42 protein-coding genes, 1 tRNA gene and 1 pseudogene are annotated in these 44,679 nt (G+C 47.3%); 20 read left to right on the plus strand and 24 right to left on the minus strand.

The window, feature by feature from the left end; all coding sequences use genetic code 11:
• Positions 1-126: pseudogene (locus PJF56_RS22140) on the plus strand (RNA-guided endonuclease TnpB family protein); the annotation flags it as partial.
• 35 nt (positions 127-161) lie between these two features.
• Here PJF56_RS22140 and PJF56_RS09425 read toward each other — a convergent pair.
• The 5 genes from PJF56_RS09425 to PJF56_RS09445 form a co-directional block, all read right to left on the minus strand.
• A tRNA-Leu gene (locus PJF56_RS09425) sits at positions 162-245 on the minus strand.
• Between the two features lie 86 nt (positions 246-331).
• Positions 332-1,486, minus strand: a complete 1,155-nt coding sequence (locus PJF56_RS09430; protein ID WP_283762413.1) for an ABC transporter permease — start codon at positions 1,484-1,486, stop codon at positions 332-334.
• A 135-nt stretch (positions 1,487-1,621) separates the two neighbouring features.
• Positions 1,622-1,819: a hypothetical protein gene (locus PJF56_RS09435; RefSeq protein WP_283762414.1), complete on the minus strand. Its 198-nt coding sequence runs from the start codon at positions 1,817-1,819 to the stop codon at positions 1,622-1,624.
• Between the two features lie 83 nt (positions 1,820-1,902).
• Positions 1,903-2,085 (minus strand): hypothetical protein, encoded by a 183-nt coding sequence (locus PJF56_RS09440; protein WP_283762415.1) that lies wholly within the window; start codon positions 2,083-2,085, stop codon positions 1,903-1,905.
• A 2-nt stretch (positions 2,086-2,087) separates the two neighbouring features.
• Positions 2,088-3,302, minus strand: coding sequence for a hypothetical protein (locus PJF56_RS09445; RefSeq protein WP_283762416.1), 1,215 nt, complete (start codon positions 3,300-3,302; stop codon positions 2,088-2,090).
• A gap of 59 nt (positions 3,303-3,361) precedes the next feature.
• Here PJF56_RS09445 and PJF56_RS09450 point away from each other — a divergent pair, with 59 nt between their 5' ends.
• Positions 3,362-4,534 carry an RNA-guided endonuclease InsQ/TnpB family protein gene (locus PJF56_RS09450; RefSeq protein WP_283762417.1) on the plus strand — a complete coding sequence of 391 codons (1,173 nt, stop codon included), beginning with the start codon at positions 3,362-3,364 and terminating at the stop codon, positions 4,532-4,534.
• Positions 4,535-4,675: 141 nt separating this feature from the next.
• Positions 4,676-5,575 (plus strand): beta-carotene hydroxylase, encoded by a 900-nt coding sequence (crtR, locus tag PJF56_RS09455; protein ID WP_347179509.1) that lies wholly within the window; start codon positions 4,676-4,678, stop codon positions 5,573-5,575.
• Here crtR and PJF56_RS09460 read toward each other — a convergent pair whose 3' ends face one another.
• Positions 5,576-8,599 carry an ATP-binding protein gene (locus PJF56_RS09460; RefSeq protein WP_283762419.1) on the minus strand — a complete coding sequence of 1,008 codons (3,024 nt, stop codon included), beginning with the start codon at positions 8,597-8,599 and terminating at the stop codon, positions 5,576-5,578.
• 193 nt (positions 8,600-8,792) lie between these two features.
• Between PJF56_RS09460 and PJF56_RS09465 the strand changes: the two genes are divergently transcribed.
• From PJF56_RS09465 to PJF56_RS09480, 4 genes are all read left to right on the plus strand, one after another.
• Complete coding sequence (locus tag PJF56_RS09465) at positions 8,793-10,136, plus strand: GTP-binding protein (RefSeq protein WP_283762420.1); 1,344 nt, start codon at positions 8,793-8,795, stop codon at positions 10,134-10,136.
• 113 nt (positions 10,137-10,249) lie between these two features.
• Positions 10,250-11,707: an Asp-tRNA(Asn)/Glu-tRNA(Gln) amidotransferase subunit GatA gene (gene gatA, locus PJF56_RS09470; RefSeq protein ID WP_283762421.1), complete on the plus strand. Its 1,458-nt coding sequence runs from the start codon at positions 10,250-10,252 to the stop codon at positions 11,705-11,707.
• 96 nt (positions 11,708-11,803) lie between these two features.
• Positions 11,804-12,691 carry an alpha/beta hydrolase gene (locus tag PJF56_RS09475; protein WP_283762422.1) on the plus strand — a complete coding sequence of 296 codons (888 nt, stop codon included), beginning with the start codon at positions 11,804-11,806 and terminating at the stop codon, positions 12,689-12,691.
• 385 nt (positions 12,692-13,076) lie between these two features.
• Complete coding sequence (locus PJF56_RS09480; RefSeq protein WP_283762423.1) at positions 13,077-16,865, plus strand: DNA polymerase III subunit alpha; 3,789 nt, start codon at positions 13,077-13,079, stop codon at positions 16,863-16,865.
• Between the two features lie 104 nt (positions 16,866-16,969).
• Here the strand turns inward: PJF56_RS09480 and PJF56_RS09485 are convergent, their stop codons facing one another.
• Both PJF56_RS09485 and PJF56_RS09490 read right to left on the minus strand, forming a co-directional pair.
• Positions 16,970-17,269 carry a DUF3593 domain-containing protein gene (locus PJF56_RS09485; protein ID WP_283762424.1) on the minus strand — a complete coding sequence of 100 codons (300 nt, stop codon included), beginning with the start codon at positions 17,267-17,269 and terminating at the stop codon, positions 16,970-16,972.
• A 44-nt stretch (positions 17,270-17,313) separates the two neighbouring features.
• Positions 17,314-17,616, minus strand: a complete 303-nt coding sequence (locus PJF56_RS09490) for a DUF2499 domain-containing protein (protein WP_283762425.1) — start codon at positions 17,614-17,616, stop codon at positions 17,314-17,316.
• Between the two features lie 253 nt (positions 17,617-17,869).
• On the opposite strand from PJF56_RS09490, the gene PJF56_RS09495 reads away from it, so the two are divergent.
• On the plus strand, positions 17,870-19,582 hold the full coding sequence (locus PJF56_RS09495; RefSeq protein WP_283762426.1) for a WG repeat-containing protein: 1,713 nt from the start codon (positions 17,870-17,872) through the stop codon (positions 19,580-19,582).
• 66 nt (positions 19,583-19,648) lie between these two features.
• Here PJF56_RS09495 and PJF56_RS09500 read toward each other — a convergent pair whose 3' ends face one another.
• The 8 genes from PJF56_RS09500 to PJF56_RS09535 all read right to left on the minus strand — a co-directional run bounded on the left by PJF56_RS09500 (position 19,649) and on the right by PJF56_RS09535 (position 25,232).
• Complete coding sequence (locus tag PJF56_RS09500) at positions 19,649-20,311, minus strand: Na(+)/H(+) antiporter subunit B (protein ID WP_283762427.1); 663 nt, start codon at positions 20,309-20,311, stop codon at positions 19,649-19,651.
• Between the two features lie 39 nt (positions 20,312-20,350).
• On the minus strand, positions 20,351-20,902 hold the full coding sequence (locus tag PJF56_RS09505) for a DUF4040 domain-containing protein (protein ID WP_430540880.1): 552 nt from the start codon (positions 20,900-20,902) through the stop codon (positions 20,351-20,353).
• A complete protein-coding gene (locus tag PJF56_RS09510; RefSeq protein WP_283762429.1) occupies positions 20,889-21,167 on the minus strand; it encodes a monovalent cation/H(+) antiporter subunit G in 279 nt (92 codons plus the stop codon). The genes PJF56_RS09505 and PJF56_RS09510 overlap by 14 nt, the downstream gene beginning before the upstream one ends.
• Positions 21,164-21,415, minus strand: a complete 252-nt coding sequence (locus PJF56_RS09515) for a hypothetical protein (protein WP_283762430.1) — start codon at positions 21,413-21,415, stop codon at positions 21,164-21,166. Before PJF56_RS09515 ends, PJF56_RS09510 begins: the two co-directional genes overlap by 4 nt.
• The gene (locus tag PJF56_RS09520; protein WP_283762431.1) at positions 21,412-21,801 is read right to left on the minus strand and encodes a hypothetical protein; all 390 of its coding nucleotides are present in this window, start codon (positions 21,799-21,801) and stop codon (positions 21,412-21,414) included. Before PJF56_RS09520 ends, PJF56_RS09515 begins: the two co-directional genes overlap by 4 nt.
• Complete coding sequence (locus PJF56_RS09525; RefSeq protein WP_283762432.1) at positions 21,798-23,237, minus strand: cation:proton antiporter; 1,440 nt, start codon at positions 23,235-23,237, stop codon at positions 21,798-21,800. The genes PJF56_RS09520 and PJF56_RS09525 overlap by 4 nt, the downstream gene beginning before the upstream one ends.
• Positions 23,238-23,460: 223 nt before the next feature.
• A complete protein-coding gene (locus tag PJF56_RS09530) occupies positions 23,461-24,900 on the minus strand; it encodes a cation:proton antiporter (protein ID WP_283762433.1) in 1,440 nt (479 codons plus the stop codon).
• Positions 24,897-25,232 carry a cation:proton antiporter subunit C gene (locus tag PJF56_RS09535; RefSeq protein ID WP_347179510.1) on the minus strand — a complete coding sequence of 112 codons (336 nt, stop codon included), beginning with the start codon at positions 25,230-25,232 and terminating at the stop codon, positions 24,897-24,899. Before PJF56_RS09535 ends, PJF56_RS09530 begins: the two co-directional genes overlap by 4 nt.
• Positions 25,233-25,394: 162 nt before the next feature.
• On the opposite strand from PJF56_RS09535, the gene PJF56_RS09540 reads away from it, so the two are divergent.
• The 3 genes from PJF56_RS09540 (at position 25,395) to mdh (ending at position 27,647) form a co-directional block, all read left to right on the plus strand.
• A complete protein-coding gene (locus PJF56_RS09540) occupies positions 25,395-26,174 on the plus strand; it encodes a hypothetical protein (RefSeq protein ID WP_283762435.1) in 780 nt (259 codons plus the stop codon).
• A gap of 269 nt (positions 26,175-26,443) precedes the next feature.
• Positions 26,444-26,665 carry an NAD(P)H-quinone oxidoreductase subunit O gene (gene ndhO, locus PJF56_RS09545; RefSeq protein ID WP_283762436.1) on the plus strand — a complete coding sequence of 74 codons (222 nt, stop codon included), beginning with the start codon at positions 26,444-26,446 and terminating at the stop codon, positions 26,663-26,665.
• 19 nt (positions 26,666-26,684) lie between these two features.
• On the plus strand, positions 26,685-27,647 hold the full coding sequence (mdh, locus tag PJF56_RS09550) for a malate dehydrogenase (RefSeq protein ID WP_283762437.1): 963 nt from the start codon (positions 26,685-26,687) through the stop codon (positions 27,645-27,647).
• A 57-nt stretch (positions 27,648-27,704) separates the two neighbouring features.
• Here the strand turns inward: mdh and glyQ are convergent, their stop codons facing one another.
• Complete coding sequence (gene glyQ, locus PJF56_RS09555; protein ID WP_283762438.1) at positions 27,705-28,580, minus strand: glycine--tRNA ligase subunit alpha; 876 nt, start codon at positions 28,578-28,580, stop codon at positions 27,705-27,707.
• Here glyQ and ureE point away from each other — a divergent pair.
• Entirely contained in the window at positions 28,579-29,154 is a 576-nt protein-coding gene (gene ureE, locus PJF56_RS09560; protein WP_283762439.1) for an urease accessory protein UreE, read from the plus strand. The two genes, glyQ and ureE, sit on opposite strands and share 2 nt — an antisense overlap.
• Before the next feature lie 62 nt (positions 29,155-29,216).
• On the opposite strand, the gene PJF56_RS09565 is transcribed toward ureE, so the two are convergent.
• Positions 29,217-29,852 carry a Crp/Fnr family transcriptional regulator gene (locus PJF56_RS09565; protein WP_283762440.1) on the minus strand — a complete coding sequence of 212 codons (636 nt, stop codon included), beginning with the start codon at positions 29,850-29,852 and terminating at the stop codon, positions 29,217-29,219.
• A 238-nt stretch (positions 29,853-30,090) separates the two neighbouring features.
• Between PJF56_RS09565 and PJF56_RS09570 the strand changes: the two genes are divergently transcribed.
• A complete protein-coding gene (locus tag PJF56_RS09570) occupies positions 30,091-31,806 on the plus strand; it encodes a serine/threonine protein kinase (protein WP_283762441.1) in 1,716 nt (571 codons plus the stop codon).
• Between the two features lie 74 nt (positions 31,807-31,880).
• Here the strand turns inward: PJF56_RS09570 and PJF56_RS09575 are convergent, their stop codons facing one another.
• Positions 31,881-32,561, minus strand: coding sequence for a PleD family two-component system response regulator (locus tag PJF56_RS09575; RefSeq protein WP_283762442.1), 681 nt, complete (start codon positions 32,559-32,561; stop codon positions 31,881-31,883).
• 311 nt (positions 32,562-32,872) lie between these two features.
• On the opposite strand from PJF56_RS09575, the gene PJF56_RS09580 reads away from it, so the two are divergent.
• The 3 genes from PJF56_RS09580 to PJF56_RS09590 all read left to right on the plus strand — a co-directional run bounded on the left by PJF56_RS09580 (position 32,873) and on the right by PJF56_RS09590 (position 36,023).
• Complete coding sequence (locus PJF56_RS09580) at positions 32,873-34,366, plus strand: ammonium transporter (protein WP_283762443.1); 1,494 nt, start codon at positions 32,873-32,875, stop codon at positions 34,364-34,366.
• 80 nt (positions 34,367-34,446) lie between these two features.
• The gene (locus PJF56_RS09585; RefSeq protein WP_283762444.1) at positions 34,447-35,493 is read left to right on the plus strand and encodes a M42 family metallopeptidase; all 1,047 of its coding nucleotides are present in this window, start codon (positions 34,447-34,449) and stop codon (positions 35,491-35,493) included.
• Between the two features lie 230 nt (positions 35,494-35,723).
• Positions 35,724-36,023: a hypothetical protein gene (locus tag PJF56_RS09590; RefSeq protein ID WP_283762445.1), complete on the plus strand. Its 300-nt coding sequence runs from the start codon at positions 35,724-35,726 to the stop codon at positions 36,021-36,023.
• Positions 36,024-36,063: 40 nt separating this feature from the next.
• On the opposite strand, the gene PJF56_RS09595 is transcribed toward PJF56_RS09590, so the two are convergent.
• From PJF56_RS09595 to PJF56_RS09610, 4 genes are all read right to left on the minus strand, one after another.
• Entirely contained in the window at positions 36,064-37,962 is a 1,899-nt protein-coding gene (locus PJF56_RS09595; RefSeq protein ID WP_283762446.1) for an ArsA family ATPase, read from the minus strand.
• Between the two features lie 42 nt (positions 37,963-38,004).
• Positions 38,005-38,565 carry a bifunctional pyr operon transcriptional regulator/uracil phosphoribosyltransferase PyrR gene (gene pyrR, locus PJF56_RS09600; RefSeq protein ID WP_283762447.1) on the minus strand — a complete coding sequence of 187 codons (561 nt, stop codon included), beginning with the start codon at positions 38,563-38,565 and terminating at the stop codon, positions 38,005-38,007.
• A gap of 127 nt (positions 38,566-38,692) precedes the next feature.
• Entirely contained in the window at positions 38,693-39,661 is a 969-nt protein-coding gene (gene cbiB / locus PJF56_RS09605) for an adenosylcobinamide-phosphate synthase CbiB (protein ID WP_283762448.1), read from the minus strand.
• An 11-nt stretch (positions 39,662-39,672) separates the two neighbouring features.
• Entirely contained in the window at positions 39,673-40,116 is a 444-nt protein-coding gene (locus PJF56_RS09610) for an Rrf2 family transcriptional regulator (RefSeq protein ID WP_283762449.1), read from the minus strand.
• 227 nt (positions 40,117-40,343) lie between these two features.
• On the opposite strand from PJF56_RS09610, the gene PJF56_RS09615 reads away from it, so the two are divergent.
• The gene (locus PJF56_RS09615; RefSeq protein WP_347179508.1) at positions 40,344-40,736 is read left to right on the plus strand and encodes an AbrB family transcriptional regulator; all 393 of its coding nucleotides are present in this window, start codon (positions 40,344-40,346) and stop codon (positions 40,734-40,736) included.
• 207 nt (positions 40,737-40,943) lie between these two features.
• On the plus strand, positions 40,944-41,342 hold the full coding sequence (locus tag PJF56_RS09620) for a hypothetical protein (RefSeq protein ID WP_283762451.1): 399 nt from the start codon (positions 40,944-40,946) through the stop codon (positions 41,340-41,342).
• On the opposite strand, the gene PJF56_RS09625 is transcribed toward PJF56_RS09620, so the two are convergent.
• Positions 41,331-43,004 carry an ArnT family glycosyltransferase gene (locus PJF56_RS09625; RefSeq protein WP_283762452.1) on the minus strand — a complete coding sequence of 558 codons (1,674 nt, stop codon included), beginning with the start codon at positions 43,002-43,004 and terminating at the stop codon, positions 41,331-41,333. The genes PJF56_RS09620 and PJF56_RS09625 overlap by 12 nt on opposite strands.
• 144 nt (positions 43,005-43,148) lie before the next feature.
• On the opposite strand from PJF56_RS09625, the gene PJF56_RS09630 reads away from it, so the two are divergent.
• A complete protein-coding gene (locus PJF56_RS09630; protein WP_283762453.1) occupies positions 43,149-43,550 on the plus strand; it encodes a hypothetical protein in 402 nt (133 codons plus the stop codon).
• 94 nt (positions 43,551-43,644) lie between these two features.
• Positions 43,645-44,388 (plus strand): DUF561 domain-containing protein, encoded by a 744-nt coding sequence (locus PJF56_RS09635; RefSeq protein ID WP_283762454.1) that lies wholly within the window; start codon positions 43,645-43,647, stop codon positions 44,386-44,388.
• The last annotated feature ends 291 nt before the right edge of the window (positions 44,389-44,679 follow it).

Raw genomic sequence — 44,679 nt, forward strand, 5'->3', positions numbered from 1 at the left:
GTAGGGCATACGGGAACTTTTGGGATAGACCCAATAAACGCTTGGGGAGAGAATACCTCTACTTTTTCAGAAGTGATTTTGTCTAAGCAAGTAATCTCAATGAACCAAGAATCCCCGTCTCTTTAGAGCGGGGAGTGTCAAGGTGTATAGCCTTCTGTTGATGCGGAACCGGGGACTTGAACCCCGAAGTCCTTGCGGACACTAGAACCTGAATCTAGCGCGTCTACCAATTCCGCCAGTTCCGCTTCTGGGAGGCTCTCAGTAACCTAAATAAGCACTCCGATCTTCTATTATTATCAATTTTTAGTTTAAAGTCAAGTCCATGATGAATTTAGGCTCGTAAAGCTTTGACGGGATCGAGTTGACTGGCTTGCCAAGCTGGAAACAAGCCAGCTCCCATGCCAACAACTAGGGCCGATCCGAGGGAAAATCCAGCGACTTGGGGATCGAAACGGTAGGGTAAGTTAAAGCGATCGCTGACAATCAGGGTTAAACCGTGAACTGTGGCGATCGCCATTACCCCCCCAACCAAACTCAGTAGGGTGGCTTCGAGAATAAATTGAAATAAAATATCGCGCTCCGTTGCCCCAATAGCCAAACGTAGTCCAATTTCAGCAGTTCTTTCCATCACGGAAGCAATGCTAATGTTGGCAATGCCCACACCCCCAACAAACAGAGCGATTAATCCCACCAATGCTAATCCTTGGGAGGCTAACTTCAGGGTCGTTTGTTGTTCTAAGATTTCATCGATATTCGTTCCTACCCAAAACCCCTGTTGCGGAAATCTTTGCTTCATTAAAGCCTCGACCTGCTTTTCTAGATCGTTAAGCTGTTCTAGACTTTGGGGGCGAATTAACATATTATGAAATGTCCGAGAACCGGTCAGGGCATAATGAAGAGTTGAAGGGATAAAAACCAGTCCTTGTCGCTCCCCTTCGGCTGGAAGGGTTACAACGACACCAATAATCGTATAGGGTCTGCCCTGCACATATAGACGTTGATTGATGGGATTTCGGTCTTCAAAGAGCTGATCGACCAGATATTCATCGACGATCGCCACTGAACGAAACTCGATAAAATCTGTTGGCGTAAACCCTCTTCCCTGAATCACCTGTCGGCCCGCAGTCGAGAGCAAGGCTTCAGATACAGCGCTTGTCGTAGCACTAGCGTGCTGGTCTTCAAAGAAGACTGAACCCCCCCAACTGATATATTGTTTGGTTGAGATCGCCTCTACCCCAGTTAACCGTTGCTTGAGAAACTCCTTGTCCTCTGGAGTCATGTACCCTTTCCAGATTTCAACCTGTGGTGCTTCCCGTTCCGCTAAGTCTTTTTCCATGACGGCCCTGGAAATCGTACCTACCTTTAAGGTGGCATCTACGGCAAAAACACCCATAAATACACCCACCAAGGTTAAACTTGAACGCAAGGGATTACGCCATAGGGAATTCCACGTCAGGAGGATAAGATGAGGTAAAGATAAACTCATGGCTCGTCTTAGGTATCGGGTTACCTCATTATATGAGTTAACCCTATGTTACGTGGGAGCATCAGCACAAAACTCCCCTCTCTACATTCGAGCCACACATTCCCTTCAAACGAGAACGAGGAGGGAGGAACCAATTTAGAGAGATGGTTTATTTCCACTCATCACTTGGATCTGCTGTAACAAGCATTCCACTTCAGCTTCTAAGTGCAAATATTTCACTTGTTGATCGGCCTGATACAAGTTCTGCATCTTTTTCCAGGATTCTTTGGCTTGAACTGAGGTTGATGTGGCTTTGCTTTGAGTAGCCAAGGTAACAGTAGAAGAGTTTTTCATTTTGTTTAAAAGAATATGCTTATTCACACCACGGGAGAATTATAGCCTAACTTTTTCTAATCATCAAGTTTTGTAACGAGAGGCTAGAAACGGGTTACGCTCAACTGGAGGATACCAGCAGCGATCGCTGTCCACAGCAGCAAAATGATGATCCCTCCAGGGATAAAGGTCAACAAACCAATTCCTCGAAGTATCCAGAGGATCGCAGCCCCTGCGAGGCTAAATACAAATAACCAGTAGACGGGACTACCCGATCTCATATTCATATTTACCTTGCCTGTTCCATCCTAGATTGAGATTTTGGCCAAGGAATGTTAGCACGTTTGGCCAATTCACGTGCAACGGCGATCGCCCCCCATTGATTAATATGACTGGGATCGGCAAAATAGTCGGGATTTTGTAAATTATTTAGCTCAGGGTGAACCAGATTCACCACCTTTAAGCCTTGATGATTGACCCACCCATTAAGTTCCTGGTGAAACTCTTGTTCATAGGCCAAACGCACCGGATCGAGATAATCAGCCGTTAGGGGAAGATTGACGAATACTAAGGGGATCTGCCGTCTTTGGGTATAGGTCACCAGTTGAGAAAGGGCGATCGCCTGTTCTCCCTGAAGATAGAATTGACTATAATCCCCATCAAACTGTCCAGCAATGCGAGGATACTGAGTATAGTAAGTTTGCGGGTTAAACACTTGCTCCACCGGTAAAAAGCCCAAAGGGGTTAAATCGCTCAAAGTGCGGTTCGCCTGAATCGTCGCCAGAGCCTTCTCCCAGATCGAAGCTTGATGGCGTTCGGAAACCGGAGGCAATAGACAAGGAGAACTTAAGGTATGAGAGAGTAACGAAACTGATGGTTCTGAACTGGCAAAAGGTACAGGGAAGTCATAACACTGCTCCCCATCGGGCAACAGTAGAGGAACCCTGGGACGCACGCCCCGCAAAAGCAGTTGATAGCCTTCAGATTCAATAATAGATTGATAAGTACGATCGCGCCGACCGCTATTAAACGCCCGCACTCCATCAGCCCAGAGAATCAGACGAGGGAGTTGATCGGGGGTAAGAATTTCCCGAATCAACAGATCGACTACTTGGACTGTGGCCCCATTAATGCCAAAATTGTAGATCCTCAAGGGCCCGGAATCTCTCTCCCCTAGGGCTTTTCTTAAGGCCAAAGGATCGACCCCTTGCAGGGCGCGGGAACTGCCCACAATCAGAATATCGGGCGGCCCATACAAGGCTACTTGATATAAATACCAACCCAAATGCTCATTGAGTCGTTGAGAGCCAAAATTGGCGGGCGTAAAGCGGGTGAAACCCGGTTGGGGAAATCCTCCCTCCATGGCTAACCATCCGGAAACCCCAGATTCCTGAGTCTCCAGGACAGAAACCTGAGTGGGTTGGTGGGCATAGGTTTGCCAGAGGCGATCGCTACTTTCCCAAGGTAGGAGGACACTCGGCAAGAGGAACAACAGGAGTTTCATCACTATATATCCATTTTGATGCTCTATTTGTAAGATAAAGGCGATCGAGGGATAGTTCTATGGAGAAAGCCTTTAATTACCGATTTTACCCCACACCTGAGCAAGAGGGACTCTTGCGGCGTACTTTGGGCTGTGTAAGATTAGTTTACAATAGAGCGCTCCAGGAAAGGACTCAGGCTTGGTATGAACGACAAGAAAGAGTGAGCTATGGCCAAACCTCTTTCCTGCTAACCGGGTGGAAAAAACAAGAAGAATTAGATTTCTTGAATGAAGTCAGCAGCGTTCCCTTACAGCAAGGGTTAAGACACTTACAAAGTGCATTTACCCACTTCTTTGCTGGTCGCGCGAAGTATCCCAATTTCAAGAAAAAACACCAAGGAGGTACTGCCGAATTTACAAAATCCGCCTTTAAATTTAAGGATAATCAGCTCTATTTAGCCAAGTGTGTCCAACCCTTACCCATCCGATGGTCTCGTCAAATTCCCCCAGGAGTTCAACCGAGTTCTGTAACCGTAAAGTTACATCCATCTGGACGTTGGCACATCTCCATTAGATTTAATGACCCCACCCTCAAACCCTTACCCCCTAATGACAAAGCAGTAGGAATTGACTTAGGTCTGAGTAGCTTAGTGATTACCTCGGATGAGGAAAAGATCCGCAACCCGAAGCACCTCAAGAAACACTACCGTAAACTGAGAAGACTTCAGAAAAGCCTGTCCCGAAAACAGAAAGGCTCTAACAATCGGTATAAGGCGAGAGTTAAACTAGCTAAAGCTCACCTGAAGATAACCGATACCCGCAAAGACCATCTGCATAAGCTAACGACTCAACTCATTCGTGAAAACCAAACGATTGTAGTTGAGGACTTGGCTGTTAAGAATATGGTTAAAAACCGAAAATTAGCCCAGTCTATATCCGATGCAAGCTGGGGAGAGTTAATCCGTCAACTGGAATACAAATGTCAGTGGTATGGTCGGAACTTAATCAAAATAGATAGATGGTTCCCTAGCTCTAAACGGTGTAGTAACTGCGGGTATACGCTGGAAACCATGCCGTTAAACATTCGAGAGTGGGATTGTCCGAAGTGTGGCAGACACCACGATCGTGATATAAATGCGAGTAAGAACATTTTGGCCGCAGGACTTGCGGTGTCAGTCTGTGGAGCGAGTGTAAGACCGGAGTCGAGTAAATCGGTGAAGGCAACTGCTATGAAGCAGAAACCTAAATTGTGAGGTTTAGGAATCCCCGTGTCTTTAGACCGGGGAGGATGTCAATAAATGAGTTGATGTTACAAAACTTTATTATGTCCCCCTCATCCTCTATACTACCCAAAGGCTTATTTGTACGAGTTACATGAAGGAGTACCGAATCGCATGATGGTGTCGGAGGCACAAAGACCCCTGACCGTTCCCAAAGAGTTGCTTCATCCACCTGAGACGTTTTTGAATCTCAATGTGATTATGTTCTTGGCAGCTCTAATCTTAATTGGACTGTCAGTCTGGGGATATTGGTGGGGGGGGTTACCCCATTGGCTCTCATTTGTCGAGAGTATCTTGGCTTTGCATTTAGCAGGAACCATTATTCATGATGCCTCCCATAATGCCGCACACCGCGATCGCCGACTCAACGCCATTCTCGGTCACGGGAGCGCCCTCATGCTCGGCTTTGCCTTCCCGGTCTTTACCCGCGTCCACATCGAGCATCACCTCAACGTCAACGATCCCGAAAACGACCCCGATCATTTTGTCTCCACCGGGGGGCCGCTCTGGTTAATCAATGCTCGCTTCTTCTACCACGAGATCTACTTTTTCCGGCGCAAACTCTGGAAAAACAATGAGCTGCTCGAATGGTTTCTCAGTCGTTTAGTGGTGGTGGCGATCGTTGCAGCCGCCTGTCATTGGGGTTTCTTAAGTTATATCCTCAACTTCTGGTTCGTTCCCAGTGGGATCGTCGGTTTAGCCCTAGGCTTATTCTTTGACTATCTTCCCCATCGCCCCTTCCATGAAACCGCCCGATGGAAAAACGCCAGAGTTTACCCCAGTCCCATTCTCAATCTATTAATCTTTGGCCAAAACTACCATCTCGTTCATCATCTTTGGCCCTCCATTCCCTGGTACTACTACCAAAAAACCTATGGAGTAATGAAACCCCTGTTAGATCGTAAAGGCTGCACCCAAACCCTAGGGCTTCTAGAAAAACAAAGTTTCTGGAGTTTCCTTTACGATGTATTTATCGGGATTCGTTTCGGGGGGCATGGCAAGGATAAAAATTAGCTAGATTCGATCGGCTTGATCGATTTGCTGAACCAGTTGAGATAATTGGTCAAACTGAAAAGAACCGGTCAAAGCCTCTAAGGTTTTAGCTAGACTTCGATCGCGATCTTCTAGTTCAATGATGAGCTGCAACATATAGTCGATATCTCCCTCCAGAATAGCTTGGCAAAAGTTTTTTTTCCAGGTTTGGGGCAAATTTTGAAGTTGTTCCAGAGTTAATGAGGGAGTAACAGCAGTTGAATCTTGGGAACTGGATGGGGAGATAAATTTTGCATTGAGATACTGTTCTAGAGTGCTGATAATCTGTTCTTTCTTAAAGGGCTTGCCAATAAAAGCATTACAGCCTAAACCGAGAAATTTGCTTCGGTTTTCAGAAAACGCACTAGCAGTTACAGCGATAATCACCACTCGGCTATCTGGCATTTGTTGACGGATTATTTCCGTTGCTCGATCGCCATTAAGTTTGGGCATTCTGATATCCATAAAAATGAGATCCGGTTGCCAGGTTTGACATTGCACGATCGCTTGTTCGCCATCGGTGGCTTCGGCGACTTCAAAGCCCCAATTTTTTAACAGGGTTACCAGCAGTTGACGGTTCATTGGATTGTCATCAACGACTAAAATTCGATACTGAGGTTGATCGGGCGCTAGACTAACTGGTTTATCGCTATGGGTGGATTGCAAATCACAAACGCTTGATTCTTGGGCAATCGGAATATCAAACTTAAAAGTTGTACCTTTTCCTAGTTCACTCTCGACGGTTAATTCACCTCCGAGTAATCGCGCAAATTTTTGACTGATTGTTAACCCTAATCCTGTCCCTTCTTGAGTGTTTTTCCCACTTTGAGTTTGCACAAAGGCTTCAAATAGATTTTTGATTTCTTCTGGGGCAATTCCCACGCCTGTATCGCTAACTTTAAATTCTAGATGGTTGCTATCCCGGCTTGAGAGTTGGATCGTTAGAGTTACGGAGCCTCGATCGGTAAATTTAATGGCATTATTGAGTAAATTAACTAAGATTTGTTGGAGTTTAATTTCATCGGTATTCAGGATATCAGGAACATCCGGTTGGCGGTTTATGTTCAAGTCTAATTCTTTTTTGTGCGCTTTCTGCACGAACATCACTTCAAGATTTTCGAGTAGACTTGCGAGTTGGAAGTTGCTAGGCTCAAATGTGATATGACCGGCTTCAATTTTGGAAATATCGAGAACTTGATTGATTAAGCTGAGTAAATATTCGCCACTGTCTTCAATGATTTTTACAAATTCGCGATCGCGCTTTGACAGACTGGGACTATTGATTAAAAGCTGGGGATAGCCGAGGATAGAATTGAGGGGGGTGCGGAGTTCGTGGCTCATATTGGCCAAAAAGGTGCTTTTGGCTTGGTTGGCCGATTCTGCGGCTTCTTTGGCTTGTTGCAGTTCGAGTTCGAGTTGTTTGCGATCGCTAATATCTAAGGAAATGAGGGTTACATGCCAACACTGTTGCTGCTCATCCCAGGTCGAACTGTGGGTTTGGGAGATCCATCGAGTTTGACCGCTTTTATCATAAATCCGATACTCATAGACTCCCATTTGCTCGGCAAAAATATCTGTAAAAAGTGGCTCTTCAATCCGACTCCAGTCCCCCGGATAAGTCCGGGAAATCCAAAAATAAGGATCGGAGATTAACTCGGAGGGATGATAGCCAGAGATAATTTCACTGCCTTCAGAGACTTGATTGATTGTCCAGGTGCGATCGGGATATACTTGTAAGTAAGTAATGGCACCACTGACGCTATTAAAAATTCTTTTGAGTTTTTGTTCTGAGGCTTGAATCTCTAGTTCGAGTCGTTTGCGCTGTGTAATATCTTTAGTCACTACCAGTATATAGGTTTCGTCTTGGATTTGGCATAATTCAGCCGAAACCAGTACCGTTTTAATTGCACCTGATTTAACTTGTATGGGCACTTCTAGATTGGAAACACTTCCTTCTGATTTGAGGATATTCAAAAATTGCTCTCGATCGCTCAAATTGCCCCAAAGTTGCAAGTCTAAGGTGGTATAACCAATTACTTCGTCACGAGAGTATCCTAGGAATTCCATCTGCCTCTGATTGGCTTCTATCATTTTTCCGTCCGGAAGATTAACAATAGCAATGGGATCGGGACTGGTACGGAAAATGGTGGCAAATTTTTCTTCAGATGCTTCGAGGGCATTTTGAAGTTGTTCGGCAGTGCGATCGAATGAGTCCGATAAAAGGGAGATTTCGGCGATCGCACTTTTTGTTCCCATGAAGGGTTCCCAGCGTCGTTCAGCCAGGGCGATACTCTCTTCGCTGAGTCGTTGAATCGGAGTGGCGATCGTCCGTGAGGTTAAGATTCCGGTTGCCATGGCAATGATTAGGGCGATCGCCGATAATTTTAAGGTGCGGTTAGTATTGGCGTAAATTTCAGCCATAAAATCCGATTCTGGAATCGAGACGACAATCAACCAATCGAGTCCAGATTTATCTGAGTAAGGGGTAATCCGCACAAACTCGTTTCGATCCTCGATTGTGAGGTCTAAGGTTTGCGCGTCTTGAAGTTTGCTCAATGGACTAAAATGCTCTTGCAGCGCTAAAGCGATCGCCTGAGTGCGTCGATTTTCACTTTCTGTTACTTTTAAGGATTGCGGTTCTCCTGGCTCTAGCTCAATAAAAAAAGTTTCTTCGGTAGAAGTCGCTACCACCTCTCCAGAGGATTCTAAAATCAAACTTTGACCTGCTTCAGAGAAATTTAATTCCCTCAAAAATGTATTCAATTTCCCTTGATACCCTTTCAAGGATTCTTGGGAAATGTCCATATAATCATCAATCTCTCGACGGATTTCCCTAGAGGTATTCACTAATAAACGATCGGCCAAGTGGTCAACAGACGCTCGACTGGTTTGATAAGCAAAATATTCTACCAGACCTACAACAGCGACCAATTGAACCACAAAAGGTACTATTAAAACCACTTGTAGAGGAATTTTGAGCGATCGCAGTTTGGAAATATATTTCATAATTGATAATCTTTTCTAGGCTTACCCGATCTTAAGTCCTTGAGAATGCTACCCTTATATCATATCTCGCTTTTGCAGATGTCAGGGGTAATTGAATTAAGGAGAGTTAGAGATGGGGACGACGATCTCATAAATAGGGTAAAATAACTATATCAAAACAACAGAGCGTTATCAGATATAAACCGTAGATTCCTTGAGTAGACAATCCACCCGTCAAGAAACCCACCTAAACCTGGCTCGTGCGAGTATTCGGAGATCGCTGGCCCAGTATAATCCCCTGCTGCGCCAAGACCCTGCTCTAGCCATTCAACCGGAACTCCAAATTCTCCATGGGAACCTGGAAAAACTCGATCAAAACGTGATTCGCATTGCTGCGTTTGGCTTGGTGAGTCGGGGAAAATCGGCGGTTTTGAATGGATTAGTGGGTCAAAAAATTCTGCCCACTGGCCCCATCCATGGGGTGACTCAATGGCCGCGATCGGTGCGTTGGATACCCCAAGGACAAAGTAAGGTGCAAATTGAGTTAATCGATACCCCTGGACTCGACGAAATTGGCGGAGAAGTGCGGGCTGATATGGCTAGGGAAGTGGCCCAAGAAGCAGATTTAATTTTATTTGTCGTGGCGGGAGATATTACCCAAACGGAATATGATGCCCTGCTGTTTTTAGCCCATACCCACAAACCGTTAATTTTGGTCTTTAATAAGGTCGATTTATATCCCGATCCAGATTTAGCTGCCATTAGTCGCAACCTGCAACAATTGGGACAACGGGAAGAGTTAACCCAACTGCTAACAACCCAGGAGATGGTGCGGGTGGCAGCCGAACCCATGCCCAGACAAGTGCGGGTGGAGTTGCCAGACGGTGAAGTGCGGTATGAATGGGAATATGCTGCGCCCCAAATTGAGGAATTGCGGGGGAAAATTTTGCAGGTGCTGAACCGGGAAGGGCGATCGCTGCTTGCCCTAAATGCCTTGGTGCAAACCCAAGCTGCCGAAGCGAGAATTGCCCAAAAAACCTTGGATGTTCACCATCAACAGGCAGAGGCTCTGATTTGGCAGTATACCCGCTCTAAAGCCTTAGCCATTGCTGTCAATCCGATCGCCCTGTTGGACATTCCAGGGGGAGCGATCGCCGATTTAGCCCTGATCCGCGCCCTCAGTCGCTTGTATGGCTTACCCCTCACCGATCGCGAAGCGCGAAAACTCTGGAAAACCCTGTTATTCAGTTCAGGAAGCTTGATTTTAGGAGAACTCGCAACCGTCCTCCTGGGAATGGGCAAAACTGCCGCCACCGTTGTCGGAGCCACCGGAGAAACGGCAGGATTAAGCGCTTGGATACCTGGAGCCATTTTGCAAGGGGCGATCGCCGGTTATGGAGCCTATCAAGTCGGACAAATTACCCGCGTTTACCTGCAACAAGGCTGTACCTGGGGCAATTTGGGGCCAAGTACCGTTATCCACCAAATTCTACAACAACTCGACTCCCAAGCCATCCTCTACCGCCTGCGCCAGGAAATCGAGTCCTCGCTCTATTAGGGATGGGGAGATTACCCTTCTGCCGATTACCGATTACCCATTACCCATCCCCATTCCCCTCTGAATCTTGATAGGATTTAAAACGCTAAATCGCAAACACAGAAGGTATAAGCATGGCATCCATCCGCGAGTTGCACCAACAGCTTGTGACGAAAGAGCGATCGGCTGTAGAATTGGCCCAAGAGGCGATCGATCGCATTGAAACCCTAGAACCAAAGCTCCATAGTTTTTTGGCGGTGATGGGAGAACAGGCGTTAGCCCAAGCCAAGGCTGTTGATGAGAAAATCGCAGCCGGAGAAGAGATCGGGCCGTTGACGGGGATTCCGATCGCCATTAAAGATAATATGTGTACCCCTGGAGTGCCCACCACCTGCGCCTCCAAAATTCTCCAGAACTTTATCCCCCCCTACGAGTCTACAGTTTCCCAAAAGCTCAAAGACGCAGGAGCGGTGATCGTCGGTAAAACCAACCTGGATGAGTTTGCCATGGGTAGCTCCACCGAAAGCTCTGCCTATCAACTCACCGCCAACCCTTGGGATTTAAGCCGCGTTCCGGGGGGTTCATCCGGGGGTTCGGCGGCGGCTGTAGCTGGGTCAGAATGCCCTGTATCCCTCGGATCGGACACTGGGGGGTCGATTCGGCTTCCGGCTTCGTTTTGTGGCATTGTCGGCTTAAAACCGACCTATGGGTTAGTGTCCCGGTATGGCTTGGTCGCTTATGCCTCATCCCTGGATCAAATCGGGCCGTTTGGGCGTACCGTAGAAGATGCCGCTATTGTCTTAGAGGCGATCGCCGGTTACGATCCCAAAGACTCCACCAGTCTGAATGTGAAAATCCCCCACTATGCCGATTTACTCAAACCCAACCTCAAATCCAAAGGGCGGTTAAGAATTGGCATCATCACCGAAACCTTTGGTACAGGACTCGATCCAGAAGTCGATGAAGCTGTCAAAAAAGCCATTAGCCATCTACAAGATTTAGGCGCAGAAATTCAAACTATTTCCTGTCCCAATTTCCGCTACGGCTTACCCGCCTATTACATTATTGCCCCCTCCGAAGCCTCCGCCAACTTAGCCCGCTATGATGGCGTAAAATACGGCTTCCGCGCAGAACAAGGGGATAACCTGCTCTCCATGTACGAAAAAACCCGCGCCCAAGGATTTGGCCCAGAAGTCAAACGGCGGATTATGATCGGAACCTATGCCCTATCTGCGGGTTATTATGATGCCTATTATCTCAAAGCCCAAAAGGTACGCACCCTGATTAAACAGGACTTTGAAAAAGCCTTTGCTTCGGTGGATATCTTAGTTTCTCCCACAGCTCCTACCACAGCATTCAAAGCGGGCGAAAAAACCAAAGATCCCATTAGCATGTATCTATCGGATTTAATGACCATTCCCGTTAATTTAGCCGGACTGCCAGGATTAAGTATTCCCTGCGGATTCGATCGCCAAGGGCTACCCATTGGACTGCAACTGATAGGGGATGTATTGCGCGAAGATGTATTATTGCAAGTTGCCCACGCCTACGAGCAAACCACCAACTGGCACTTAAAACAACCCTCTCTGTAGTCAAAACAACTCCGGGGTTGGGTTCTTTTTCTTTACAATTAAGAGAACGGATAGCCACGGGGTTGCTCTTCGTTTGTTGTTATTCCCCTTCAAATCATGTTGATGGCCTTATTACATCAAGGATTATGGATTTTTTTGGCCGGTTTGGCGATCGCCTATGGCAGTCTGTGTTGGTATTATTGGGCGATCCAAACCCGGTTAATTTTTTTCCCCGTGGAAGAAATTACCCGCACCCCAGCCGATTTTAATTTAGACTATGAGGACGTTTGGGTAGAGTCCGTAGAACCGGGAGTCAAGTTACATGGGTGGTGGATTCCCAATTCTGCGAGTAATCGCGTCCTCCTCTATCTTCATGGTAACGCCGATAACATTGGTACAAACGCCTATCACGCCGGGCGATTTTACCATCTCGGCTTTTCCGTCTTCCTCTTCGATTATCGCGGATACGGTCAATCTCAGGGTGAATTTCCCACAGAGAAACAGGTTTATGACGATACTGACACCATCTGGGACTACTTGGTGAACGAGCGGGGGATAGCACCAGAACAGATTGTGGTGTATGGTCATTCCCTAGGAGGGGCGATCGGCATAGAATTAGCCACCAAACACCCCCAAATTTCCCATTTCATTATTGAAGGATCGTTTACCTCCCTGCGACGCATGGGAGATTATCGCTATCCTTTACTCAACATCTTGCCCATCGATCTCTTATTGCAAAACCAATTTAATTCCCTAGCCAAAGTTCCCCAATTAAAAATGCCCACCCTCTTCATTCATGGACAACAAGATACCGCCGTTCCTTCCTTTATGAGCGAAGAACTGTTTGCTGCTGCCCCGGAACCCAAAAAACTCTGGCTCTTTCCCCCTGGCGATCATAGTACCGTTGCCCCTTTAGCAGGAGAAGAATACTTCAAAACCATCCGCGAATTTGTCGAAATGCCACCCTTTCCCATTCCAGGATATTATCTGAGTCCCAGCAAATAATATCAAATCCGGTTTCCGCAAGCGGACATGAAAATGGGATTCAGGAAGCGAAAATGGGATTCAGGAAGCGAAAATGGGATTCAGGAAGCGGGCAAGATGCCCGCACTCCTCCAATCCCTTGATATTACTGGAGTGGGAGCATCTTGCTCCCTAGATTTTTAATTAGGGTGTTTCCGCTTCGCGGACATGAATAACCGGACTTGATATTACAGCAGTTTGTACTTCATCTGCTTCTAGTTGTCCAGCTTTTCCCATTCGATAAATAGCATTCGTTATTTCATATGTAATCTGTCATGGTTTCATCTTCTGTTTGAGTGAACAGGCTTCAAAAAGTTCTTGACTTTGTTATAATAACTCTCATTGTTGCTTCATGGCAAACTAGATTATGTCTTTCGTAGGATTACATATTCACACCGACTATAGCTTACTCGATGGCGCGTCTCAAATCGCCCAACTGGTGGGCAAAGCTCAGGAATTGGAAATGCCCGCGATCGCCATCACCGATCATGGGGTAATGTATGGAGCGATCGAATTAATTAAAGCCTGTCGTAATAGTCCAGTCAACCCCATTATTGGTAATGAAATGTATATCATTAATGGGGATATTGAAACCAAATATAAAAAAATCAAGAAATATCACCAATTGGTACTCGCTAAAAACACCCAAGGTTATAAAAACCTAGTCAAATTAACAACCATATCCAACTTAAAAGGCATTCAAGGAAAAGGAATTTTTTCCCGTCCTTGCATTAACAAGGAACTGCTAGAACAGTATCACGAAGGGCTGATTTTAACCAGTGGCTGTTTAGGCAGCGAAATCCCCCAACTCATCCTCACAGGAGATATGGAAAAAGCGCGAGAAGTAGCGAAATGGTATCAGAATTTATTCCAAGATGACTATTATCTAGAAATTCAAGACCATGGCTCCCAAGAAGACCGGATTGTAAATGTAGAATTGATGAAAATCGGGCAAGAATTGGGGATTAAACTGGTTGCTACCAACGATTCCCACTTTATTTCCTGTTACGATACCGAAGCTCATGACGCTTTGTTGTGCATCAATACCGCCAGTTTGATTACCGATGAGAAGCGGATGCGCTATAGCGGGACAGAATACCTGAAAACGGCTGAGGAAATGGCATTATTATTCCGGGATCATCTTCCGGATGAGGTGATTCAGGAGGCGATCGCCAATACCCTAGAAGTCGCGTCAAAAATCGAACCTTACAAGGGCATTCTCGGAGAACCCCGCATCCCCGATTATCCCATTCCCAAAGATCACACCCCCGACACCTATGTAGAAAAACAAGCCTGGGATGGACTGCTAGAACGCTTAGAACTCAAAAGTCGAGACGAACTCAAACCCGTCTATAAAGAGCGCCTCGAATATGAACTCAAAATGCTCCAGCGCATGGGATTTTCCACCTATTTCTTAGTAGTTTGGGATTATATTAAATATGCTAGAGATCATAACATTCCCGTTGGCCCCGGTCGCGGTTCTGCCGCCGGTTCATTAGTTGCCTATGCCTTAAGAATTACCAACATTGACCCCGTTCACCATGGACTTTTATTCGAGCGATTTTTGAACCCCGAACGGAAATCAATGCCGGATATTGATACCGATTTTTGCATTGAACGTCGGGATGATGTGATTGAGTATGTAACCGAAAAATATGGTAAAGAACGGGTTGCTCAGATTATTACCTTTAACCGCATGACCTCGAAAGCAGTGCTTAAAGACGTGGCGCGAGTTCTGAATATTCCCTACTCAGAAGCAGACCAAATGGCGAAAATGATTCCCGTTTCTAGGGGGAAACCCACGAAGCTAAAAATCATGGTTTCCGAGCAAACACCGACACCGGAATTTAAACAAAAATACGAATCAGATGAGCGTGTTCGTCAGTGGATAGACATGGCCATGAGAATTGAAGGAACCAACAAAACCTTTGGGGTTCATGCTGCGGGTGTGGTCATTTCTAAAGAACCGTTAGATGAAATTGTCCCCCTACAAAGGAATAATGATGGATCTGTAATCACTCAATATTCCATGGAGAATATTGAGGCATTAGGATTGCTGAAAATGGACTTTTTGGGCTTAAAGAATTTGACCACAATTCAAACAGCCTTAGAGTATATTGAACAGGATGAAAACCGAAAAATAGACCCCTATGATATCCCTGCTGATGAACGCAGAGCGCAAGAAACGTATCAGAGGATCAAGAAGTTTCCTGATGATGTCAAGAAAACCTATAAGCTTTTAGAAAAAGGAGATTTAGAAGGCATTTTTCAATTAGAATCTTCCGGGATGCGCCAAGTGGTTCGGGAGCTGAAACCCTCCTGTATTGAAGATATTTCTTCCATTCTCGCCCTCTATCGACCGGGGCCGCTGGATGCGGGTCTAATTCCTAAGTTTATTAACCGCAAACATGGCATCGAAAAGATTGTTTATGACCATGAACTGTTAGAGCCAATCTTGAATGAAACCTATGCAGTTTTGGTCTATCAAGAACAGATCATGAAAGTGGCTCAGGATTTAGCGGGTTATTCCCTAGGAGAAGCGGACTTACTGCGCCGAGCCATGGGGAAAAAGAAAATGGCCGAAATGCAGAAACACCGCAATATTTTTATGGATGGTGCAGCTAAAAATGGCATCGATAAAACCATTGCCGAAAGTTTGTTTGACCAGATGGTTTTGTTTGCTGAGTATTGCTTTAATAAATCCCACTCTACAGCCTATGCTTATGTTACCTATCAAACGGCTTATCTGAAAGCCAATTATCCGGTCGAATATATGGCCGCTTTGCTGACTTCCAATAGTGGCGATCAGGATAAAGTCGGTAAATATATCGCCAATTGTCGAGAAATGGGTATAAAGATTGAACCACCGGATATTAATCGCTCTGGTGTGGAATTTACGCCGACTAAAAACCACACTATTTTGTTTGGTTTATCGGCGGTGAAAAATTTAGGGCAAGGGGCGATTGATGGTATTTTAAGAGCTAGAGAGGAAGGGGAGTTTAAGGCATTGGCTGATTTGTGCGATCGCGTGGATTTGCGGACGGTTAATAACCGTGCCTTAGAATCTCTAATTAAGTGTGGTGCATTTGATGCATTTGATGATAATCGTGCCCAACTGTTAGCGGATTTGGAAAAGGTTGTACCCTGGGCCCAGAGTCGGGCGAAAGACCGGGAAAGTGGCCCCAATTTATTTGATATGTTGGGCAATACTCCCTTTAGCAGTCAAAATACCAATGGTCGTGCCCATGAAGTGGCTCCTAAAGCTGCTCCTGTGCCGGAAATTACGTTGGCGGACAAGCTGCAAATGGAGAAGGAGTTACTCGGTTTTTATGTGTCTGAACATCCGCTAAATTCTGTGGCGAAACTGGCTCAAACCTTAGATCCAAAACCGATCAATCTCGTTGATTTAGAAGATGCAAGTAGTCGCAAGCCGGTTAAAGTGGTGGTGATGATTACAGAGATCAAAGAAATTACCACGAAGTCGGGTAAGTTAATGGTGATTCTGAACCTGGAAGATTTAACCACGAAAGGAGAAGCGAAGGTTTGGGGGGATGATTATGAACGGGTGAAAGGTAATTTAGCGACTGATGTGCCGGTGATTTTAACGGGAAAAGTGAGTCGCTGGAACGAGCAAACGCAACTGACGGTTAGTGAGGCGGAAAAGGTAAATTTAGAAGAGATTCAACAGGGGATGGAAGATGAACCGCCATGCTCTGTTGAATCCCCTATTGAATCACCTTTTCATTCCATAGATTCTGCTCCGGTTTCGACTCCTGTAGAGCAAGCAATTCTCCAAAATCCTGCGCCCAACCTTGAGAGTCAACCTTCTGGGGTTGTTTCTTCACCTGCTGTACCCGATGTTCCCCAATCTTGGATTGTGATTACTCTGTCTTTAGAAGAGGCATCTGAAGAAGCAATGCGAAAGAATCTGAAATCTTTGCTAAAACCTTTAGTAGGAGAGTATTCAGGACAAACTAATACCGAAACTTATCCTGTTTTGATTGTGATTAAGGGCGATCGCTTTGGATTTTTGCAAGGGGTGAAATTGCCCCAAAAATGGCACGTTCAAGATCCAGGAGCTTTCGTGGAAAGACTACGAGAAAAACAAGTTGCTGCTGAGTTGAAGCCTTTGGAATTAGATGACTTACGGGTGTAGGCGCTGGTGATTGGTAATGGTTGTATATTGACTCTATTCGGGCGGGTTTAGTGAGGTTATTTGTGGGGTTCCTAGATATGGGTTAACCCGCCCCTACAATTGGCTTAACTGTCAGATACTTTTGCTTGTTGAGATCTAACGGCTTGATAAAATCCCAGGACGATTAGGATATTGGAAATACTGAGGAAAATTTCTGCGCCGCCATGGAGCCAGTCTACATTAGCGAGGGCTTCATGGTAAACGACTTGGGCGTAAATCCCGGCGGGAATGGTTACGCCGACAAAGACTAAGGTCATATAAAAGCCAATCAGGGCTAACCGGGGCATTTGTCCAGAGCGGGTAATAAACCATAGGAATCCTAAATAGGGAAACAAGGATATTGCAAATAGGGCATCTTTAGACATTGTTATAGCGCTTCGTGCTGGTAATGGGTAAGAAGGGTTGAGGTTTAAGCTTGAGATTGGGTTTGTCGCCAAAGGAGCCAACCGGCGGCGCAAAGGGTACAATTGCCGACAACGGTCATGGCGGCTTGTAGGGTGACAATCCATTCTAGGTTGGGATCGTTGTCGAAGAAATGCCAGGTACAGGCAGACATGGCGCTGATGAGGGCGGGAATCATGGCGAGGGAAAGCCAGGACCAACGGCGATCGCCGGTTAGTTCTCCATAACGCCAAATTAGCCAAATGGCGATGATCCACTCCATCACACTGGAAACATGAATTACCCAAGTGGGGATCGATAGTACATTCATAAATTGCCTTTATCCAAAACGCCAGACCTTATTTTACCTTGATGGGGGGATGGGGAGGATGGGGGCCGGAGTATCGTACGATGGTAAATTAAGAAATTCTTAAGTTGAATCGTCTTTGAAATGAAACGTATGAAAGCTTTAGCTCAAACTCTTGTCTGTGTAGCGATCGCCATCCTTCTCAGCGTTGGCATCAATCTAGTCTAGCACTAGCCACAGCCGCTAACGAGGGTTTTTTAGGGGAGAATTGGGTTTTATGGTCTGTTCATTGTCATCCTTTCTACTTAGGGCATCTGGGGCGATCGCCGCCTTGAGCTATCTCCTCTCTACATTACCCGTATCTGCGTTTCCCGATACCCAAAATTACTGGGCTTCTGACTGCATTGAACGACTGTCCTCTGGACGGGGATGGGTGGGTTATCCCGATGGCACATTTCGCCCGGATGCCTCGATCACTAGGGCAGAGTTCGCCACGATGATGATCAATGCTTTTCGCACCCATTCCTTTTCTGAGCGGGAGGCCATTACCTTTAAGGATGTTCCCTCATCCCATTGGGCGTATCAGACGATCAAACGCTCCTATGAGCTGCAATTTTTTAGCGGATACCCCGATCGCACTTTTCGCCCCAACCAACCCATTACCCGCACCGAAGCCTTTGTGGTTCTCCAAAGTGCCAGCGACTTTACCGCACCAGAAGACACTGAAGCCTTTCTCAATCAAGTCTTTGATGATGTTGACGCGATTCCCAACTATGCAAAAGAAGCGATCGCCAACGCCGCGATCGGTAGATTGATCCTCAACTATCCCCAAGTGCGGCAACTGCGCCCCACCGAACCCGCAACTAGAGGGGAAATGGCCGCTTCTTTTTGCCAAGTTCTGGCTATCTCTCGCACCCTACCCCAAGCCTACATCGCCGTTGGTGAAGACCCCTTTGACTTGCCCCCAGAACTGGGTGGCATCAGTGAATTTTCGGAAGGGTTAGCTGTTTTTCGCGGCCCCAACTTCAAAATGGGTTACATGAACCCCCAAGGGGAAATCGTCATTCCTGCCCAATATGACTATGCCAGCATCTTTGAAGATGGTATCGCCAGGGTGAGAACCGGTAGCCTCTGGCAAGCCATCACCCCAGAAGGCCAAGTCATCTTAGAACAAAATGGTTATATTGGCGAATTCTCAGAAGGTTTAGTCCGTCTGGGTCGCAGCTATCCCTACACCGCCATTTATGATCGAGAAGGGGAATTTTTGTTTGAAATTGACCACTTTATTGAAGCGTTTTCTGATGGTCTGGCTTTGGTGAAGCTGCAAGAGCGCGGGGGTTATGGGTTTGTCGATCGCACTGGAGCCTATGTGATTGACCCCCAACCTGATGAAGTCTCTTCGTTTTCCGAGGGACGAGCCTGGATTTTGCAGGAAACCGAGCCAGGAAAGCCCCGTTACGGCTTTATCGACAAAACTGGAAAAATTGTCATCGAACCGGTTTACGAGGAAGTAAAAGCCTTTTCTGAAGGGCTGGCGGCGGTGAAAGTCGGTGGACTCTGGGGCTATATTGACCGCTCTGGAACAATGGTAATTGAACCTCAATTTCAACAGGCTCAACCTTTTTCTGAAGGTCTCGCAGGCGTTCAAGGAGACAGCACTTGGGGCTATATTAATTCCCAAGGAACCTGGATGATTGAAGGGGGATTTCATGTGCCTGAATTTGCCCAAGTTCATCCGATAGAACCGTTTGAAAATGGCTTGGCGATCGCGCGAATTGGCGATCGGGCAGGGGTCAAGGATCGTCAGGCGAATTGGGTTCTACCTGTGGAATTTGTCGATATTGCCGGTGTTTCCGATGGGTTAGCCTTTGTGAATGTGGGAGGACGCTGGACAACAGAGGTTACGGGTACAAATATCCCCCCAGATTATCCTCGACGCTCTGTGATGACTGGAGGCCGTTGGGGTTACAGCAGTTTGCGCTATAAATGAGGAGTTTTAAGAGAACCCATTACCCATTACCCTTCTGCCGCGCGAAGCAGAGCTATAGAGAGAGACTTACAACAGACCGCGATAACGGATAAAAACCAGAATCACTGCCCACGATCCTAAAGCAACTTTCAGGGCGACTAAAATATTCAAAAAGGGAATAATTCCACCGCTTACGAGTGTACCTAACTCTCCTTGGGGTAGTTCTAGACCAACTAACGTAATGGCAGCTAAGACAATAAAGATTAAAACCGAGACCTTTTCCCAGGTGGAGGCTTTCCAACGCTCATAAATCTGTTCCATCCATTCTGACGGCGAAGTAATGGCAATTAAACCGATCGCCGTTCCCCCTGCAACACCAGCCGCAAATCCTCCTCCTGGACTCAGATGGCCGCGAATAGCCAACTCAATACAGACTAAAGCAGAGATAGTTGCCCCTAAACGAGCTAAAACAATCGAGGGTTGGTCGGTAAACTGGCGCACCATGGCTGAGGGTTGCTCATTGGCTAATAAGAATTTTGCGCCCATAATGGCGATCGTAAACACCACCACCTCAAAGATCGTATCGTAGAGCCGATTTCTAAAAATAATGCCTGAAACCGCATTCGGCACGCCACTATCTTGAACCACCAACTCCACCATGGAGATTTCTAAACCCTCCAATGTCGGATTTTTCATCACCAACATTTTCACTAAAAAAATCAGCCCTGCTGCCAAATAAAGCCATTTCATCCCCTTTTCCTCCTACTCATACCATTTCTCCCTTGGCCGTTAAGATCTCTTTTCAAGGCTAGGCATAGATAAACTGGTGACCTCATTAGGTAACTCCGTCTGCATAATTTCATAAAGCCGTTCTACCCGAATCGTCGTATGATAGGGTTTTGCCGTTTTCTCCTCTCCAGAAGGAATACAAGTGGCGTGAATTTCCTTATCGATCAGGGCCCGATCCAGGCTTGTGCGATCGCCATAGGAAACCAAATCGAGGCGCATATGATATTTATCCAACGTCTGCTGTAAGCCATCCATCAAAGCTTCAAACTGGGGATTTTTCTCATCTATGCCCTCAGAAATCATCCCCAAACGCATCACCAAAGACGATCGCACCGCTACCGCATATAAAGTAATAGCCAGCATTGTCCCTACCAGAGCCTCAGTCAAGGCCACATCTGCCCCACCCAGCACGGCATAGACTAGGGCGGCTACTGCTCCCAAGATCCCCCGAATCACCAACGCATGATAGGGATTCTTCTGAAGAACAACTAGACCGGCAGCCAATGGCAACAGGGCGATAATTAATAACGTCGAGATATCAGTCGTCATCATTCCCCCCACTGGAACAATAGGCCAACACATATCCCAACACGGTATTCCAAATCGCTAGAGAAATAATGCCCAACACCAGTAATGGCCATTCCCTGGGAATTTGGAGCAACAAACCGATAATCATACTCATAGAACCCAAAGTATCCGCGACCGAAAGACTATGGAGTTTAAACAAAACGGAGCGATCGCCCACTAGAGGCCAAGTGCCCCAAAACCAGAACACGATTCCCACGCCCATACAGACATAACTCAAGGTTGTAATCATTCTTCCCCCATCCGTTTAATCACATGGGCTAATAACATTAAGGCCGCATTGCCCACGCTTAAAATAATCACCCCTACCACCCCAATCATCCAATCATCCCGCAACACCGAGACAATTAAGATCATCATCGAGGTTTTGGTGGCAATACTGGCAAAGGCCAACATTTTCTGCCAAATATTATCATCCTGGCAAGCCTCATATAGGGGAATTAACAGGGCAAAAATCATTAAAACCAAAATTATCGTCATCTGCTTTTCCTCCGTCTCACCCAGTGAACTTCATACCACCCCCTAGCCTGATACCTGACGACGATGGTTTTGGGGGTAAAAGTAATTAAGAAAATATCTAAAAAGATTAATCCGGGAGTGCGGTTGGGTTTGACCTGCTCTAGGGTCGTCTCTTCTTCTTGATGGGGGCGCACCATCAACTCGATCGCCTCCTTGTAAGCGATGGGAATGGCGACTAGAATCTCCCACAGAGCATGTAACCAATCTTTTAAAACGGCTGGCGCAGTCACCGATCGCGGTAAGAGCAAAGCCACAGCAACGCCAATAATAATATTGGCCCGGCTCACATCGGAAGTGAGCAGAAACCAGATGGTCAATCGTAGTATTAGATCCAGGTATCCAATCATGGCAAGACCATCCAGAACAGCAGCAACAACATTAAACTCATCATCCCCATGAGATGGTCAAAGTGTTCGAGCATCCGAGGCAGTTTGACCATTGACTGGCGAAAGATGAGAAAGTAGGCGAGCCAACCCAGGGCGATCGTGGCCAGGGGTTTAACAATGTTGGCTAGGGTATAGGCTTGATAATAAACCACGTTTGCACCCACAAGTCCACCGATTAAGACTACCACGGCTAACCAAAAGCCAATCGATTGTTTTTTATCTCCCTCTTTTGCCGCTCTATGGGGCAAAAAGATCAGTTTAGCGAAGGAAATGGCAGTTCCCAAGGCGGCGATATTCATGCCGATGACTTGCCAAGGGAGCAGGGTTTTCATGGTGAGGACTTTTGCGCCAAAACCAGCCAGCAGGGGAAAACCGGAGATGGAGAAACTCGCCAGGGTAAGGGCAATCCACATGGGATTGGGAATGGGTTTCTGTTTCAATTCTTTCAGGTTCCGACTGGGTAAATTGCCTCCAATTAGGAAGAGAGCGGATTTCACCAATCCGTGGGTGAGGGCGTAGAAGCCTCCCACTTCGGGGGCTGCAAGGATAAAGCCCAATTGGGAAATGGTGTGAAAGGCTAACATGCGTTTGATATCTTTTTCAAACACGGCATAGCCCACTCCTAATACAGCCGTTCCCACGCCAAAGAAGCGCACAATGGGGTCAATATCTTCTAACATCAGGGCACAGCGCACTAGGGGAAAGACTCCTGTTTTCACCACAACTCCTGAGAGCAGGGCAGAAACGGGGCTTTCTGATTCTGAGTGGGTGAGGGGTAACCAGAGTCCGGAAATAAAGATCCCCCCTTTAGCCAGCAGTCCCAGAAAGATCAGGGCGATCGCCTCCGTGGGAGCATTGGTTAGGCCCGCAAAAGCAAAGGAGTTGTTGGCTTTATACACTAGGATCGTTCCCACCAAGTAGAAGAGCATGGCTACATTACTGACAAAGAGATAACGTAGACCGACCCAAATTGAGCGATCGCTCCTCGGATAAGCAATCAGCAGAAATGAGGCGATGCTAATCACTTCTAAGGCCACATAGACACTGAGGAAGTCGGCACAGATAAAGACTGAGTTTACGCTGCCCTGTAAGATAGTGAGCTGAGTATAAAAGAATGGAGTTTTATTACTGCGCCAACAGTAGAGCAGCACTGCCGCACAGACTAGGGCATTGGTTAATATAAAGAAACCACTTTGCTCATCGATGAGTAGGGTAACACCAAAACTATCGAGCAGTTCTAGGGGAGTCGCTTCCGGTTGTCGAAACACAAATGTGGCATAGGCAACGGAGACTAGGGTGACTCCAAAGGCTAGAAACCAATCTAGTCTCGGTAGGAGGTAAATCCCGAATCCGACAATAAAGGGAAGAATAAGCCAGGCGATGGTTAAAATAGTCATAGTGTATAGTTTTTCGCGATCGCCAGGTTTTTTTTCAGGATAATGCTGGAAAATCCAAGGAATAGGGGGATTAGGATACAGGCTTCTAACATCAACAGGGCTTACGGGGTCAGGGGTATGGGCTATGCTCTGGAAAGCTCTTTATAAAGAATACACAATTTCCGGTCTTTGAAAACCATCAATCTCTTAAGTCCACTAATCTGGAGATCTTCGAGATCTCCAATCAGGGTAAGACCATCCAGAACAGCAGCAAAAGCATTAAACTCATCATCCCCATCAGGTGGTCAAACTGTTCGAGCATCCGGGGGAGTCTGACGGTTGTCTGGCGCAAGATGAGCAAGTAGACGAGCCAACCGAGGGCAATAGTTGCGAGAGGTTTGACGATGTTGGCTAGGGTATAAGCTTGATAATAGAAGGCACTCACGCCCATGAGTCCACCGATTAAGATCGCGATCGCCAACCAGAAACCGATCGATTTCTTTTTACCGCCCTCTTCTAATCGTTCATGGGGTAAAAAGATTAATTTTCCATACATACTTGCTGTTCCCAAAGCAGCAATATTCATGGCGATCGTTTGCCAAGGCAGAAGGTTTTTCATCGTCAGGACTTTCGCCCCAAAACCCGAGAGCAAGGGAAAGCCAGAGATGGAGAAACTCGCCAAGGTGAGGGCGATCCACAGAGAATTCGGCATCGGGTTATGTTGCAATTCTTTTAGGTTCCGACTCGGTAAATTTCCCCCAATTAGGAAGAGGGTCGATTTGACCAGCCCATGGGTAAGGGCGTAGAAGCCTCCCACTTCGGGAGCAGCCAGAATAAAGCCCAATTGAGAAATGGTACTGAGGGCTAACATGCGCTTAATATCTTGCTCAAATACGGCATAACTGACTCCTAATAGGGCAGTGCCTACACCAAAGAAGCGCACAATGGGGTCAATATCTTCTAACATCAGGGCACAGCGAACCAGGGGAAAGACTCCAGTTTTCACCACCACGCCTGAGAGTAGGGCGGAAACTGGAGTTTCTGATTCTGAGTGGGTGAGGGGTAACCAGAGTCCGGATATAAAGATACCGCCTTTGGCCAGCAGTCCCAAAAAGATTAGGGCGATCGCCTCCGTGGGAGCATTGGTGAGGCCCCCAAAAGCAAAGGAGTTGTTGGCTTTATACACTAGGACAGTTCCCACCAAGTAAAATAGCATGGCCACATTACTGACAAAGAGATAGCGCAATCCTACCCAGATTACCCGATCGCTTCTCGAATAAGTAATCAACAAAAACGCGGCGATGCTAATCACTTCTAAGGCCACATAGACACTGAGAAAATCAGCACAGATAAAGACTGAGTTTACACTGCCCTGTAAGATCGTGAGCTGGGTATAAAAAAATGGAGTTTTATTACTGCGCCAACAGTAGAGCAGCACAGCCGTACAGACGAAGGCATTAGTGAGGATAAAGAAGGCACTTTGGCGATCGGCCATCAGGGTAACGCCAAAACTATCGAGCAGTTCCAGGGCAATGGGTTCCGGTTGCCGAAACACAAACGTAGCATAGGCAAAAGAGACTAGGGTTACCCCAAAAGCCAGAACCCAATCTAGTCTCGGTAGGAGGTAAATCCCTAATCCGACAATAAACGGAAGAATAAGCCAGGCGATCGTCAGGATGGTCATGGTGTATAGTTTTTCTCGATCGCCTTCGTTTCTAAGGTTGGGTTATCTTTTGCCAGTTTCATCACCCCCACAAGCATCAGCGCTTGAATGGAAAAGCCGATTACAATTGCCGTTAAAATCACCGCTTGGGGAACCGGATCGGCATACTCAACGGTTTTAGTTTCATCTAAAATGGGCGTAAACAGCCCCTCTCGTGAGGCGATCAAAATATAGTAGGCGATCACTCCGGTACTCATCACGTCCATGGAGATAATCTTCATTACCAGGTTCTTTTTCAGGATAATACCGAAAAATCCCAGCAATAGGGTGATTAGGATACAGGTTTCTAACATCAAAGGGGAATGGGGGAATGGGGAATGGGCACAAGGAGATGACTCCATGACTCCCGGCTCCTGGAAAAGCTCTTTCTCTTTCTAAAGAATACACAATTTTTTGCCCTTGAAAACCATCAGCACCTTCAGTCAACAGTAAGGAAAACCATTGGTTATCATCAAATGAAACAGAGTCTGCAAGTAGCCATTCATCAGGGAATCGAAGCATCCTTCGCCGGTTTAAGCTGGGAGCAGATCCCGGTGGAACTGTTGCCAGAGCATCAACCGTTAGGCTATCAATCGGCGATCGCCCTGAAATTATCAGCCTACAGCGATCGCCCTCCTGTCGATCTGGCAGAAGAACTGCTTGAGTTCCTCTCTGTTCAAGAGCATTTATCCGGGTTTTCCCTCTCTCTACGTTCTCCCGGTTGGATTCAATTTCATTATGGCGATCTCGCTTTAGTCAAGCAACTGCAAGCTCTGCCGCTCACTCCCTTAACCCTTGCCCATCATACCCCCTTCGTCGATCCCCATTCCCCAGAAGTATTGACCTGGCAAGTTGCCCATGCTCGCTGTTGTGCCCTCCTACGTTTAGCAGAGCATGGGGGCTTAATTGCTCTAGAACCATCTACATTAAAGATCGTCCAACCTCATCCCATACCTTGGTTAGATGGCGGCTACTTTCAACTCGTTCACCCCAGCGAACACACCTTAATCCGCTCCCTACTCTATATCTGGGATACTCTCCATGACGAGCCTACCGCCTCGCGCCTTTTGTCCTTAACTCGAACCTTAAGTCAAGATATCCTGAGATTTGAGCAAAATTGCCGCATTTGGGGATCGACATTAAAGGAAAATCCCCCACTTTCCCTCAGTCGTTTAGGATTATTGGCCATGGGCGGAAAAACCCTAAAAACCTTACTAGAACAAGGCTTAACCCTGAGTGCCCCCCCAGAATGGTAATCAAGTCCAGAGCCTGCCCCGATCCATCCGATGAAAAAATTTTCTTCAAGGGATGACAAACCCAAGTGAGTAAGTTATATTGACTATCGTGTGAGGAGCGAACCAGTGAGGACACCGAGACGAAACACGGCCAGTCGTCGGTGTCCTTTCTGATTTAAATCTAAAATTAAATCCCTTCACGAAAATAACCGGTAAAATCAAGCCATAAATCCAGATCGCTCCTTGGTATCATATTAGGGAAGTTTTGAAACATACGTCCTGAATTGATTATGGCAGCAGCAATTAAAAAAGGTTCAATGGTACGGGCTATCCAAGAAAAACTGGAAAATTCCCTAGAAGCTTCCGCAAGCGATACCCGTTTTCCTCCCTACATTTTTGAAACCCAAGGCGAGATCATGGACATCAAAGGTGACTACGCTCTAGTCAAATTTGGTCAGGTTCCTACCCCCAATATTTGGCTGCGTGTCGATCAACTAGAGTTGTTCAAATAACAAAAAACGAGACTTGGCCATGGTTAAAGCGAATCAATCGATCAATCCCCGTGTCGGTGTCATTGGAGCCGGAAAAGTTGGCAGCACTCTGGCGCAACGAATTGCAGAGAAAGACTTAGCCGACGTGGTTCTCTTGGATGTGATCGAAGGGATGCCCCAGGGCATCGCCTTAGATCTCATGGAAGCACGGGGAGTCGAACACCACGATCGCCAATTGATCGGTAGCAACAATTATGCGGATTTGGTCGGTTGCAATATAGTCGTGATTACCGCAGGGAAACCCCGCACACCTGGCATGAGTCGAGAAGAGTTGATCGAAATCAATGCCAAAATCGTTAAATCTGCTGTCAAAGAGGCGGTCAAGCACTGTCCCGAAGCCATCTTTATTTTGGTGACGAATCCCCTAGATGTGATGACCTATTTGGCGTGGAAAGTCAGTGGTCTCGATCCCAGTCGGGTGATGGGAATGGCAGGAGTTCTCGATTCGGCAAGGTTTGAAACCTTTATCTCCCTAGAGTTAGGATGCTCGATCGCCGATATTCAAACTCTGGTATTAGGAGGACATGGGGACTTAATGGTTCCCCTGCCTCGTTTTTCTACGGTTCGGGGGATTCCCATTACCGAACTGATGGAGACAGAAACCATCGATCGCCTCGTCGATCGCACCCGCAAAGGCGGTGCGGAAATTGTGCAACTGATGAAAACGGGTAGCGCTTATTATGCACCTGCATCCTCAGTCTGTCTGATGGTGGAAGCGGTGTTGCACAATCAATCCCGCTTTATGCCTGTAGCCGGATATCTGCAAGGCCAATATGGTTTAAATGATATCTATATGGGCGTTCCCTGTAAATTGGGATACAAGGGGATTGAGCAGATCCTAGAGTTACCCCTAGAAAAGTCAGAAATTGCTGCCCTCCGTGAGTCTGCCGAAGTCGTGCGTAAGGGTTTGGAAATGGTGGAAAGTTTAGTCGGCTTTGATTAGTCGCCAATAGGGAATAGGAAAAACCCGATTTACCCATTACCCATTACCCATTACCCATTACCCATTTTTCATTGATAGTGGAAAGCCTAATTTTTCCCGTTGCTCCAGATAGATGTGGGCAATCTTGCGGGCTAATGTGCGAATTCTGCCGATATAGCGGGTTCGTTCTGTTACGGCGATCGCGCCCCTGGCATCGAGGAGGTTAAAGCTATGGGAGCATTTGAGAACATAGTCTAAACCGGGAGTGACTAAGCCTTTGTCAATCAGTTGAGTGGCTTCTTGTTCATAGAGTGCAAACAACTTAAAGAGTAACTCTGGATTGGAGGCTTCAAAATTGTAGGTACATTGTTCGATCTCTCCTTGCAGGTGAATATCTCCATAGTTTAGGCGATCGCTCCATTGGATTGCCGCCAGCGCTTCCACGCTTTGCAAATACATAGCCAAACGCTCTAAACCATAGGTAATTTCAATGGCAACGGGATGGCAATCAATGCCTCCACATTGCTGAAAATAGGTAAATTGGGTCACTTCCATGCCATCGAGCCAAACTTCCCAACCCACTCCCCAAGCGCCGAGGGTGGGAGATTCCCAGTTATCTTCCACGAAGCGAATATCATGGTCTTCCGGCTGAATACCGAGAACCCGTAAGGAGTCGAGGTAAATGTCCTGAATATTATCGGGAGAGGGTTTCATCAGTACCTGATACTGGTAATAGTGCTGGTAACGGTTGGGGTTTTCGCCATAGCGTCCATCAGTGGGACGACGACAGGGTTCTACATAGGCGACAAACCAAGGTTCTGGCCCGATCGCCCTCAGAAACGTATGGGGACTCATGGTTCCTGCCCCTTTCTCCGTATCATAGGGCTGAACCACCAAACACCCGCGATCGGCCCAAAACTGATTTAAGGTAGTAATGACTGACTGAAAATTCATGCCCCAACTTTCCTCGATCGATCACAACAGTGTCTATTCTCTCTCAAAAGGGGAATGGGAAAATGGAGAATTGGCGATCGGCGATCGCCCGGTTTCCATATCCCCCACTCCCCCATTCACTCTTTGCCACTCCCCCATGACCTTAATTACGCTCACCGATCGCTCTTTGGAGTTAGAGACTTCCCCGATCGCCTTTACCCTACCTTTAACCGCTTGGGAGCGAACCCGCAGTCGCTATCAGACCCAAACTCCAGACGGCATCAGTGTTGAGTTACGATTACCCAGAGGAACCATTCTCCAAGATGGCGACCTCTTGCAAACGGCGATCGCCGATACCCTAGTGAAAGTGATCGCCAAACCGGAACCCGTCTTAGAAGTGACCTCCGAAACGGCGATCGGTCTCCTGCGAGCTGCCTATCATCTCGGAAATCGTCATATTCCCGTCGAAATTACCCCACACTACTTACGCTTAGAAATCGATCTCGTCTTAAAAACCTTATTAGAACAACTCGGACTCAACGTCACCGAAAAAATCGCCCCCTTCCAACCCGAACCGGGAGCCTATCACCATTAAACAATATTAAACAATTCATCAGAATCCCCAGCCTTTAGCGAACGCGGAAGCTGGCAAGGATATCAAAATTTTTGGATCGTAATATAACGCTGGGAGTCTAAGCTTAACCACTCATCTTGGCGTAACTCTTTCATCAACCGCGTCACAGTTACCCGAGTTGTGCCAATCGTATTCGCTAAATTCTGATGAGTCAACTTCACCGGTAGGCGTATCCCTTGCCCGTCCCTTGTCGGCTGGCCCATTTCCTGGGCTAATAATAACAGCAATTCTTCTAAGCGCTCTTTCACGCGCCGATGACCCACCAAAGCAAGAATCGCCTCAGTTTGCCGTAAACGACGCTCCAATTGATGCCATAAACTGCGGCATAGAAGAGGGGATTTTTCCATTTCAGCCAGGCTAAACCGCATTAACCCAACATTAGAAAGGGCAATAGCTTGATAACAGTCCCTTTCCATCATAGTTAAGGGCAGACCAAACGGCATAGAAGGCACAGCAAAGCCTAACAACGATTCATCACCATCGACTTGAACGACACTTAAACCGATCACCCCCCGGCAAACCACCCAAATATCGGTAGAATGCAACGGGATCATTTGGCCGGCAACAAAGTCTACTAAACTCCGACCTTTATAGAGGTCTTCGAGCAATTCACGGAACTGGATTTGAGAGTTAGAGGTCGGCAGAAATGAAGAAACCATGCCAAAATCCGGGTCTATTGAGTTGGTTCCCTTGCTAGTCTAGGGCGTTACATTCATAAATAGGTAATCGTTAGGTTAAGCTTTGGTATTGTAAAGTATAGTCCCCCCCCCGATCGCCCGATCTTCCTATCTCTCGTTAACTAGGGGAACTTTCCTGAATGCACTCTTTCTTTGCACTACAATCAAAACGATCTCACCTTTCAATGCTTTTTAGGCAATAGCCACAACATCTGAAACTATGGTTAAAACCTTACAGGGAGGAAAATATACCCTTGACGAAGAACTCGGTCAAGGGGGGTTTGGATTGACATTTAAGGCCACTCATCACTATTTGCATCAAGTCGTGGTGATTAAAACCCTGAATCAGTCAATCCGTAAACAACCGAATTTTCAGGAGTTTGTTCAAAAGTTTCAAGATGAGGCTCGCCGGTTAGCCCTCTGTGTGCATCCCCATATTGTGCGGGTGAGTGATTTCTTTACCGAAGATGGGATGCCCTATATGGTCATGGATTATATTCCAGGCCCAACATTAGCAGAATTAGTCCATCCCGATCGCCCCTTAAATGAAGCCGTGGCCATCCATTATATTCGCCAAATTGGAGCCGCCCTAGAGGGAGTACATCAAAAAGGCTTGTTACATCGGGATATTAAGCCCCAAAACATCCTTCTCCGGGAAGGAACCCAAGAAGTTGTCCTGATTGATTTTGGTATTGCTAGGGAATACGAGCAAAATTCACCCCAAACCCATACCAGTTTGGTCTCGGAAGGTTATGCTCCCATCGAGCAGTATATGCGATCGCAGCGTCGCAGTGCTGCCACAGATGTCTATGGACTAGCGGCCACCCTCTATACCTTACTGACCGCCAGAATCCCGATCGCCTCTATTTTACGCGATCGCCACCAAATGCCAAGCCCCAGAGACCTACAACCCCATCTGAGTCCTGCCATTAACCAAGCGGTACTGCGGGGAATGGCCCTAAATGCCGAAGACCGACCCCAAACCATTCCCCAATGGCTTCAGTTATTGCCCCAAAGCTCGCTCACCGCTCTGCCCACCACCCCCCAAAGCACAACCCCCACCCCCTCATCCACCAGCCAAGCTGCAACCATTGCCTTAGTTCCCCCATCCCCACCCCATCAGAGTTCCCCGGCTGCATCAGGAACCGCCACCCCTCAAACCACCACGGAACCTCGGCCGTCTGTTTGGCTACCTATTGTAGGATTCGTGGCGATCGCTGCTTTAATTGGAGGAGTAACCGCCACCCTACAACTGGCCAACCGCCCCTCTGATCCCATTGCTTCCCCTAGTCCCCAACCTTCGCCCTCGCCAACGCCTAAACCCACCCCTTCCCCCTCACCAACGCCTAAACCCACCCCCACACCCTCTCCAGTACCCACCCCCACACCCTCACCCTCGCCTAAACCCTCTCCAGTGCCCACCCCCACACCCGCACCTCAACCTAAACCCTCTCCAGTACCCACCCCTACACCCGCACCCGTACCCCCTCCCGCCCCCATTCCCACCCCCACACCCCAACCTACCGAACCCTCTCCCCCTCCCGTTGCCAGAGGGTTTCCCCCAGGAACCTCAGAAGCAGAAGTGCTAGAGGCCCTTGGAGAACCGACCCAGACCACATCAGGACTTTGGGGAACCGAAGCCATCAGTTATGATTTAGGCAAAATTCAATTAGGATATTTAGTCGATGCGAATAGTCGCCAGATTCGACAAACCGAAGTCTCTTTTGACCCCACCATTGACCGATTTATCAGCCGGGTTCTGGTTAACGGTTTATTAGGCAGCAATGCACCTCTAGAAGTGATCGACCAATTTGAGCGCGTGCTACAAGGCCAAAGCCAATATTATGATTTCTCCCACGAAAACTTTAACGGTGTCATTCAACTCGAAAGCGATGGCCGCATTTATGTAGGGGTTTGGGATAAACAGTTGAAATAGTTATAGCGCTTCGCGCTAGGTAATGGGTAACTGGTCATTTCTGTATCCCCCCATCTCCCCATCTCCCCATCTCCTTAGTACACTCTGCCTCGATAGACTCGTTTATGACGGGCTTTTTCTAAAGCGTTTTTCTCTGAGTTACCTAGAGAAGGCACAGGTTGCAGAGGGGGGAGCGTCTTGGAGTTGCTCTCCGATGGGGCAAAAGAGTCCACAGGATGCTCTACCACTTCATGATTGTTCAGGGAGTTGGCCAAGGATGGAGTTGATAGGGATTGGGCGTTTTCAAGATCTTGTTTTAACTCCAGCAGACAGGAGACTAGGGGATCGTTGTGAATGGTTAATCCTCCCAGAGCGGATAATACTTTTTTAGTACCTGCAATTACTTTTAGGGCTAGGGTATCGGGTTCAAAGGGGGGGAGAATATCGATCGCTCCATAGGCGATCGCTGCTTGTCGTTGCTGATGGTTAATTTCCGCCTCACTGCTTTCTAAGAGAATCACCGGCACTGGGTTATTATTCTCTAGGGAGCCACGACAGAATTGTTCTGGATCTAAATCTGGCGTTTGTCGATCCATGAGAATCACATGGGGCCGGGTTTTAGTGCTAGAGTTAATCTCCTGTAGTTGCTCAGATAAGCTGGCGGCTGATGCCGACAGAATCACTGCCAAATTTTGGGAGATTAACACTCTTTGCCATACCCACCGTTGGAAGTCGCAGGGTTGGCATAAAAGGACAGTTGCTCTTGGATTAGTCATAGAAGGATTAGACAACTTGATTTAGAGTAACATTGTGCAAATTCAGAACTATAAGCTAAGTTTATAACTTAATCTTTTGATTAACTGTTTTTAAAGTTTTCCTCAAGATTCGGTATAACAGAAAACAGTACAAAAATTCTGTATCATTTAATGCATTTAAGAGTCGAATTTTCTAGGCAAAATTAAAGCTTAGAGGATTAAGATCGGATGGACTCTGCTTATGGGACTTCCCAAAAGTAGGAAGAATCAATCCCTTGCCAAAGTTCCCAATGACACTTAAATTGTTTACCCAAGATCCGTGTATTTAAGAGATGAAAAAACAGTATTTGCGATTTAAGCTCAAGGTTTTCAGGCAGGCAACTTACCCAAAAATAAGTATTAAGGAACACTCACTCTGGTTTTGGGCAAGTCTGGGAGTGATGACGGCTTTAATTCCTTTGGGATGGCAGGCGATCGCCCAAGCCCAGACTCCAAATGGTTTGAGTAGTGACATCCCCGATCAAATGCAAATCATCCTCAATACGTTGTGGGTGATTTTTGCTGGAGTGCTGGTGTTTTTTATGAATGCTGGCTTTGCCATGCTAGAAACAGGCTTTTGCCGCCATAAAAGTGCTGTTAATATTTTAGCAAAAAATCTGATTGTGTTCGCCTTATCCTCTCTGGCCTTTTGGGCCACTGGCTTTGCCTTGATGTTTGGCGATGGTAACCCCTTTATTGGACTGCAAGGATTTTTCCTCAGTGGCCCTGACAATAGTCCAGCCGTGGGAGAAGCTTACGAAGGGATCTATCGCTCCCTAGATTGGGCTGCCATTCCCCTGAAAGCCAAATTTTTCTTTCAACTGGCCTTTGCGGGGACGGCCGCGACGATTGTCTCTGGAGCTGTGGCCGAACGGATTAAATTTGCCGCCTTTATCCTGTTTAGCGTGGGCTTAGTGGGATTGGCTTACAGCATTATTGGCCATTGGATTTGGGGCGATGGATGGCTCTCCCAACTGGGCTTTTGGGACTTTGCTGGCTCGACTGTTGTTCATTCTGTGGGCGGATGGGGAGCTTTTATGGGGGCGGTTTTATTGGGGCCGCGCATGGATAAATATCCAGATGGGCAAATTGCTGCCATTCCGGGCCATAATTTAGCGATTTCTACCCTAGGGTGTCTGATTTTGTGGTTGGGATGGTTTGGATTTAATCCGGGTTCGACGTTAACGGCCGATCCTGAAGCGATTACCCATATTATTCTGACTACGAATATGTCAGCGGCCGCTAGTGGGGTAACCGCTACGGTGGTTTCTTGGTTCTATTTTGGTAAGCCGGATCTGACGATGATTATTAATGGGATCTTGGCTGGGTTAGTTGCTGTTACGGCATCGTGTGCTTATGTCAATATGGGGAGCGCGATCGCCATTGGCATAATCTCTGGCATCATTGTGGTCTTTTCTGTCGTGTATTTGGAACAATGGCGCATTGATGACCCGGTAGGGGCGATTTCTGTCCATTTGGTCTGTGGGATCTGGGGAACATTGGCACTGGGCTTGTTTAGCGTGGGCCCCGATATTTATCCTTGGTATGGTGAAACGGCGGGCCCCTTGGCCGGCTTGCTTTTGGGGGGCGGCTATTCTCAGTTACTTAATCAGTTATTGGGGGTGCTGGCCGTTGGGTTTGCCATGATTGCGTTTAGTTTGCTGTTGTGGTTGAGCCTCAGTTTTACTGTGGGGATACGAGTGAGTCCCATGGAGGAGCAAGAGGGCTTGGATCTGAGCGAACATAGTATGGAAGCCTATAGTGGGTTTGTGAAAGAACAGGAGTGAGGAAGAAACGGGGACACGGGGACACGGGGACACGGAGAATGGGATGATATGAAATGCAAATATTATATGGACTGGGATGAATGGACTCGGATGGTTGGTTTAAACGGATTGAAGAGTTGGTGATGCTCCATTCTCCAAGCGGAGTTGAGGGGGAGATGACTCGGTTTCTGTTGGCGGAGTTTGAACGCTTGGGGGTGGAGGTGACGGTGGATTTGGCCGATAATGTGATTGCTAAAATTCCTGGTAAAGAGGGGAGTGGGGCGATCGCCATTACGGCCCATAAGGATGAAATTGGCGCTATTGTTAAGCGCATCAAACCCCAGGGACGGTTGGAGGTGGCTAGACTCGGAGGTTCGTTTCCTTGGGTGTATGGGGAGGGGGTGGTGGATATTTTGGGCGATCGCCGCACGATTTCCGGTATCCTCAGTTTTGGCTCCCGCCATGTTTCCCATGAGTCTCCCCAAAAGGTACAGCAGGAAACGAAACCTGTAGAGTGGGAAAAGGTTTGGATCGAAACCAAGCTCACTCAGGAGCAGTTACAAGAGGCTGGGGTGCGTCCGGGAACTCGCGTGGTCGTGGGGAAACACCGCAAGCGGGCGATGCGGTTACATGATTATATTGCTAGTTATACGTTGGATAATAAGGCCTCTGTTGCCATCCTCTTAGCCCTGGCCGAGCGCGTCAAAGAACCTCCCATCGATGTCTATTTGGTGGCTTCGGCGAAGGAAGAGGTGGGAGCCATGGGAGCCTTATATTTTAGCCAGCACCATCGCTTAGAAGCCTTGATCGCTCTGGAAATTTGCCCTTTAGCTCCAGAATATCCGATCGCCGATGGGGTGGCTCCGGTTCTGCTCTCCCAAGATAGTTATGGACTCTACGATGAGGGCTTAAATCAGGAATTACAGCAGGCCGCTGAAACTGCCCAAATTCCCATCCAACGGGCGATTCTCAGTGGCTTTGGTAGTGATGCCTCGATCGCCATGAAGCTCGGTCATGTGGCTCGTGGCGCGTGTCTGGGCTTCCCCACCCAGAATACCCATGGCTATGAAATTGCCCATTTAGGGGCGATCGGCAATTGTCTCGAAATTTTAGTGAGTTATGTCAGCTCAATTCAACCTTACGTCTGAGGATTGAATGGAATTTTTAAACTCTCTGGTTAGCAATCCTGATGATTCCCTGGATTTTTGTATCTCAGTATACCAAAAAAGTCATATATAAACCTTTCCTAAAAAACGTAAAGTTATGTAAACTGTTTATAGAGGGATGTGAATCTAGGCTTTCACAGGTTTTTCACATTCACATCCTATGATGATTTACATAAGGAACACACAAGCAAGGAATTTATTAGGAGCCGGTTATGTCTGTTAGTTTACCCTCAATCATCCAAGAACAATTCGTAAAACCCTTCAAATACTGGAACGATGGTGTCCAGGAAGCCATGTCCTACCAGAATGAAATGTATACTTACGTCCGTTCTTACAACCAAGAGAAACGTCTACAAGCCTATGGCTATGCCTGTGACATGGCTGAACAAAACATCAGAAGCTGCATTACTTGCTCTGAGCAAGGCTACAAAGTTTGGGTCAATCTCAAGTCCCTAGCCAATCAGCAGGCTAATGACGCTCAAAACCTGAACCTCAGCCCAGTCTTTTCCTAGTCCACCTCTAGGATGACGGTTCAAGACGGTTCAAGACGATTCAAAGAGTTTCAAACAGTAATCGTGCCGCTCCTTGAATACGCACCAGAGGTTCAACAGAGCGAGGCAAGGGAGGAAGATGAATCACAGTTTGCTCGCTATCAAAACCCAATTGGTCATGACGATCGCAACTATAGTTCCAAACCACATAGTTTTGATTAACCTCTAGATCCTTCAACGATGTACTTAATCGATGGTGTTCCGCTAAAATCGCCGGTTGATTCTGTACCACCCCAATAAATTCAGTATGCTCACGATCCTTGAGCTTTTTCTGGGCTGTAACTACCCGTTTTCTCAGGGTGCGGAGTTCGCCCATAAACTCGGTACGTCCGAGAACATCTTGATATTTAATCCATAATTTGAACACCCAGGCTAACCAGTCGGCTAGGGCTGTGGGCATTTCTAGAAATCGCAGTAAGTGGCCAGTGGGAGCAGTATCCAGGATGATTAAATCTTGCTCTTGACTCTCTAAGAGTTCCATCACAGCTAAGAGAGCTAAGATTTCATCAATTCCAGGAAAAGAGAGGGAGACCAGTTTGCGCCAAGCTTCCGGGCCATAGAGTAATTTTAGGTTTTCCTGGGTGGGAGAATCGCCACTAATCATTTCAGCGAGTTCCCACAAATAGGCTTCGCGAAATTGATTGAGGAGAACTTGAGAATTAATTTCAGCGGCCGTGAGATTGGGGAGATCGATCGCCTGGGGATCGTGGTCTAAAGGCTGGCCGAAGGCATCCCCCAAGGAATGGGCCGGATCGATAGAAATCACCCGCACTCGTCTTTCGGGGTGGGTTTTTGCCATTCCCCAGGCGATCGCCGCCGCCACAGTAGTTTTACCCACTCCGCCTTTACCCCCAACAATCGTTAAGCGGCGCTGTTGGTCAATAAAATCGGGTAAACTCGGTGGGATGCGATCGGGCCAAGTCACCTCAGTTAAGGCGCTCTGTGCCCCATCCTGCATCGTCACCGGAGACATCTGCGCCATCACTCGATCTAACGCTTCACCTCCCAAGGGAGGAGTAGCCAATTGAGCGATCCCCAAAAGGGGCAAACCCTGCACCAGTTCCTGAAATCCGGGGAGAATCTGCTGCTGCTCTGCATAGCGGTCTCGATCTCCTGGGGATAAATCCTCCGATCCCGCTACCAACCGATTCACCCAAACCCCACCCAAAGGAATCTGCAACCCTTGTAGAGACGTGACAAACCGCCGGGTTTCTTCTAAACTCATGGCTTCAGCAATTCCCACCACCACGCAACGGGTGCGGTCTCGATCTTGCAATAAGGCCCGTCCCGTTTGCAGATCCCCTTTCATGTCCTGTAAAAACTCATCCCCCCGATCCCCCTGATAGCGACCGGTAAACGCTTCACTGATAGCGCGGTGCTTTTCCTGGAATAAATCCAGCGCTTCTAAAAACTGATCGAGAAAATCCATTAATCCCAACAGGTTGAGTGCATGGCCACTAGGGGCCATATCCACCACCACCCGGTCTACCTCTTCCTCCCGCAACAGACGCTGAATTTCTAAGATTCCCATTAATTCATCGAGTCCCGGCCAACTTAAATCCCAGACGGGGGTTAAATCTTCGGCCGAGGCAAAACTTCCCCGTTCCACCAGCAGTTGTAGGACTTCACCGTAGCGCTGTTTAAAGTCTTGTAGTAAGGTGGCTGCATCCAGAGCTTGGACTTCTAGATTAGGTAGATCGGGCAGAGAAAGGCGATCGCCAGTCACCGGACATTGCAACACATCCCCCAAGGAATGGGCCGGATCGGTCGAGAGCAGTAAAACTTTCTCTTCGGGGAACCGTTGGCCCCAATAGCGAGCAAACCCACAGGATAGGGTGGTTTTCCCCACGCCCCCTTTCCCACTCAAGAGCAATAGTTGTAGGCGATCGTATGAATTCATAGCACCAGGATCGGTTGTCCATCCCCTATGGTACTACCAGTTTTACTCTGAAACATCTCCACTGGTATTGCGAGTAATTAACTCTACCGCATCATAGCCATCCACTTCCTTTAAATACACTTTCACATTTTCTTCCCTAGAGGTCGGCAATTGTTTCCCACTAAAATCAGGATGAATGGGTAATTCTCGATGACCCCTGTCCACCAACACCACCAGCCAAATTTCTGCGGGTCTACCATAATCACTCACCGCATTCAGGGCCGCTCGAATGGTTCGCCCTTTGTAGATCACATCATCCACTAAAACTACGGTTTTGCCCGACAAATCCAGGGGAATTTCCGTTTTTGCTGGAGTTCGCATACCAATTTGATCCAAATCATCCCGATAAAAGGTAACATCTAAGGCTCCAACTGGAACGGAGGTTTGTTCGAGCAGCGTAATTTGTTCGGCAATTAAATGGGCTAAAGGGACTCCACGGGTATGGATTCCCAATAGCACAATTTGCGATAATTCCCCAGATTTTTCTATAATCTGGGAGGCTAACCGAGTTAAGGTGCGACGAATTTCGTGGGCATCAAGAATTTCAACAATTTGAGCGGTCATGATCGCAGACAGATAGGGCGTTATTGCAGCAAGGAGAGGGAGAATAGATGTTTTAATTATCGTCGATCCACGTGAAAAAAGCGAGGGTCTTCAACCCGTTAGCTCTGAGCCAGTCCAGTGGGCGATCCTACAGTACGAATCCCAGACCAATCCCTAGCCCTAACCACAGTAAAAAACAAGAGCGGGTGAGGGTGAGGGCTTGGGTGATGGAGTGGGGGGTAATGGGGTGGATTGGATCGCCTAAAGGGGGTTTAATTTTGATCGTTCCTCGATAGGTATTGACTCCCCCTAATTGAACTCCTAGGATGGCCGCATAGACACATTCACTCCATCCAGAATTGGGACTAGGGTCGTGGATTGCATCCCGTTGACATAGGGCCCAAACTTTTTTTAATTGACCGGATAATAGACCCAAGGTAATCACTGTTAAGCGACAGGGAAGCCAGGTGAGGAAGTCTTCGAGTTTGGCACTAAACCAACCCATATATAAGTAGGGGGGTTCTCGATAGCCAATCATGGAATCTAAGGTGCTGGCTGCTTTGTACCCCATGGCCAGAGGGAGAGGCCCTAAACCGGGAATTAGAGTGCCCAAAATAGCATAAAATAGGGGCGCTGTCACACCATCAATGGCATTTTCAGCTAGAGTTTCTAGGATAGCTCGAAGAATTTCTGGTTCATCTAGGGTTTGGGTCTCTCGACCCACATACAGACTGAGCTTTTCACGGGCGCTGTCGAGATCCCCAGCTTGTAGAGGATGGAGGACATCTAGAGCTGCATGGTGTAAACTTCTGCCAGCAAAACAACTGGCTAGAAGTAGACTTTCGATACTGATTCCTAGGAGGGGATGAACCGTGTTAGCCAGCCCGATGATTCTATCACTAACTAGGGCAGCCGTGCCTATAACCGTAAGACCTAGGGCAACTCCTGCCCACCGTTGGCTTAGGGGAGAGTGGCAACATTTGAGAATAAGCTGACTTCCTTGGGCGATCGATTTTCCCATTAGTTGAACGGGATGGGGCCAATGCCAAGGATCGCCGATCAGAAAATCTAGAATTGAGGCGATCGCTAAACCGATCGGAGGCCAGAAGAACACCATAAGTTTTTGCACTAAACCACAAAATTACTGGCTTCTCCTTGGGAGGCTTGCCAACTACGAGCATCGAAGTACAGGTCTTCTAGGGAAATAGTATACAACGATTCTTTGAGTTTTTGATGGAGCCGATTCCATAAGCTATAGGTTACCCAGTCTTCCACTTGATTGTTATCGGGAGGAGAATCGGCCAGAGGGGGAAAGGTTTCTCCCACTGCTTCGAGAATTTGCCCTAGAGAAATATGGGCCGGTTGATGGGCTAAACCGTAGCCTCCTTGGGCCCCTCGAAGGGAATAAACTAGACCTGCTTCTCGCAGTTGAATCAGCAGTTTTTCTAAATAGGCTGCCGAGATCTGTTGACGAGTGGCGATCGCTTGTACAGATGAGGGCCCATATCCCGGTTGTAAGGTTAAATCTAACAGGGCCTTAACACTATAATGTCCACGGGTTGTCAACTTCATCTTCTGGGCAATCTATGGATGGGATGGGGGGACTTATGATCTTGATGAAATTCCTAACCATGCTTCAGTTAGGATCGGGGTGTCGGAGGTCACGATTTTATTCTGACATGGGTCAACTTTTGTGCGAGAGGTTGTAATATATTGTTACTAGCCGGTGAAAAGAACAACTTTTTTTTTCGGCAAACATCAGTTAAACTGAAAACAGTTCTAAATCAAGTCGTTAAGTGATGAGTAAAACAGAGAAAATGAAACCTCTAGTTGGTCAAGAGTTAGTTAACAAGGTTAAAGAGCTAGACCACCTGAGCAAAGAGGATAAAGCCAAAGAATGTGGCTACTCTACCACCACGAAAGGTGGGGTAGAGCGGGTGAATATGATGAAATTCCTCAATGCATTAATCGACGCTGAAGGAATTGAGCTAGATGGGAAAAACTCATCGAATGGGCGAGGTGGACGCAGCGCCAGCTATCGGATTAGTGTGCAATCGAATGGTAACTTACTGATCGGGGCAGCCTATACTAAGCAGATGGATCTGCAACCGGGTGATGAGTTTGAAATTTCTTTAGGCCGCAAACATATTCATCTCAAGCAAATCGGATCTGAAGCTAATGGTGACGACTAAGCCTTGACTCCCCCCTTTCGGATCGACTAATGGGCGATCTAACCTCCTGAATCCACGCCTGTGAAGGGATCTGGAGCGGAGAAATGCAGGAAAAAGACCCCAGAACACACCCATTCTGGAGAAGTCCCCAAAAGAGTAAGGATTCTTAACCTGATTTCTCCCTAGGGCTGGGGTAGAATGAAAAGGGTTTTCAACGCATCAAGTGCAATGAATGCAGATACATTTAATTTTGAGAGTCACTCCCCTACCTGTCCCATTTGTCATCGAGTTCAGGTCTTACCTTTAGAACAGTTGAACAGTGGACTCTATATCTGTCCCTATTGTCAGCAACGATTAGTGGTCAGTAAGAGTGGCCATTATGTGCGCGATCCATTCATGTTGAAACCTTTTATTTCCAGTCAATTATTGCGCCGCCAAAGTCATCCCCTAGCGAGGGCGATCAGGGACTGTGGAAGTGCTAAACCCCCCTATTGGATTACAGTGATGGTGAGTATTGTCCTGTTTAGTTTTGCCTTAGCTGCGACTGAACGGGTAAAACCGGTAGAGAATCCGATCCCCCATTGGATGGAAGAAGGGAGTCAGATTATGCGATCGCTACATCCATAAGCTGGAACTCGAACCGGAAGGGGAAAGGGCTGAAGATTTGGTCACCAATGTCCATCCTTCTGCCGCTCCTAAGCGTTGGACTCCGTTGGGAAACCGAGCTTCGAGTTCCTGTAACCCCGGTGGATCTAAAAGGAGATAGGGTTGGGGATATTGAGACCAAGTTGCTAGAATTTGGTCGAATTTAGCAGGAATCAAGCGGCGATCGCTATAAAAATCTAGAGATGGTCGGCCATGGGGATAATTGGTCATAATCGGTTGTTGCACAGGAGTATGGGCAATTAACACTTGGGCAACCGGTTTAACGGCAAATCCTTCTTCAAGTTCCCACACCCAAACGGGAGAAGCCATCAATAGCAATAAGGAAAGATAACAACCCCAGGCCAAAATCCCAACAAACTGATAATCGCCCTGTTGAAACAAAAAACTCACCACCGTCAGTGTCACCGCAACCGATCCCACCACTGCAAGAATCATCCAATTGGAAACTCTTTGAGCGATCGCCAGATAAAAAGTAGCGCCCCAAGCGACTAAGGCCAAGCTGCAAAAACACCCGGTTAAGGTTTGGATAAACCGGGTCTTTAATCGGGGAATTCCTTGGGAATAGGCCCTCCAAAACTCCGTCAGTTGTGCCCCTCCTGCTAACGCTAAAGCCGGATACAAAGGCAGCACATACCAAGGTAACTTGGTACTCATGATCGAAATAGCCGTAAAATAAACACTGGCCCAAACTAAAACTAACTTGCCCCAACTCCAACGGCGATTTTGCCAAGCCAATCGCAAACCAGGAATAAAAATCAACCACCAGGGCGCTGATAATTTCAGAATTTCCAACAGATAATACCACGGGGGGCCAGAGCGATTTTCTACTGACTGCCAAATGCGACTTAAGGATTGATGCACTAAACCGGTTTCTAGAAACGGGTTACCATAATGGAGTAGTTGCATACCATACCAGAGAGTGACGGGAGTCAAACCCAGGATAATCCCCATCCACAGATACTCAGACTTGAGCAAACGGGGGGTATCCCAGGCTAAAAAAATCAGGGCGATCGTGCCTAACAACAGGGCTAAAATACTTTTAGTCAGAGCAATTAAACCCAAGCCTAATCCCACGCCCAAACTATAGACAAGATTGCGCCGTCCCTTCAAGGCAAACAGCACCATCAGGAGTAAAAAACATAAAACTGGCCCATCTAACATGGCTAACCGGCCATGGCGAACCACGGGTAATAAGGTTAAATAAATCAGTGTCGAAAAAAGGGCCGGTAGTCGTTGGCGAAACAGCTCTAAACCGAGACCATAAAAGAGAGGAACGGAGGTCGCACTTAGGAGGGCAGAAGGTAAACGAGTGGCCCATTCATTGACACCCACCCCCTGATACATCAAGGCAATTAACCAATGAACCAGGGGGGGTTTATTAAAATAGGGCAATCCCGATAAGGTGGGAAAGATCCAACCCTCCCAACTCGAAGAGCGGCTGATATTACGAGCGACTTGGGCGATCGTCCCTTCATCCCAATCTCTTAAGGGTACTCCCCCTAAATTAATCGTAAATAGCACGAGGGCGGCTACCAAAAATCCCAAGGCCCAAAAGCGATCGATACGATGATCCACTCTCTGAAAAGACTTGGGCAATTGAATAGACCAAAAATTACGGTACATGGAAGTCAGGAGTGGGAAGTCAGGAGTAATTGAGGATTGCTATCAACTGCTATAGTATACGCTTTCAGTGGAGAGCGTTTCTGTTCGGCAAGCGAAGAGCTTACCGATTATCGATTACCCGTGCTTGAATTGGAGGCTGAGTCTATGGTTAAACAAGTGCATCGAGTCGAACGGCATACAGGAGGTCGAGGGTCAAAAATTGCGGCTACTGCGATTATTTGGCCCTGTGCGGTGGCTATGTTAGCGATTTGTATTCCGATTGTAAAAGTGGTGAAGAGCGAGTTGGTTCCCCTAGCGGTGATTTTGGGGGCGAGTGGGAGTACGGCTTTAGTTTGGTTTAGTCCGGCGATCGCCTCTGGAAAACAGGAGAATGAGTGGGATGGATCGGCTGAAATCCTGGCTTCTCAAGGTGTTGATGCGGCTCAATGGACAGAAAGTACAAGCTTAGTGAAAACGGTTGACTCAGAGGAGATGAGTCCCCAAAGTTGGAGTCATGCATCAGAATCGAATCAGGAATCGATTACCCCGATTTTGCCCCTGTGGTAGTCTAAGGGTTTTATATTGATTTTGGCCCAATTTTGCTTAAACAACATGGCACAATTAAGGGTACATTAATTATCGCGATCGGAGATTAGGTTTTATGACGATTCTTCCTCAACTGCAACCCGCTTTAGCCCAAGGACGGGCCCTGAAGGTGATTAGTGGGTTGATGAATTTTGATGCAGATCGCACAGCGATGGTGGTTAAGGCGGCCGATCGCGGGGGCGCAACGTTTGTCGATATGGCTGCCGATCCGGATTTGGTTCGCCTGTGCCGCAGTTTGACGGGTCTACCCCTGTGTGTTTCTGCCGTTGAGCCGCAGAAATTTGTGGCCGCAGTGGACGCGGGAGCGGATTTGATTGAGATTGGGAATTTTGATGCGTTTTACGCCCAAGGACGGCGATTTGAGGCGGATGAGGTGTTGGCGCTAACCCAAGAAGTGCGATCGCTGCTTCCCGATATTATGCTCTCGGTGACGGTTCCCCACATTTTACCCTTGGATGAACAGGTACAGTTAGCTCAAGCGCTGGTAGCTGAAGGTGCGGATGTGATTCAAACGGAAGGGGGAACGAGCAGTCAACCTACCCATTCGGGCACATTGGGGTTAATTGAAAAAGCGGCTCCTACCTTGGCGGCTGCCTATGAAATTTCCCGTGGGGTAGAGGTTCCTGTTTTATGCGCTTCTGGCTTGTCTAATGTTACTGCACCGATGGCGATCGCGGCGGGCGCTCAAGGTATTGGCGTGGGTTCAGCCATTAACCGGTTAGATAATGAGGTGGCAATGGTGGCTGTGGTGCGCTCTCTGGTGGAAGCGTTGAAGGAGGCGATCGTCCTCCACTCTTAAGTATATAGTCGATTCGATTAAGGTTGAGACACCTCGATTGATTTACAAGGCCGGTATATGTAGGGGCTTTCCGGCCGCCCCTACAACCTGAGTCTCATTGTTAATCGAATGAACTATATATTACTTACCGTGCTTCCCGTTGTCATCATAATAGTTAACCAAAATATAGTCAGATATAAACAAGACATGGATTCTATTGCAAAAATCCCCTTCATTTTGGCTTTGAGAGATTAATTCTCCTTGGGTGAACTACGCACCTCTCTATCCCATAGCCCATAAAGGCATTTGGGA

Origin of the sequence: Roseofilum halophilum BLCC-M91, from assembly GCF_030068445.1 — a bacterium.
GTDB lineage: Bacteria > Cyanobacteriota > Cyanobacteriia > Cyanobacteriales > Desertifilaceae > Roseofilum > Roseofilum halophilum.

Coding starts and splice junctions, on each gene's coding strand:
- PJF56_RS09515 (WP_283762430.1), bottom strand. CDS start 21,415: ATGACGATAATTTTGGTTTTAATGATTTTTGCCCTGTTAATTCCCCTA.
- PJF56_RS09440 (WP_283762415.1), bottom strand. CDS start 2,085: ATGAATATGAGATCGGGTAGTCCCGTCTACTGGTTATTTGTATTTAGC.
- cbiB (WP_283762448.1), bottom strand. CDS start 39,661: ATGGTGTTCTTCTGGCCTCCGATCGGTTTAGCGATCGCCTCAATTCTA.
- PJF56_RS09435 (WP_283762414.1), bottom strand. CDS start 1,819: ATGAAAAACTCTTCTACTGTTACCTTGGCTACTCAAAGCAAAGCCACA.
- PJF56_RS09565 (WP_283762440.1), bottom strand. CDS start 29,852: ATGGTTTCTTCATTTCTGCCGACCTCTAACTCTCAAATCCAGTTCCGT.
- PJF56_RS09620 (WP_283762451.1), top strand. CDS start 40,944: ATGAATGCAGATACATTTAATTTTGAGAGTCACTCCCCTACCTGTCCC.
- PJF56_RS09570 (WP_283762441.1), top strand. CDS start 30,091: ATGGTTAAAACCTTACAGGGAGGAAAATATACCCTTGACGAAGAACTC.
- PJF56_RS09485 (WP_283762424.1), bottom strand. CDS start 17,269: ATGTCTAAAGATGCCCTATTTGCAATATCCTTGTTTCCCTATTTAGGA.
- PJF56_RS09430 (WP_283762413.1), bottom strand. CDS start 1,486: ATGAGTTTATCTTTACCTCATCTTATCCTCCTGACGTGGAATTCCCTA.
- PJF56_RS09495 (WP_283762426.1), top strand. CDS start 17,870: ATGGTCTGTTCATTGTCATCCTTTCTACTTAGGGCATCTGGGGCGATC.
- mdh (WP_283762437.1), top strand. CDS start 26,685: ATGGTTAAAGCGAATCAATCGATCAATCCCCGTGTCGGTGTCATTGGA.
- PJF56_RS09580 (WP_283762443.1), top strand. CDS start 32,873: ATGAAAAAACAGTATTTGCGATTTAAGCTCAAGGTTTTCAGGCAGGCA.
- PJF56_RS09445 (WP_283762416.1), bottom strand. CDS start 3,302: ATGAAACTCCTGTTGTTCCTCTTGCCGAGTGTCCTCCTACCTTGGGAA.
- PJF56_RS09450 (WP_283762417.1), top strand. CDS start 3,362: ATGGAGAAAGCCTTTAATTACCGATTTTACCCCACACCTGAGCAAGAG.
- pyrR (WP_283762447.1), bottom strand. CDS start 38,565: ATGACCGCTCAAATTGTTGAAATTCTTGATGCCCACGAAATTCGTCGC.
- ureE (WP_283762439.1), top strand. CDS start 28,579: ATGCCCCAACTTTCCTCGATCGATCACAACAGTGTCTATTCTCTCTCA.
- PJF56_RS09610 (WP_283762449.1), bottom strand. CDS start 40,116: ATGAAGTTGACAACCCGTGGACATTATAGTGTTAAGGCCCTGTTAGAT.
- PJF56_RS09590 (WP_283762445.1), top strand. CDS start 35,724: ATGTCTGTTAGTTTACCCTCAATCATCCAAGAACAATTCGTAAAACCC.
- PJF56_RS09595 (WP_283762446.1), bottom strand. CDS start 37,962: ATGAATTCATACGATCGCCTACAACTATTGCTCTTGAGTGGGAAAGGG.
- PJF56_RS09535 (WP_347179510.1), bottom strand. CDS start 25,232: ATGTTAGAAACCTGTATCCTAATCACCCTATTGCTGGGATTTTTCGGT.
- PJF56_RS09525 (WP_283762432.1), bottom strand. CDS start 23,237: ATGACTATTTTAACCATCGCCTGGCTTATTCTTCCCTTTATTGTCGGA.
- PJF56_RS09585 (WP_283762444.1), top strand. CDS start 34,447: ATGGACTCGGATGGTTGGTTTAAACGGATTGAAGAGTTGGTGATGCTC.
- PJF56_RS09475 (WP_283762422.1), top strand. CDS start 11,804: ATGTTGATGGCCTTATTACATCAAGGATTATGGATTTTTTTGGCCGGT.
- PJF56_RS09625 (WP_283762452.1), bottom strand. CDS start 43,004: ATGTACCGTAATTTTTGGTCTATTCAATTGCCCAAGTCTTTTCAGAGA.
- PJF56_RS09615 (WP_347179508.1), top strand. CDS start 40,344: ATGAGTAAAACAGAGAAAATGAAACCTCTAGTTGGTCAAGAGTTAGTT.
- PJF56_RS09510 (WP_283762429.1), bottom strand. CDS start 21,167: ATGATTACAACCTTGAGTTATGTCTGTATGGGCGTGGGAATCGTGTTC.
- gatA (WP_283762421.1), top strand. CDS start 10,250: ATGGCATCCATCCGCGAGTTGCACCAACAGCTTGTGACGAAAGAGCGA.
- PJF56_RS09540 (WP_283762435.1), top strand. CDS start 25,395: ATGAAACAGAGTCTGCAAGTAGCCATTCATCAGGGAATCGAAGCATCC.
- PJF56_RS09500 (WP_283762427.1), bottom strand. CDS start 20,311: ATGAAATGGCTTTATTTGGCAGCAGGGCTGATTTTTTTAGTGAAAATG.
- PJF56_RS09575 (WP_283762442.1), bottom strand. CDS start 32,561: ATGACTAATCCAAGAGCAACTGTCCTTTTATGCCAACCCTGCGACTTC.
- PJF56_RS09460 (WP_283762419.1), bottom strand. CDS start 8,599: ATGAAATATATTTCCAAACTGCGATCGCTCAAAATTCCTCTACAAGTG.
- PJF56_RS09520 (WP_283762431.1), bottom strand. CDS start 21,801: ATGATTGGATACCTGGATCTAATACTACGATTGACCATCTGGTTTCTG.
- PJF56_RS09630 (WP_283762453.1), top strand. CDS start 43,149: ATGGTTAAACAAGTGCATCGAGTCGAACGGCATACAGGAGGTCGAGGG.
- PJF56_RS09505 (WP_430540880.1), bottom strand. CDS start 20,902: ATGATGACGACTGATATCTCGACGTTATTAATTATCGCCCTGTTGCCA.
- glyQ (WP_283762438.1), bottom strand. CDS start 28,580: ATGAATTTTCAGTCAGTCATTACTACCTTAAATCAGTTTTGGGCCGAT.
- ndhO (WP_283762436.1), top strand. CDS start 26,444: ATGGCAGCAGCAATTAAAAAAGGTTCAATGGTACGGGCTATCCAAGAA.
- PJF56_RS09480 (WP_283762423.1), top strand. CDS start 13,077: ATGTCTTTCGTAGGATTACATATTCACACCGACTATAGCTTACTCGAT.
- PJF56_RS09530 (WP_283762433.1), bottom strand. CDS start 24,900: ATGACCATCCTGACGATCGCCTGGCTTATTCTTCCGTTTATTGTCGGA.
- crtR (WP_347179509.1), top strand. CDS start 4,676: ATGATGGTGTCGGAGGCACAAAGACCCCTGACCGTTCCCAAAGAGTTG.
- PJF56_RS09635 (WP_283762454.1), top strand. CDS start 43,645: ATGACGATTCTTCCTCAACTGCAACCCGCTTTAGCCCAAGGACGGGCC.
- PJF56_RS09490 (WP_283762425.1), bottom strand. CDS start 17,616: ATGAATGTACTATCGATCCCCACTTGGGTAATTCATGTTTCCAGTGTG.